Origin of the sequence: Ensifer sp. Root423, assembly GCF_001426275.1 — a bacterium.
Taxonomy (GTDB): domain Bacteria; phylum Pseudomonadota; class Alphaproteobacteria; order Rhizobiales; family Rhizobiaceae; genus Ensifer; species Ensifer adhaerens.
Genome location: NZ_LMEG01000019.1, coordinates 1 through 56,665, shown reverse-complemented (window position 1 = coordinate 56,665; position 56,665 = coordinate 1). Strand labels below are relative to the sequence as shown.

The 56,665-nt window shown below is 62.6% G+C and carries 53 protein-coding genes, 3 tRNA genes and 1 pseudogene (1 of these 57 cut by a window edge); 28 read left to right on the top strand and 29 right to left on the bottom strand.

Annotated elements, in window-relative coordinates; all coding sequences use genetic code 11:
• Positions 1–2,800, top strand: partial view of a DNA polymerase III subunit alpha gene (gene dnaE / locus ASD01_RS18675; RefSeq protein ID WP_060644234.1) — the 3' portion only. Its footprint begins 698 nt before the window's first position; only the last 2,800 of its 3,498 coding nucleotides appear in the window; its start codon lies off the left edge, out of view; it ends in the stop codon at positions 2,798–2,800.
• Positions 2,801–2,909: 109 nt separating this feature from the next.
• Here the strand turns inward: dnaE and ASD01_RS18670 are convergent, their stop codons facing one another.
• From ASD01_RS18670 to ASD01_RS18655, 4 genes are all read right to left on the bottom strand, one after another.
• Complete coding sequence (locus ASD01_RS18670) at positions 2,910–4,139, bottom strand: L,D-transpeptidase family protein (protein ID WP_034795339.1); 1,230 nt, start codon at positions 4,137–4,139, stop codon at positions 2,910–2,912.
• A gap of 139 nt (positions 4,140–4,278) precedes the next feature.
• Positions 4,279–5,571, bottom strand: coding sequence for a DNA polymerase IV (locus ASD01_RS18665; RefSeq protein WP_034795342.1), 1,293 nt, complete (start codon positions 5,569–5,571; stop codon positions 4,279–4,281).
• 167 nt (positions 5,572–5,738) lie between these two features.
• A complete protein-coding gene (locus ASD01_RS18660; RefSeq protein WP_034795346.1) occupies positions 5,739–6,380 on the bottom strand; it encodes a hypothetical protein in 642 nt (213 codons plus the stop codon).
• A gap of 2 nt (positions 6,381–6,382) precedes the next feature.
• Entirely contained in the window at positions 6,383–6,652 is a 270-nt protein-coding gene (locus ASD01_RS18655) for a DUF3572 domain-containing protein (RefSeq protein WP_034795349.1), read from the bottom strand.
• 156 nt (positions 6,653–6,808) lie between these two features.
• Here ASD01_RS18655 and ASD01_RS18650 point away from each other — a divergent pair, with 156 nt between their 5' ends.
• Positions 6,809–7,180, top strand: a complete 372-nt coding sequence (locus ASD01_RS18650) for a response regulator (protein WP_003537642.1) — start codon at positions 6,809–6,811, stop codon at positions 7,178–7,180.
• Positions 7,181–7,197: 17 nt separating this feature from the next.
• On the top strand, positions 7,198–8,565 hold the full coding sequence (locus ASD01_RS18645) for a PleD family two-component system response regulator (protein ID WP_034795354.1): 1,368 nt from the start codon (positions 7,198–7,200) through the stop codon (positions 8,563–8,565).
• 579 nt (positions 8,566–9,144) lie between these two features.
• Here ASD01_RS18645 and rpmG read toward each other — a convergent pair.
• From rpmG to ASD01_RS18595, 10 genes are all read right to left on the bottom strand, one after another.
• Complete coding sequence (gene rpmG / locus ASD01_RS18640; RefSeq protein WP_034795357.1) at positions 9,145–9,312, bottom strand: 50S ribosomal protein L33; 168 nt, start codon at positions 9,310–9,312, stop codon at positions 9,145–9,147.
• 93 nt (positions 9,313–9,405) lie between these two features.
• Positions 9,406–10,590, bottom strand: coding sequence for an MFS transporter (locus ASD01_RS18635; protein WP_034795359.1), 1,185 nt, complete (start codon positions 10,588–10,590; stop codon positions 9,406–9,408).
• A 13-nt stretch (positions 10,591–10,603) separates the two neighbouring features.
• Entirely contained in the window at positions 10,604–11,308 is a 705-nt protein-coding gene (locus tag ASD01_RS18630; protein WP_034795362.1) for an NUDIX hydrolase, read from the bottom strand.
• A complete protein-coding gene (locus tag ASD01_RS18625) occupies positions 11,305–11,760 on the bottom strand; it encodes a DUF983 domain-containing protein (RefSeq protein WP_034795645.1) in 456 nt (151 codons plus the stop codon). The genes ASD01_RS18630 and ASD01_RS18625 overlap by 4 nt, the downstream gene beginning before the upstream one ends.
• A 26-nt stretch (positions 11,761–11,786) precedes the next feature.
• Positions 11,787–14,159 (bottom strand): ribonuclease R, encoded by a 2,373-nt coding sequence (gene rnr, locus ASD01_RS18620; RefSeq protein ID WP_034795365.1) that lies wholly within the window; start codon positions 14,157–14,159, stop codon positions 11,787–11,789.
• Positions 14,160–14,161: 2 nt separating this feature from the next.
• Positions 14,162–16,828 carry a type I DNA topoisomerase gene (gene topA / locus ASD01_RS18615; protein WP_034795369.1) on the bottom strand — a complete coding sequence of 889 codons (2,667 nt, stop codon included), beginning with the start codon at positions 16,826–16,828 and terminating at the stop codon, positions 14,162–14,164.
• A gap of 229 nt (positions 16,829–17,057) precedes the next feature.
• A complete protein-coding gene (dprA, locus tag ASD01_RS18610) occupies positions 17,058–18,206 on the bottom strand; it encodes a DNA-processing protein DprA (RefSeq protein ID WP_060644233.1) in 1,149 nt (382 codons plus the stop codon).
• Positions 18,206–18,817, bottom strand: coding sequence for a glycerol-3-phosphate 1-O-acyltransferase PlsY (plsY, locus tag ASD01_RS18605; RefSeq protein ID WP_034795374.1), 612 nt, complete (start codon positions 18,815–18,817; stop codon positions 18,206–18,208). The genes dprA and plsY overlap by 1 nt, the downstream gene beginning before the upstream one ends.
• A 30-nt stretch (positions 18,818–18,847) precedes the next feature.
• Positions 18,848–20,140, bottom strand: a complete 1,293-nt coding sequence (locus ASD01_RS18600; protein ID WP_034795376.1) for a dihydroorotase — start codon at positions 20,138–20,140, stop codon at positions 18,848–18,850.
• Positions 20,137–21,078, bottom strand: coding sequence for an aspartate carbamoyltransferase catalytic subunit (locus ASD01_RS18595; protein ID WP_034795379.1), 942 nt, complete (start codon positions 21,076–21,078; stop codon positions 20,137–20,139). Before ASD01_RS18595 ends, ASD01_RS18600 begins: the two co-directional genes overlap by 4 nt.
• Before the next feature lie 157 nt (positions 21,079–21,235).
• Here ASD01_RS18595 and ASD01_RS18590 point away from each other — a divergent pair, with 157 nt between their 5' ends.
• Positions 21,236–22,888 carry an acyl-CoA dehydrogenase family protein gene (locus tag ASD01_RS18590; RefSeq protein ID WP_034795383.1) on the top strand — a complete coding sequence of 551 codons (1,653 nt, stop codon included), beginning with the start codon at positions 21,236–21,238 and terminating at the stop codon, positions 22,886–22,888.
• A gap of 48 nt (positions 22,889–22,936) precedes the next feature.
• Here the strand turns inward: ASD01_RS18590 and ASD01_RS18585 are convergent, their stop codons facing one another.
• Positions 22,937–23,872, bottom strand: a complete 936-nt coding sequence (locus ASD01_RS18585) for an AEC family transporter (protein WP_034795385.1) — start codon at positions 23,870–23,872, stop codon at positions 22,937–22,939.
• Between the two features lie 241 nt (positions 23,873–24,113).
• Here ASD01_RS18585 and ASD01_RS36210 point away from each other — a divergent pair, with 241 nt between their 5' ends.
• Positions 24,114–24,254 carry a hypothetical protein gene (locus ASD01_RS36210; protein ID WP_089045732.1) on the top strand — a complete coding sequence of 47 codons (141 nt, stop codon included), beginning with the start codon at positions 24,114–24,116 and terminating at the stop codon, positions 24,252–24,254.
• Positions 24,251–24,592, top strand: coding sequence for a DUF6105 family protein (locus ASD01_RS18580; protein WP_034795388.1), 342 nt, complete (start codon positions 24,251–24,253; stop codon positions 24,590–24,592). The genes ASD01_RS36210 and ASD01_RS18580 overlap by 4 nt, the downstream gene beginning before the upstream one ends.
• Here ASD01_RS18580 and ruvX read toward each other — a convergent pair.
• Entirely contained in the window at positions 24,538–25,023 is a 486-nt protein-coding gene (ruvX, locus tag ASD01_RS18575; RefSeq protein WP_034795390.1) for a Holliday junction resolvase RuvX, read from the bottom strand. The two genes, ASD01_RS18580 and ruvX, sit on opposite strands and share 55 nt — an antisense overlap.
• 81 nt (positions 25,024–25,104) lie before the next feature.
• On the opposite strand from ruvX, the gene ASD01_RS18570 reads away from it, so the two are divergent.
• From ASD01_RS18570 to ASD01_RS18550, 5 genes are all read left to right on the top strand, one after another.
• Positions 25,105–25,809 carry a metal-dependent hydrolase gene (locus ASD01_RS18570; RefSeq protein WP_034795392.1) on the top strand — a complete coding sequence of 235 codons (705 nt, stop codon included), beginning with the start codon at positions 25,105–25,107 and terminating at the stop codon, positions 25,807–25,809.
• A gap of 109 nt (positions 25,810–25,918) precedes the next feature.
• Positions 25,919–26,206 (top strand): Asp-tRNA(Asn)/Glu-tRNA(Gln) amidotransferase subunit GatC, encoded by a 288-nt coding sequence (gatC, locus tag ASD01_RS18565; RefSeq protein ID WP_034795408.1) that lies wholly within the window; start codon positions 25,919–25,921, stop codon positions 26,204–26,206.
• A 50-nt stretch (positions 26,207–26,256) separates the two neighbouring features.
• Entirely contained in the window at positions 26,257–27,738 is a 1,482-nt protein-coding gene (gatA, locus tag ASD01_RS18560) for an Asp-tRNA(Asn)/Glu-tRNA(Gln) amidotransferase subunit GatA (protein WP_034795412.1), read from the top strand.
• 87 nt (positions 27,739–27,825) lie between these two features.
• The gene (locus ASD01_RS18555) at positions 27,826–28,317 is read left to right on the top strand and encodes a GNAT family N-acetyltransferase (protein WP_034795414.1); all 492 of its coding nucleotides are present in this window, start codon (positions 27,826–27,828) and stop codon (positions 28,315–28,317) included.
• Positions 28,318–28,449: 132 nt separating this feature from the next.
• A complete protein-coding gene (locus tag ASD01_RS18550; RefSeq protein WP_082572948.1) occupies positions 28,450–29,901 on the top strand; it encodes a GGDEF domain-containing protein in 1,452 nt (483 codons plus the stop codon).
• Positions 29,902–29,978: 77 nt separating this feature from the next.
• Here ASD01_RS18550 and ASD01_RS18545 read toward each other — a convergent pair whose 3' ends face one another.
• The gene (locus ASD01_RS18545; RefSeq protein WP_034795416.1) at positions 29,979–30,233 is read right to left on the bottom strand and encodes a YjhX family toxin; all 255 of its coding nucleotides are present in this window, start codon (positions 30,231–30,233) and stop codon (positions 29,979–29,981) included.
• Between the two features lie 207 nt (positions 30,234–30,440).
• On the bottom strand, positions 30,441–30,719 hold the full coding sequence (locus ASD01_RS18540; RefSeq protein ID WP_034795432.1) for a DUF1294 domain-containing protein: 279 nt from the start codon (positions 30,717–30,719) through the stop codon (positions 30,441–30,443).
• Between the two features lie 160 nt (positions 30,720–30,879).
• Between ASD01_RS18540 and gatB the strand changes: the two genes are divergently transcribed.
• The 5 genes from gatB (at position 30,880) to ASD01_RS18515 (ending at position 34,555) form a co-directional block, all read left to right on the top strand.
• A complete protein-coding gene (gatB, locus tag ASD01_RS18535) occupies positions 30,880–32,382 on the top strand; it encodes an Asp-tRNA(Asn)/Glu-tRNA(Gln) amidotransferase subunit GatB (RefSeq protein ID WP_034795650.1) in 1,503 nt (500 codons plus the stop codon).
• Positions 32,383–32,384: 2 nt separating this feature from the next.
• Positions 32,385–32,879, top strand: coding sequence for a GNAT family N-acetyltransferase (locus tag ASD01_RS18530; RefSeq protein ID WP_034795435.1), 495 nt, complete (start codon positions 32,385–32,387; stop codon positions 32,877–32,879).
• A gap of 102 nt (positions 32,880–32,981) precedes the next feature.
• Complete coding sequence (locus tag ASD01_RS18525) at positions 32,982–33,473, top strand: GNAT family N-acetyltransferase (protein ID WP_234798736.1); 492 nt, start codon at positions 32,982–32,984, stop codon at positions 33,471–33,473.
• Positions 33,474–33,581: 108 nt separating this feature from the next.
• Positions 33,582–33,977, top strand: a complete 396-nt coding sequence (locus ASD01_RS18520; protein ID WP_034795438.1) for an NADH:ubiquinone oxidoreductase subunit NDUFA12 — start codon at positions 33,582–33,584, stop codon at positions 33,975–33,977.
• 125 nt (positions 33,978–34,102) lie between these two features.
• Positions 34,103–34,555 (top strand): DUF2155 domain-containing protein, encoded by a 453-nt coding sequence (locus tag ASD01_RS18515; RefSeq protein WP_034795441.1) that lies wholly within the window; start codon positions 34,103–34,105, stop codon positions 34,553–34,555.
• A gap of 37 nt (positions 34,556–34,592) precedes the next feature.
• Here the strand turns inward: ASD01_RS18515 and aat are convergent, their stop codons facing one another.
• The 5 genes from aat to ASD01_RS18490 all read right to left on the bottom strand — a co-directional run bounded on the left by aat (position 34,593) and on the right by ASD01_RS18490 (position 38,399).
• Positions 34,593–35,207, bottom strand: a complete 615-nt coding sequence (gene aat / locus ASD01_RS18510; protein WP_034795444.1) for a leucyl/phenylalanyl-tRNA--protein transferase — start codon at positions 35,205–35,207, stop codon at positions 34,593–34,595.
• A gap of 10 nt (positions 35,208–35,217) precedes the next feature.
• Entirely contained in the window at positions 35,218–36,561 is a 1,344-nt protein-coding gene (gene accC / locus ASD01_RS18505) for an acetyl-CoA carboxylase biotin carboxylase subunit (protein WP_034795446.1), read from the bottom strand.
• 12 nt (positions 36,562–36,573) lie between these two features.
• Entirely contained in the window at positions 36,574–37,053 is a 480-nt protein-coding gene (accB, locus tag ASD01_RS18500) for an acetyl-CoA carboxylase biotin carboxyl carrier protein (RefSeq protein ID WP_034795447.1), read from the bottom strand.
• Positions 37,054–37,078: 25 nt separating this feature from the next.
• A complete protein-coding gene (aroQ, locus tag ASD01_RS18495) occupies positions 37,079–37,525 on the bottom strand; it encodes a type II 3-dehydroquinate dehydratase (protein WP_034795448.1) in 447 nt (148 codons plus the stop codon).
• A 106-nt stretch (positions 37,526–37,631) separates the two neighbouring features.
• Positions 37,632–38,399, bottom strand: coding sequence for a DsbA family protein (locus tag ASD01_RS18490; RefSeq protein ID WP_034795449.1), 768 nt, complete (start codon positions 38,397–38,399; stop codon positions 37,632–37,634).
• Between the two features lie 233 nt (positions 38,400–38,632).
• On the opposite strand from ASD01_RS18490, the gene ASD01_RS18485 reads away from it, so the two are divergent.
• Positions 38,633–39,790, top strand: a complete 1,158-nt coding sequence (locus ASD01_RS18485; RefSeq protein WP_034795655.1) for a pyridoxal phosphate-dependent aminotransferase — start codon at positions 38,633–38,635, stop codon at positions 39,788–39,790.
• A 114-nt stretch (positions 39,791–39,904) separates the two neighbouring features.
• On the opposite strand, the gene ASD01_RS18480 is transcribed toward ASD01_RS18485, so the two are convergent.
• A complete protein-coding gene (locus ASD01_RS18480; RefSeq protein WP_034795450.1) occupies positions 39,905–42,709 on the bottom strand; it encodes an Rne/Rng family ribonuclease in 2,805 nt (934 codons plus the stop codon).
• A 771-nt stretch (positions 42,710–43,480) separates the two neighbouring features.
• On the opposite strand from ASD01_RS18480, the gene ASD01_RS18475 reads away from it, so the two are divergent.
• From ASD01_RS18475 to prfB, 3 genes are all read left to right on the top strand, one after another.
• A complete protein-coding gene (locus ASD01_RS18475; RefSeq protein WP_051659335.1) occupies positions 43,481–44,701 on the top strand; it encodes an N-acetylmuramoyl-L-alanine amidase in 1,221 nt (406 codons plus the stop codon).
• Between the two features lie 338 nt (positions 44,702–45,039).
• The gene (locus ASD01_RS18470) at positions 45,040–47,493 is read left to right on the top strand and encodes a penicillin-binding protein 1A (protein WP_034795452.1); all 2,454 of its coding nucleotides are present in this window, start codon (positions 45,040–45,042) and stop codon (positions 47,491–47,493) included.
• A 97-nt stretch (positions 47,494–47,590) separates the two neighbouring features.
• Positions 47,591–48,722 (top strand): peptide chain release factor 2 gene (gene prfB, locus ASD01_RS18465; protein WP_110818441.1). Its coding sequence is split into 2 segments (ribosomal slippage): positions 47,591–47,659 and positions 47,661–48,722, totalling 1,131 coding nucleotides; the frame shifts between segments, so codons are not numbered across the junction.
• A 68-nt stretch (positions 48,723–48,790) separates the two neighbouring features.
• Here prfB and ASD01_RS18460 read toward each other — a convergent pair.
• Positions 48,791–49,279, bottom strand: a complete 489-nt coding sequence (locus tag ASD01_RS18460) for a hypothetical protein (RefSeq protein ID WP_034795456.1) — start codon at positions 49,277–49,279, stop codon at positions 48,791–48,793.
• Between the two features lie 102 nt (positions 49,280–49,381).
• The gene (locus tag ASD01_RS18455) at positions 49,382–50,155 is read right to left on the bottom strand and encodes an NAD kinase (RefSeq protein WP_034795458.1); all 774 of its coding nucleotides are present in this window, start codon (positions 50,153–50,155) and stop codon (positions 49,382–49,384) included.
• A gap of 157 nt (positions 50,156–50,312) precedes the next feature.
• Here ASD01_RS18455 and ASD01_RS18450 point away from each other — a divergent pair.
• Positions 50,313–50,388 (top strand) — tRNA-Thr (locus ASD01_RS18450).
• A 106-nt stretch (positions 50,389–50,494) separates the two neighbouring features.
• Here ASD01_RS18450 and ASD01_RS18445 read toward each other — a convergent pair.
• The gene (locus ASD01_RS18445) at positions 50,495–50,821 is read right to left on the bottom strand and encodes a hypothetical protein (RefSeq protein WP_200949988.1); all 327 of its coding nucleotides are present in this window, start codon (positions 50,819–50,821) and stop codon (positions 50,495–50,497) included.
• Between the two features lie 27 nt (positions 50,822–50,848).
• Here ASD01_RS18445 and ASD01_RS18440 point away from each other — a divergent pair, with 27 nt between their 5' ends.
• A complete protein-coding gene (locus tag ASD01_RS18440; RefSeq protein WP_200949989.1) occupies positions 50,849–51,322 on the top strand; it encodes a hypothetical protein in 474 nt (157 codons plus the stop codon).
• A 196-nt stretch (positions 51,323–51,518) separates the two neighbouring features.
• On the opposite strand, the gene ASD01_RS18435 is transcribed toward ASD01_RS18440, so the two are convergent.
• Positions 51,519–52,460: a LysR family transcriptional regulator gene (locus ASD01_RS18435; RefSeq protein ID WP_034795460.1), complete on the bottom strand. Its 942-nt coding sequence runs from the start codon at positions 52,458–52,460 to the stop codon at positions 51,519–51,521.
• 137 nt (positions 52,461–52,597) lie between these two features.
• On the opposite strand from ASD01_RS18435, the gene ASD01_RS18430 reads away from it, so the two are divergent.
• Positions 52,598–53,218 (top strand): FMN-dependent NADH-azoreductase, encoded by a 621-nt coding sequence (locus ASD01_RS18430; RefSeq protein ID WP_034795463.1) that lies wholly within the window; start codon positions 52,598–52,600, stop codon positions 53,216–53,218.
• 160 nt (positions 53,219–53,378) lie between these two features.
• The gene (locus ASD01_RS18425; protein WP_234824438.1) at positions 53,379–53,639 is read left to right on the top strand and encodes a hypothetical protein; all 261 of its coding nucleotides are present in this window, start codon (positions 53,379–53,381) and stop codon (positions 53,637–53,639) included.
• A gap of 193 nt (positions 53,640–53,832) precedes the next feature.
• On the opposite strand, the gene ASD01_RS18420 is transcribed toward ASD01_RS18425, so the two are convergent.
• Positions 53,833–54,708, bottom strand: coding sequence for a TrmH family RNA methyltransferase (locus tag ASD01_RS18420; RefSeq protein ID WP_034795465.1), 876 nt, complete (start codon positions 54,706–54,708; stop codon positions 53,833–53,835).
• 217 nt (positions 54,709–54,925) lie between these two features.
• On the opposite strand from ASD01_RS18420, the gene ASD01_RS18415 reads away from it, so the two are divergent.
• The 4 genes and pseudogenes from ASD01_RS18415 (at position 54,926) to tuf (ending at position 56,660) form a co-directional block, all read left to right on the top strand.
• Positions 54,926–55,010 (top strand) — tRNA-Tyr (locus ASD01_RS18415).
• Between the two features lie 23 nt (positions 55,011–55,033).
• Positions 55,034–55,107 (top strand) — tRNA-Gly (locus ASD01_RS18410).
• 277 nt (positions 55,108–55,384) lie between these two features.
• A pseudogene (locus ASD01_RS34800) lies at positions 55,385–55,483 on the top strand (GTP-binding protein); the annotation flags it as partial.
• Position 55,484: 1 nt separating this feature from the next.
• Positions 55,485–56,660 (top strand): elongation factor Tu, encoded by a 1,176-nt coding sequence (gene tuf / locus ASD01_RS18405; protein WP_034795467.1) that lies wholly within the window; start codon positions 55,485–55,487, stop codon positions 56,658–56,660.
• The last annotated feature ends 5 nt before the right edge of the window (positions 56,661–56,665 follow it).

The following is a 56,665-nucleotide window of genomic DNA, read 5'->3' as shown; positions in this document are numbered from 1 at the left end:
CTATGAGGCGCATGACGCCCTGATGGCGGTAGCGCACAACGCCATGGTGTCGGACGACAGCCGGTTCCGCCTGACACCGGACCACTATCTGAAGAGCCGCAAAGAAATGGCGGCGCTGTTTGCGGATCTGCCCGAGGCACTGGAAAACACGATCGAGATCGCCCGGCGCTGCTCCTTCATGCTGAAGACCCGTGGGCCGATCCTGCCGCGCTTTACCGGCGCGACGGCGGATCCGGAGGAGGCCGAGCGCGCCGAGTCGGACGAACTGCGTCGCCAGGCGGAGGAGGGCCTCGAAGACCGTCTCGCGAGACTGGGTATGGCGCCCGGCTACACCCAAGAGGAATACCGCGAGCGCCTGGCCTTCGAATTGAGCGTCATCGAGCGCATGAAGTTCCCCGGCTACTTCCTGATCGTTGCCGACTTCATCAAATGGGCCAAGCAGCACGACATCCCCGTCGGGCCGGGTCGCGGCTCGGGCGCCGGCTCGCTCGTCGCCTATGCGCTGACGATCACCGACGTCGATCCGATGCGCTTCTCGCTGCTGTTCGAACGCTTCCTCAATCCCGAGCGCGTCTCGATGCCCGACTTCGACATCGACTTCTGCCAGGACCGGCGCGAAGAGGTGATCCGCTACGTGCAGCGCAAGTACGGTCGCGAACAGGTGGCGCAGATCATCACCTTCGGTTCGCTGCAGGCCCGTGCCGCCTTGCGAGACGTCGGTCGCGTGCTCGAAATGCCCTATGGTCAGGTCGACAAGATCTGCAAGCTGGTGCCCAACAACCCCGCCAACCCGACGCCGCTTTCCAAGGCGATCGAGGAGGAGCCGCGCCTGCAGGAAGAGGCCGAGAAGGAGCCGGTGGTCGCCCGCCTTCTCGATATCGCCCAGAAGATCGAAGGCCTTTACCGCCACGCCTCGACCCACGCCGCCGGTATCGTGATCGGCGACCGGCCGTTGTCGCAGCTGGTGCCGATGTATCGCGATCCGCGCTCCGACATGCCGGTCACCCAGTTCAACATGAAGTGGGTCGAGCAGGCCGGTCTCGTCAAGTTCGACTTCCTCGGCCTGAAGACGCTGACGGTGTTGAAGGTCGCGGTCGATTTCGTCAAGCAGCGCGGCATCGAGGTCGATCTCGCGAGCATCCCGCTCGATGATCTGAAGACCTACGAGATGCTGTCGCGCGGCGAAACGGTCGGCGTGTTCCAGGTGGAAAGTGCCGGCATGCGCAAGGCGCTGATCGGCATGCGGCCCGACTGCATCGAGGACATCATCGCACTCGTGGCGCTCTATCGCCCAGGCCCGATGGAGAACATCCCGGTCTATAACGCCCGTAAGCATGGCGAGGAAGAGGTCGAGTCGATCCATCCGAAGATCGACCACCTGCTCAAGGAAACGCAGGGCGTTATCGTTTACCAGGAGCAGGTGATGCAGATCGCCCAGGTGCTCTCTGGCTATTCGCTCGGCGAGGCCGACCTTCTGCGCCGCGCCATGGGTAAGAAGATCAAGGAGGAGATGGACAAGCAGCGCGCCCGTTTCGTCGACGGCGCCGTCAAGAACGAGGTGTCGAAGCCGCAGGCCGACCTCATTTTCGACCTGCTCGCCAAGTTCGCCAACTACGGCTTCAACAAGTCGCACGCGGCAGCCTACGCGATCGTGTCCTATCAGACCGCCTACATGAAGGCGCATTATCCGGTGGAGTTCCTGGCGGCGTCGATGACGCTCGACATGTCCAACACCGAAAAGGTCAACGACTTCCGCCAGAATGCCAAGCGTCTGGGCATCGAGGTGATCGCCCCGTCGGTACAGACCTCGTTCCGGCACTTCCAGACGGGCGAAAGCCGCATCTATTACTCGCTTGCAGCGATCAAGGGCGTGGGCGAGTCAGCGGTCGAGCACATCGTCGAGGTTCGAGGCGACAAGGCCTTCGCAAGCCTCGAAGACTTCTGCCTCCGGATCGACCCCAAGCTGCTCAACCGTCGCGTTTTTGAAAGCCTGATTGCCGCCGGCGCCTTCGATTGCTTCGGCTACGACCGGGCGGAGCTGGTCGGCGGGCTCGATCGTATTCTCGGGTTTGCCCAGCGGGCTCAGGAAAACAAGACGAGCGGGCAGAGCGACATGTTCGGCGCAGGGGCGGCCACCGGGCCGGAGCGCATTGCGCTTCCGACCTACACGCCGTGGCTTGCCTCGGAAAAGCTGCACCGTGAGTTCCAGGTTCTGGGCTTCTATCTGTCTGCCCATCCGCTCGACACCTACAATGCGCTGCTCGCCAAGATGCGCGTGCAGACCTTCGGCGATTTCGCAGGCGCTGTGAAGAAGGGGGCGACGGCCGGAAGGCTCGCCGGAACAGTAACCTCGAAGCAGGAGCGCAAGACGCGCACCGGCAACAAGATGGGAATCATCGCCTTCTCGGATTCCTCCGGCCAGTTCGAGGCGGTACTGTTCTCCGAGATGCTGCACCAGTATCGAGACCTGCTCGAGCCCGGCAAGTCGCTGGTCATGACCGTGGCGGCGGAAGAGCGGCCGGAAGGCATCGGCCTGCGCATCCAGACGCTGCGGTCGCTCGAAGAAGAATCGCTGCAACTGCAGAAGGCGCTGCGCGTCTATGTGCGCGATTCCGGGCCGCTGAAGTCGATCGCCTCGCACCTCAACACGAAGGGCGACGGGCTCGTCTCCTTCGTCGTCATCAAGGACAATGGCCAGCGCGAGATCGAGGTTGAACTGAACGAGAAGTTCCGGATTTCGCCGGAGATCGCTGCAGCATTGCGCTCGGCGCCGGGCGTCATCGACGTCGAACTGGTGTAATCCGAGGCGGGGCTCCGCTGAATTGCAGTGGAGCGGCGATTGAGCCGGCTTGGAACCTATCGACCCGCGGCGGGACGCTCGCCGGGTGCTTGTCTGCCGGTCTCGCAGATCAGTCGCCGGGACGTGTCCGAGTAATGGTGATGAAGTCGGTGCCCTGACCGGTCTCCAACCCGCTTTCCACATCGGCAATCGAGAGCGACGAGCCCTCGGCGAGCAACGCTTCCACGCGCCTGCGCACAACGTCGGAGATCGTCATGCGCGCCAGCGTGCGCTGGATGCCGTTATAGGCGAAGGGATCGGCCTCCGTGGAGATGCCGAGCCGCTTCTTCGTCGAGGCGGGCAGGTGGTCCTCGAGCGAGACGCCGAACCATTTGCCTTCGGCACCTTCTTCTTCATTGTGCCGGAACTGGAGGAAATGCGTTCCGAGCGCCTCTTCCGGCTTGTCGATCGTAAGCCCGGCTTCAAAGAGCGGCTTGAACCCTTGCCGCACGAGGATCTTGCCGTTTTGCGGTGGCGTACGTCCGGCCTTGCGCAGGAGCCGGTCGGTCAGGTCCGGTGTCAGCTTGCCGTCGCCGTCGATGCCTTCGCTTGCCTGGAAGGCACGCAGGGCCGCAATCGTCGCCGGCCCGGCATGGCCGTCGATCGCGCCCGGCGCGTAGCCGAGGAAATCCAGGGACGTCTGAACCTCGCGCATGGTGTCGCGGGTATCGCTGCGGGTGATCAGGATACGGATCGGCTCCTCGGTGGATCGCGCCGAATTGGCGCCGCCGGGCGGCTCCCGCATCGCCACTTCCACCGGCGCATCGCCGGCCTGGCTGATCGCCGGTCTGAGCGGCACGTCGGAAAGCGGCGGCTGGAGATCGATCGGGGCCGGGCGGAAGAGTAGGGCGCTCTTGACCTCCAAGGGCGTTATCTGCCGGTCGGAGATCAGCACGTGCACGCCGCGCTCGGTCAACTTGTAGAGCGAGGCAGCAAATTCGCTCGGCAACCGCACGCAGCCATGGGACGCCGGATAGTCCGGCACATGGTTGGAGCCATGCAGAGCAATGCCCGACCAGGTGAGCCGCTGCATGAACGGCATCGGAGCGTTCGAATAGATGTTCGATTTGTGATGACGCCGCTTTTCCAGGATAGAAAAGATGCCCGATGGCGTCGTGTGGCCCGCCTTGCCGGTCGAGACCGGTGATGTCGCAATGACAGCGTCGCCGTCATAGACGACGAGCGATTGCTGATCTTTCGAGACGATGATCTGCAGCGGCCCGCGACTGCCTGCAAAGCCGGTAGCCGGCGACAAAAGCAGTGCGACGACGCTGGCGGTGAGAGCGAAACGCGATACCATACACTCAACCCAACACGTGACTTGGCGAACAAGCCTAGCCTTCAATCTTTAAGGAATTCATCCTGCTGTGTGGGCTGTCGATCAAGGTTGCGTGATCGCTTTGCGAAGCGTGCCTGCTCGGGCAAGCACGCTTGTGGTCTCATGGATCGCGTTTTCTGGTGCCGAAAGTGTAGCCGGTTTCGACGCTCGCCTTGCCGAATTTGTCGCGCAGCTTGTTGATCGCGTCCTCGGCCGCAGCGCGCCTGGTGGCCGCGGGATCGACGAGATCGGGCGGATCGGCGAGATCCGGGGCGGAGAGATCGCTGACGCCGATGCCGATCAGCCGATACTTCGTTCCGTCCGCCTCTTTTTCGAGAAGCTGCAGGCCGATGCGGAAAATGCGGTCGGCAAGGCGGGTAGGGCTATCCAGGCGCCGATTGCGGGTGCGGATCTTGAAGTCGGCGGTTTTGAGCTTGAGAACGACCGTCTGGCCGGCGAGTTCCGACTTTCGCAGCCGGTGGGCCACTTGCTCGCTGAGGCGCCGCAGATGCGTGACCAGGTCGTCATAGCGCGCGATATCGTCGTTGAACGTCGTCTCTGCGGAAACGCTCTTGGCTTCGCCGTCGATTTCGACCGCTCTCTCGTCGAGCCCGCGCGATAGGCGAAAGAGCCGCTGCCCCATGGTGCCATAGCGCCGCATCAGGTCGCCTTCTTCCATGGTCTGCAATTGCCCGATCGTGCGCACGCCGTCACGCTCCAGCGTGGCGGCAAAGGCCTTGCCGACGCCCCAGATCAGGGTCACCGGCTTCTCGCGCAGGAACTCCAGCGCCTCGGCTTGGCCGATGACGGAAAAGCCGCGCGGCTTTTGCAGGTCGGACGCCACCTTGGCGAGAAACTTGCAATAGGAGAGGCCGACCGAGACGGTGATGCCGACTTCCTGCTCGATCCGGCGGGCGAGCCGCGCAAGCGTGCGTGCCGGTGGATCGTGATGCAGTCGCTCCGTGCCGCTGAGTTCGAGGAAGGCTTCGTCGATCGACAGCGGCTGCACCAGCGGGGTCAGTTCCTGCATCAGCGTGCGCACCTCGCGGCTGACGCGGGCGTATTTCTCCATATTGGGCTTGATGACAATGGCCTGGGGGCAGGCTTCCAGCGCCTTGAACATCGGCATGGCCGAGCGCACGCCGTGAATGCGGGCGACGTAGCAGGCGGTGGAGACCACACCGCGCTTGCCGCCGCCGATGATCACCGGCTTGTCGGCAAGCTCCGGGTTGTCGCGCTTCTCGATCGAGGCATAGAAGGCGTCGCAGTCGATGTGCGCCAGCGTCAGGTCATAGAGCTCCGCATGCCGCAGAATGCGCGGGCTGCCGCAGGCAAGGCAGCGCCGCACCGACGCCGCCTGTTCCTTGAGGCAGTCGCGGCAGAAGCCTGGAGAGTGAGCAGCGCTGTCGGGCATATCGGGAACAAATATTGAACATTGCGACCTTAAGCTCTACTCTAGCGAGTCTCAAGGAGGCGCGATTGGAAATCACAATGCAATTGTCGCCGTTGAAAAGGATCACCGGGCGCGTCTTTCGCAGCGCCGGCGCGGCTGAATTTGCGCCGACGGGCAGCCGATCCGGGCTAGCCGCGGAAGTGCGCGCGAATGGCTGCGGCTGCCTCCGGCCAGTCTGCGACGGCGCGGATGTCGGCGTCGAGCTTCGGCGCGAGCGCCTTGAACTCCGAGTCGGCCATGAGGTTTATCGGCAGGCAGGTCGGCGCGTGATCCTTCACCGATCGCAGGTTGCGAAGCATGTCGTCGATGAAGACGAGGGGGACGGTGCGGCTGCCGTGAAGTTTTTGGACGATCGGCCCCTTCGGCTCTTCGGACGCAAGCAGCGGATAGGGCAGGCCGAGCCGGTCAAGAAGAGCGCGACGAACCGCAGCGTGCTGCGGCGGCATCGCAGTCAGAAAGACGATATCGGCTTCCTCCGACAATGCGGCCAGGGTCTCGACGACCTTGGCGGCGGGCGTTTGCCAACGATCCTGCGAGCCGTAGAAGGTGTCGAGCAGGATCTTGACCTCTGGCTCCGTCACCGGCTGCTCGTCCGCGTGGGTGATGATGTTGCCGGTCAGGCGAAACGATCGGGGCAGGAGGACATGGCCGCAGCTCCCAAGGAACGCTTTGAACGGATTGATGAATTCAAGCACGACATCGTCGATGTCGCTGACGATCAGCGGGCGGTTTCCAAGCGTGATGCGGTGAGCTGTCGGCGCGTTTGCCACCCTCAATCCTCGAAGCCTGCGTGGCCGGAAAGTGCCATATGGGCGCGCACGACGTCTTCAGGCGCCGTACCGGTCGCCGTGCAGAATGCCATCAGGGTCGGCTCATGGTCCATCAGAAAGGCGACGAGCCCGCCCATGAAGCCGGGTTCGGCAATCGCGTTGCGCAACGCCGTTGGGTCCGTGCCGGTCAGCGCCAGAAAGCGGGACAGAAGCTCAGGCTCGCCGGCAAGCCAGGAGAGAATGTCGATGGCGATTTCGTCGGCGCTCTTCAATGGTTTGTCCCCGTATGGTTTTTACGTGCGGAGTTACCTATTTTTCAACCAAATAGGCCTATCTCTGACGTTGAGGAAATGGGTCGAGTCGTCGGCTCCGCACGTTAATTGTCCTGAGGAGACTTGCAAGGTGACGATGGACAGCAAGGGATCGACATGCCCAAACAGGTGATGATTGTTGAGGACAACGAGCTGAACATGAAGCTCTTCCGCGACCTGATTGAGGCCTCCGGCTATGCGACGATCCAGACTCGCAACGGCATGGAGGCGCTCGAGCTCGCGCGCAAGCATCGGCCCGATCTCATTCTCATGGACATCCAGCTGCCGGAGGTTTCCGGTCTGGAAGTGACGAAGTGGCTGAAGGAAGACGACGAGCTACACGTCATCCCGGTCATCGCCGTGACCGCTTTTGCTATGAAGGGGGACGAGGAGCGGATCCGCCAGGGCGGGTGCGAAGCCTATGTCTCCAAGCCGATCTCCGTACCGAAGTTCATTGAGACGATCAAAACCTACCTGGGCGATGCCTGAGCGGCGGGAAAATTGATATGACTGCGCGTATTCTTGTTGTCGATGACGTTCCGGCCAATGTGAAGCTGCTCGAAGCCCGGTTGCTTGCCGAGTACTTCGACGTGCTGACGGCCAGTGACGGTTATGCCGCCCTGGCGCTCTGCGAAAAGACGCCCATCGACCTGGTGCTGCTCGATATCATGATGCCCGGTCTCGATGGTTTCGAAGTCTGCGAACGGCTGAAGGCGAACCCGAAGACGGCACATATCCCGGTTGTCATGGTCACCGCGCTCGACCAGCCTTCTGATCGCGTGCGTGGCCTGAAGGCCGGCGCCGACGATTTCCTGACGAAGCCCGTCAACGATCTGCAGCTGATGTCGCGGGTGAAGAGCTTGGTGCGCCTGAAGAACGTCAGCGATGAGCTGCGCCTGCGGGCCCAGACGGCGCAGACGATCGGGCTTGAAGATGTTGGCCGGGCGGACCGGCCTGACGAGCCCGGCAACGTCCTGCTCGTCGATGGCCGCGGCTCGTCGCAGGAGCGGCTGCAGCGCGCCCTCAAGCCGATTGCCGAGGTCTCGGTCATCTCCGATCCGCAGGCGGCATTGTTCGAGGCGGCGGAGAACAATTTCGACCTCGTCATCGTCAATGCGAATTTCGACGACTACGATCCGCTGCGCCTCTGCTCGCAGTTGCGCTCCCTGGAGCGCACCCGGTTCATCCCTATCCTGCTGATCGCCGAGCAGGGCAGCGACGAGTTGGTCGTCCGCGCGCTCGATCTGGGCGTGACGGACTATCTGATGCGGCCGGTCGATCCGAATGAACTGATTGCCCGGTCGATGACCCAGATCCGGCGCAAGCACTGCAATGACAGGCTGCGGTCGAGCGTGCAGCAAACCATCGAGCTTGCCGTCACCGACGGCCTCACCGGGCTGCATAACCGGCGCTATTTCGACACGCACCTGAAACTGCTGATGGATCGGGCTGCTGCGCGCGGTCGGCCGCTGTCCATCTGCATGACCGATATCGACCGCTTCAAGCAGGTTAACGACACCTACGGCCATGACGTTGGCGACGAAGTCTTGCGGGAATTCGCCAATCGCATCCGCACGACGGTGCGGGGTGCCGACCTTGCCTGCCGGTTCGGCGGTGAAGAGTTCATCGTGGTGATGCCGGATACGTCAGCCGAAATGGCGGCCGGTGTCGCCGAGCGTCTGCGCACGATCATCGAAAGCCTGCCATTTGCGATCCCGCAGGCGGACGGCCCCCTGAAGGTCACCGCGTCCATGGGGATTGCCACGCTCAGGCCCGGCAGCGACACGGCCGAAGCGCTGCTGAAGCGCGCCGATATGGCGCTCTATCAGGCCAAGCACGAAGGCCGAAATCGGGTGGTGGCAGCCGCCGCCTGAGCTGCGCCTCCTGCGTTTCTGGCCTCAAAGCACCCCAGGGAATTTCTTTGCCCGCCTCTTGCGGCCTGCATTCAAAGTTGTATTCTCGCGTCACCTGTTGCTACCGGGGAGTTTGGGTGGCAGCAGAGATCATGCAGTGTGCCTGTCCAGGTCTGATACAGAATTAACCATGCGCCGAGCGGCACCGCTCCGCGCATTAAGAATTCGTTGATTTTTTTTTATTTTCAGGTGATGCTCATGAAAGAGGGGGCATCCAGCCTTCTGCGATATTCGTTACCCCATGATGCTCAGGTCCGCCGCATCTCCTGGGTCGTGGGGTCGGTCGGTTGGCTTTTGGCGTCCGCGGAATCCTCGTGCCGCAGTCAGAGGCCAGCCGACCCCCTTTCCGACACGCCGTCCCGCCTTCGGGGCGGCGTTTTGATTCTGGGGGAATAGCAGGGGCGGGCGAGCCGTTTCCTCCCCCTGGCGTGGAACCCGTTTCACTCAGCGCCTACGCTAGATGCTCAAGGCATTGGCCTAAAAAGGAAAGGGCGCCTGACCTTGCGGTCGGCGCCCTTCAATTCCCGAAAACCGGCGATCTTACTTGATCTTGGTTTCCTTGAATTCGACGTGCTTCTTGACGACCGGGTCGTACTTGGTCTTCGTCATCTTTTCCGTCATCGTACGGCTGTTCTTGGTCGTGACGTAGAAGAAACCCGTGTCGGCTGTCGAAAGCAGCTTGATCTTGATGGTGGTGGCTTTTGCCATGGTCGTCCTGCCTTTGTAACAATGAAAGCCGTGGACAACCGGTTGCGGGCCACGGGCAAGGTTGGCGCGAAACTACAAATCGCGGCCGAAAAGTCAAGACCGTTTTGGTTTCAAAACGATCCTGACCACCGAAAGCGCGACATAGAGACCGAAAAAGCCGGCGATCGCCCAGGCAAAACCGTTGTTGCCGGTGGCGTCCATTGCCGCGCCGATCGCCTGCGGTCCAGCGACGGTACCGACGGCGTAGGAAAACACGAAGGCCGCGTTGGCGGCGGCGAGATCCGCGCCCTGAAGCCGTGAGCCCAGGTGGCTGAGGCCGACCGTGTAGAGGCCGGAGACACAGCCGCCCCAGAACAACAGCACAATTGCCATCAGGAACCAGCTCTCGACCAACAGCGGCAGGAACAGCGCGCCGATAAGACCGATCAGCGTCATCGCAGAGAGCAGTGTGCGCCGGTCTTTGACCCTGTCGGAGAGCATGCCGACCGGGATCTGGAAGATGAAATTGCCGACCCCCATGACCGTTAGCAGAAGCGCTGCCTGCGATTCGCTGAAACCGGACCGCGTCCCGAAGATGAGGAACAGCGAGAGACCGCCTGATTCGACCGCGCCGAATATGAAGACGGCAGCCGTTGCCGTGGGCACGAGGAAGACGTAGCGCAGGAAATGCCGCTCGGGCTTCTCGTCGATGACGGGGCTTTCGTCGCGTGCGAGGAAAATCGGCACGGATGCCAGGAGGATGACGCCGGCGCCGACGAGGAAGGGCAGGAGGCCTTCGCTGCCGAGGATCGAAAACAGCAGCGGGCCGGTCAGGAACCCAAGCGACAGGAATGTGCCGTAGATCCCCAGCACGAAACCGCGCTTGCTCGGCGGGGCCGTCGCGTTGATCCAGAACTCGGAAAGAATGAAGAGGACGGTGATCGCTCCGTGGAAAACGATTCGGAGCGGGAACCAGAGCCAGAAATTGGTGATGTAATAGAAGCCGAGCGCGCTGGTGGCCGCGATTAGCACGGCCCATAGCATCGTTGGCGCTACGCCATGCCGGTGGGCGAACTTCGTCGTGAAGGGGGCAGCCACCATCGATGCCAGGCCCGCCATGGCGGAATTCAAGCCGATGAGGGTCGAGGAAATTCCGCGCTTCTCCATGATGATGGATAGCAGCGGCAGGCCGAGGCCGATGGCGATGCCGACCGCGCTGATGGCAGCAACGGCCGCGATCAGCGACCGCCAGTGAATTTCCTCAACCGGTGCAGCCGTACCGGGCGATGGCTGTGACATCTGACGCGGATCCTTAGAGCAATGTGCGCACGAAGCGCCCATGGCGCGAGGTATAGAGTGGAACCGGTCGTTCGCAGGGCAGCGAAGGATCGGCGTCCAGTCCGTTCCTGAGGTCCGCGAGGATGACCGCGGTGATGTCAGGTATCCGTAGCGACGGAGTAACGTTCACATCGATCCACTGCAAATCCTGAAGCTCCCGACTGTCCAGGAACCGCGTGGGATCGATTTCGGCCTCGTCGGCGAACACGGCGAAGAAGCGCGTATCGAACCGCCTCGTGTTGCCTGGAGGGGTGATGGCCCGAGCCATATAGCGCAACTTTGCAAGATCGGGAAGAAAGGGAACGGGAGCTTCGGCCGAAGGAAGCGGCGCGCCTATGGCGATGCCGGCTTCCTCGTAAAGTTCACGCAGGGCGGCAAGCGCGAGCGCGCGCGCCCGGGTATCCGACAGTCCGCGCGCGCCGGCCACCTTCAGCGTTCGCAGGACGGAGGGATGGAGATCGGAGCCGAAGCCAATTCGATGATCGCCGGTATCGCGGCGTCCGCCGGGGAACACATAGAGATCCGGCATGAAGGCGTGCGCACTGTGGCGCCGCCCCATAAGCACACGCACGCGGCCGCCAACGCGATCGAGCAGCATGATCGAAGCGGCATCCCGGGGCCGCATGGTCGCGGGACGCGGAGGCTTGGGTTCGTTGCCCGTCTCCCGCGCCGGCCTCATGCCCGTTCGTCTCTCGGGGGCAACACGTCCTCAGGCGCATCTTCGTGTCCGCCGAAGCCATGCATCTTCAGCGCCCATTGCAGGCCGATGACGGCGCCTTTTACAGGCTGCAGCAGCGCCAGCGAACTGATGACGGTGATCGGTGCCCAGATGGCGAGATGCTGCCAGCTGTTGAGCGGAAGGATGAGGTCGGTCGCCATGTAGCCGGCAAGCACGAGGTGGCCGACGATCGTGACGACGATATAGGGCGGGAAGTCGTCGGCGCGGTGGTGGTCCATGCGCTCGCCGCAGGCCGCGCACGTCTCAACCGACTTGAGGTAGCTGCGAAACAGCTTGCCGCTGCCGCACGCTGGACAGCGGCCGAGAAAGCCGCGTTTCATCGAAAGACCAACGGAGCGCTCGTCGCTTTTGGACCCGCCCAGATGAAGTGTTTCGCCTGACGCCGCTTTCATGTGCATTCCTCTGTCCTATCGGGACCCTATCGCCGGCCGCGCGGCGGCCGTGTCCCCGGCTTCTTCCGGGCGCCGGTGCGATCCCTGCGACCGGACTTGTGGAAGGAGCGCGTTGCCGTCGGCATCTTGCGTCCTTCGCTGATCATCTCGAAGCGGAGCGCACCGGCAAGCGGCACGGCCTCGACGAGCTTGACGCGTACCGGATCGCCCAGGCGATAGCCGAGCCCGGTCTTCTCGCCGGAAAGCGCCTGATGCGCCTCATCGTAGATGAAGTAGTCGCGTCCAAGTGTTGATATCGGAACGAAGCCGTCGGCGCCATAGGCCGGCAGGGTGACAAAGAGTCCCGCCTTGGTGACACCGGAAACGCGGCCGTCGAATTCCTCCCCGACGCGACCGTTGAGATGATGCGCGATCAGTCGGTCCACCGTGTCGCGCTCGGCCGCCATGGCACGGCGCTCGAAAGTCGAGATCTCGGCGGCGATGTCGTCGAGTACGGCCTCTTCCTGCGGTGTCAGCCCGCCTTCGCCAAGGCCGAGCGAGGCAACCAGCGCCCGGTGCACGATCAGGTCGGCATAGCGCCGGATCGGAGAGGTGAAATGCGCGTACTTCAAGAGGTTGAGGCCGAAGTGCCCGATGTTCTCGGGGCTGTAGATCGCCTGGCTCTGCGAGCGCAGCACCATCTCGTTGACCATGGTTTCGAAGGGCTTGCCTTCGGCCTTGGCGAGGATGCCGTTGAAGTGGTTCGAGCGCATGTTCCCGCCCTTGACGAGCGAGATGTCGAGCGTCGCCAGGAATTCACGCAGGCTTTCCTGCTTGGCAAGCGAGGGCTGGTCGTGGACGCGGTAGATCAGCACCTGGCGCTTCTGCTCCAGCGTCTCGGCGGCGGCAACGTTCGCCTGGATCATCATTTCCTCGATCAGCTTGTGCGCGTCGAGGCGTTCGGGAACGAAGACACGGTCGACCGTACCGTCGGGTTTCAGGATGATTTTGCGCTCGGGCATGTTGAGCTCGAGCGGCTGGCGCCGGTCGCGGCCGCGCGTGAGGATGCGATAGCCTTCCCAGAGTGGCTTCAGGATCGTCTCGAGGATCGGCCCGGTCTTGTCGTCCGGATTGCCGTCGATCGCTGCCTGCGCCTGCTGGTAGGAGAGCTTTGCCGCACTCTTCATCATGATGCGATGGAAGGTATGGCCGGCCTTCCGGCCTTCCTTGGAGAAGCGCATGCGCACGGCAAGCGCCGGGCGATCGACGCCTTCCTTGAGCGAGCAGAGGTCGTTGGAGATGCGCTCGGGCAGCATCGGCACGACCCGATCGGGAAAGTAGACCGAGTTGCCGCGCTTCAGCGCTTCAAGGTCCAGAGCGGACTTCGGACGCACGTAGTAGGAGACGTCGGCAATCGCCACCGTGACGATGACGCCGCCGGGATTGTCCTCGGACGGATCCGGCTCCGCATAAACGGCGTCGTCATGGTCCTTGGCGTCGGCCGGATCGATGGTGATCAGCGGCAGCGTGCGCCAGTCCTCGCGGTGCGCCATGGTGGCGGGGCCCGCGGCGTTCGCCTCCTCGATCACCCGTTCCGGGAAAACGTGGGGAATGCCGTGGGCATGGATGGCGATCATCGAGATCGCCTTCTCCGAGGCGACCGAACCGATGACGGTCTGCACCTGCGCGCGCGGCAGACCGTAGCGGCCGAGACGCGACAGCTGCACCTCGACCAGATCGCCGTCCTCAGCGTTGCCGGTGAACTCCGGATCAACAAGTATTTCCTCGCCGCGCTTTTCGATCGGCATCAGGCGGCCACCGCCGCCGGGCGTCGAGCGGAAGACGCCGAGCACGGCATCCTTGCGCTTGTCCAGCACCTTGATGATGCGCGCCGTATAGGCCGGGCCGCCCCGTTCCTTGGCCGGGAAGATCTTGGCGAGAACGCGGTCGCCGAGACCGCCGACCGGAGCCTTGCCCTTACCCTTGGCGACGACGGATTGCTTGATCAGCACCGCCGGCGCGACGCCGTCGTCGTCGAGCCATTCGGCCGGGCGGCCGATCAGCTCGCCATCGACATCGCGGATGGTGATGTCGAGCACGGTCACCGGGGGCAGGGAGCCCGGACGCACCAGCGACTTGCGCTTCTTTTCGACCAGGCCGTCGACTTCCAGCGACTTCAGCAGGGCCTTGAGTTCGACACGGGTCTCGCCCTTCAGGCCGAAAGCCTTGGCGATTTCGCGCTTGGAGGCGCGGTCCGGGTTTTCAGCGATGAAGCGCATCAGCACGTCACGCGGCGGGACCGCGCCGTGGATGATCGGCTCGCTTGGCTGGGCCGATCCGGCCTTTGCCGCGCGAGCAGGCTTCTTGCCCTGGCTTCTCTTGCCGGACTGTTCGGTCGGGTCGCGCGGTATTCTGGTCAAGATCAGTCCTTCTTGGCCTTGGCGGCCGTCTTTGTTTTGCTCTTGGCGGGCGCCTTGGCCTTAGCCTTGGTCGCCTTGGCGCCGTCCTCGGACTTCGCCGCTACCTTGGTCGTCTTGGCCTTGGTTGCCTTCCCCTTGGCCGTTCCGCCCTTGGCAGCACGCTCCGAGATCAGCACAAGTGCCTCCTCGACCGTCACCGACTGCGGATCCTTGCCCTTCGGCAGGGTGGCGTTGACCTTGCCCCAGTTGACGTAGGGGCCGTAGCGACCGTCACGAACGGTGATCGGGCCACCGTCGGGATGGTCACCGAGTTCCTTGAGCGACGCGGCAGCGGTGCGGCCCCGGCCGGCACCGGCCTTCGACTGTTTGTCGGCGAGAACCGAGACGGCGCGATTGAGGCCGATCGAGAAGACGTCCTCGATCGATTCGAGGTTGGCATAAGTGCCGTCGTGCAGCACGAACGGTCCGTAGCGGCCAAGCCCGGTTGAGATCATCTTGCCGGATTCCGGATGGGCACCGATATCGCGCGGCAGCGACAGCAGCGCTACCGCCTTCTCATGGTCGATCGTCGACGGCGTCCAGCCCTTCGGCAGGCTCGAGCGCTTGGCTTCCTTGCCGTCGCCACGCTGGACATAGGGGCCGAAGCGGCCGCTCCTGAGCGTGATTTCCTCGCCGGTATGCGGATCCTTGCCGAGCGCCTGCGGTTCGTTCGAGACCGCCGCCTCCTCGCCGTTGCTGTCGGAGGAAAGCTGGCGGGTGAAGTTGCACTCCGGATAGTTCGAGCAACCGACGAAGGCGCCGTACTTGCCGAGCTTCAGCGACAGCTTGCCGGTGCCGCAGACCTGGCAGATGCGCGGATCGCCGCCGTCCTCGCGCTTGGGGAAGACCAGCGGCGCCAGTTCCTCGTTCAGCGCGTCGAGCACGTTCGTGACGCGCAGTTCCTTGGTTTCCTCGATCTGGGCGAAGAAATCCTTCCAGAAGTCGCGAAGCACGTCTTTCCAGTTGACCTCGCCGGCGGAGACCTGGTCGAGCTTTTCTTCGAGCGACGCGGTGAAGTCGTAACCGACATAGCGTGTGAAGAAGCTTTCCAGGAACGCCGTCACCAGCCGTCCCTTGGCCTGGGGGATGAGCTTGCGCTTGTCGTTGGTGATGTAGTCGCGATCGAGCAGGGTCGTGACGGTGGCGGCATAGGTGGAGGGACGGCCGATGCCGAGCTCTTCCATCTTCTTGATCAGGCTTGCTTCGGAATAGCGCGGCGGCGGCTCAGTGAAATGCTGCGAGGCATTGATCTTCTGCTTGGCGAGGTTTTCGCGCGCATTGATCTCCGGCAGGCGGCCATCCTCGTCGCCGTCATCAGTCTGTTCGCCGTCTTCCTTGGCATCCGTATAGGCAGCGATGAAGCCGTCGAAGCGGATAACCGAGCCGGTGGCGCGCAGACCGGCCTTCTGGCCGCCATTGTCCGCAGTGATTTCCGCGGTCGTACGCTCGATCTCGGCCGATGCCATCTGGCTGGCGATGCCGCGCTTCCAGACGAGGTCGTATAGCCTGAGCATGTCGCCATCGAGGAAACGGCGAACCTGGTCCGGCGTCCGGTTGAAATCGGTCGGGCGGATGGCCTCGTGCGCTTCCTGGGCATTCTTCGCCTTGGTCGAATAGAAGCGCGGCTTTTCCGGTAGATAGCGGTCGCCGAACTGGCTGGCGATCGCAAGGCGCGAGGCTTCGATCGCTTCCGGCGCCATCTGCACGCCGTCGGTACGCATATAGGTGATCAAACCGACCGTCTCGCCGCCGATGTCGACGCCTTCATAGAGCTTCTGCGCGACCTGCATGGTGCGCGAAGCGGAGAAGCCGAGCTTGGAGGAGGCGGCCTGCTGCAGTGTCGAGGTGGTGAAGGGCGGCGACGGGTTGCGCTTGACCGGCTTTGCTTCGATGCTATCGACCACATAGGCGGCGCCATCGAGCAGGGTCTTGAGACGATTTGCTTCTTCGCCGTTGCCGACAGCCTTCGGCGCAAGACGCTTGCCATCGGCCGAAACGAGACGCGCCTCGAACTCGTCGCCGCGCGGCGTCTTCAAGAGCGCCGAGATGTTCCAGTACTCCTCGGAGATGAAGCGCTCGATCTCGTTTTCACGATCGCAGACGAGGCGCAGCGTCACCGACTGCACGCGGCCAGCCGAGCGGGCGCCCGGCAGCTTGCGCCAGAGCACCGGCGAGAGGTTGAAACCGACGAGATAGTCGAGTGCGCGGCGCGCCAGGTAAGCGTCGACCAGCGAGGTGTCGATGTCGCGCGGATGAGCGATCGCTTCGAGAACGGCCTTTTTCGTGATGGCGTTGAAGGCCACGCGCTTGACCGGCTTGTCGCCGAGCACCTTCTTCTTCTTCAGAAGGTCAAGTACGTGCCAGGAAATCGCTTCACCTTCGCGATCCGGGTCGGTTGCGAGAATGAGGCCGTCAGCGGATTTGACCGCGTCGGCGATGTCCTTCATGCGTTTCGCCGAGGCACTGTCGACTTCCCAGGACATCTCGAAGTCTTCGTCCGGACGGACCGAACCGTCCTTCGCCGGCAGGTCGCGCACGTGACCAAACGAAGCCAGTACCTTGTAGCCGGGGCCCAGGTACTTGTTGATCGTCTTTGCCTTGGAAGGCGATTCCACCACTACAACATTCATCGTCATTTTCTGAGACAACCGGTCCTGGTTCGGCGTCAGCGCCGTTTGCGCCGTACTTCGCCTGATATCGACGCCCCGAAATGGACAGGGATTCGAACGGGGTCAAGGGGGTTCGCCCAAAATAACGAAGAGAGGCCAGTGGGCGAACCATGCGGAAACACGCTGAATCTGCGATCTGAAACGCGTGATTGGTCCCGCTGGCGTGCCCGCCTGTGGCTGTGGCTTGTCATCATTCGGGCGTCGCGAGCGACACGAGGCCGCCAGCATGGCGATCAAGCCGACCGGCCAGATCAAGTTCCAGCAGAAGCAGATAGACCTGAGCCGGCGAAAGCCCGGCGTGGCGGACGATATCGTCGATCTCGACCGGCGTCGGGCCGAGCGCGGTGCTAACCGCGACGCGGTCTCTGTCGCTCGCGCTCACCGGAACACCAGCCCGCGCCTGACCATCCGGTTCCCGCACGCCCGGCAGCGGCAGCTCCAGCTGGCTGAGTGGCGCCAGCGCCTCGATCACGTCATCCGGGCCGGTCGTGACGATCGCGCCCTGTTTCAGGAGATCGTTGGTGCCATGGCAGCGCGGATCGAGCGGCGAGCCGGGAACCGCAAAAACGAGCCGGCCGAAATCGGCGGCGTAGCGCGCGGTGATGAGCGAGCCGGAGCGGTGCGCGGCCTCGACGATCGCAACGCCGAGGCTGATGCCGGCGATCAGCCGGTTGCGGCGCGGAAAGTCGCGCGCCCGTGGCTCCCAGCCGAAAGGCATTTCGCTGATCGCGAGGCCCCGACCGGCCGTGATTTCTTCGAGCAGGCCGACGTTCTCGGGCGGATAGGGGCGGTCGAGACCGCCGGCAAGGGCGGCGATCGTGCCGGTCTCGAGACTGGCACGATGGGCGGCCGTATCGATGCCACGCGCGAGGCCCGAGGTCACGACATAACCGGCGCGGCCGGCGTCGAGCGCAATCATCGCCGCAAACTTTGCGCCGCTGACCGACGCATTGCGCGAGCCGACAATGCCGAGCGACGGGCGGCCAGCCGCGCTGAGATCGCCTTTCATCGCGAGCAGAGGGGGAGCACCGTCGATCTGCCGCAGCGCCGAGGGATAAGCCGATTCGCCGATGCCGACGAAAACGGCGCCGTGGCGTCGGGCAGCTTCGAGTTCCCGTTCGACCTCGCTTACGGAAGCCACACGATAGGTCTGCCTGGTTCCACCGCGCCGCGACAGTTCAGGCAAGGCGTCGAGCGCGTTGTCAGCGGTGCCGAAATGGTTGATCAGGTCGCGGAAGGCGATGGGGCCGACATTGTCGCTGCGAATGAGCCGGAGCCAGGATATCTTCTGTCGTTCGGTCAGCGCCACTCCGTTTCGTCCTGCGCTGGCGTCAGACATTATCCCTTGTCTCCGATCTTGCTTTCCGTGCCGGCGAGCAGCCGCCGAATGTTGGCGCGGTGCTTCACCCAGGTGATGACCGTCATGGCGGTAAAGAGGAGGGCGACCTTCTCGTTGCCTGCCGCGTAAAGTAGAACCGGAATGATAGCCGTTGCAACCAGGGCGGACAATGAGGAGTAGCGGCTGATTTTCGCCATGCCGAGCCAGATGACCGCGAAGGCAAGCACCATGAGGGGAGCAAGGCCGAGCAGGACGCCGATATAGGTGGCGACACCCTTGCCGCCCTTGAAGCCAAGCCAGACCGGGTAGAGATGGCCAATGAAGGCGGCAAAGCCCGCGGCGATTCCCGCCTCGACGCCCCAGTAGGATGCGATGAACGCTGCGGCGGAGCCTTTCAGGGCATCGAGCAACAGCGTTGCGGCAGCAAGCTTCTTGTTGCCGGTTCGCAGCACATTGGTCGCGCCGATATTGCCCGAGCCGATCTTGCGTACGTCGCCGAGCCCGGCCATGCGCGTCAGGATCAGTCCGAACGGGATCGAGCCAAGCAGATAGCCGAAGGCAAGGCTTAAGAGCGTAAAGGGCAGCCCAAGCTGCCAGGACAATAGATCCACCGGTTCCCCTCCCGCGCGACCGCTTTCGGCTTAGGCCGAATGCACCAGCTTGCCGGCAACATAGGTTTGCACGACCCGCCCGGTAAAGCGCGCATTTTCAAACGGCGTATTCTTGGAGCGAGAAACGATCGCCTCTTCGTAAAGCACCCAAGGCTCGTCGAGATCGAGGACGGTGATATCGGCCTTGGCGCCGGGTTTCAGCGTACCGGCGTCGAGACCGAAGATCGCCGCCGGCCGCGTCGACATCGCATCGATCAGGCGCATCAGCGGAACCTGGCCGCTGTGATGCAGGCGAAGCGCGGCCGCGGCCAGCGTTTCCAGGCCGATCGCCCCATCGGCAGCATCGGCAAAGGGCAGCCGCTTGGTGTCGACGTCCTGCGGGTCGTGCGAGGAGACGATGATATCGATCGTGCCGTCGGCCAGTGCCTCGGCCATGCCGATCCGGTCGTCCTCGCTGCGCAGCGGCGGCGAAAGCTTGAAGAATGTCCGGTATTCGCCGATGTCGTTCTCATTGAGCGCGAGATTATTGATCGACACGCCGCAGGTGACGTTGGCGCCACGCTCGCGTGCGGTACGGATCGCGGCGGCCGATTCGGGAACCGAGATCTGGGCGGCGTGATAGGCGGCACGCGTCAGTCCGGCGATGCGCAGGTCGCGCTCGAGCGGAATGATCTCCGCTTCGCGCGGGATCCCGGAAAGGCCGAGCCAGCTTGCAAGCAGGCCCTCGTGCATGACGCCGTTGGCACCGAGATACTTGTCGCGGGTCTCAAGAGAGATGACGGCGCCGAATTCGCGCGCATAGGTCATGGCGCGGCGCAGGACCAGCGTGTCGTGAATCGAGCGACGACCATTGGTGAAGCAGACAGCACCCGCTTCGCGAAGCAGGCCGAACTCGGTCATCTCTTCGCCGGCAAGACCCTTGGTCAGCGCTGCGGCCGGGTGTACGTTGACGAGCGCCTTGTCGCGCGCCGTCTTCTTCACATACTCGACGAGCGCGATGTCGTCGATGACAGGGTCGGTCTCCGGCATGGCGATGAAGGTGGTGACGCCGCCGGCAGCGGCGGCCCGCGATGCGGACTCGAAGGTCTCGCGGTGTTCGCTTCCCGGTTCGCCGACGAAGACGCGGGCATCGACGAGGCCCGGAACGGCGGTGAGGCCGGCGCAGTCCTTGACGAAGGCGCCATCCGGCGCGCCCTGGTTCTGGGCATCGGCACCGGCAGCAAGGATAAGGCCGTCGTCGCCGACGATAACAGTGCCGACTTCATCGAGATTGCGCGAGGGATCGACGATGCGAAGGTTCTTCAGAACGAGTGGTCTGGTCATGTGCGCGGCCCCTGGTTCTGCGAGAGAAGCAGCGTTTCCATAACCGCCATGCGCACGGCAACGCCCATCTCGACCTGCTGTTCGATCACGCTCTGCGGCCCGTCGGCGATTTCCGAGGCGATCTCGACGCCGCGGTTCATCGGCCCGGGATGCATGACAAGCGCATCCGCCTTGGCTGCCTTCAGCTTTTCCGCATCGAGCCCGTAGTAGTGGAAGTATTCGCGTACAGACGGCACGAAGGACCCGGCCATGCGCTCGCGCTGCAGGCGCAGCATCATGACGACATCGGCATCCTTCAGGCCCTCGGCCATCGAGTGGTAGACTTCGACGCCCATGTCGGCGATCCCGGAGGGAAGCAGCGTCGCCGGTGCGACGACCCGAACCCGTGCGCCCATCTGGTTCAGGAGCAGGATGTTGGAGCGCGCAACGCGCGAGTGAAGCACGTCGCCGCAGATCGCCACGATGATGCGCGAGAGCTTGCCCTTGGCGCGGCGGATCGTCAGCGCGTCGAGCAGCGCCTGCGTTGGGTGCTCGTGCTGGCCGTCGCCCGCGTTGACGACGGAGCAGGAGACCTTTTGTGCGAGAAGGGCTGCGGCTCCGGCCGAGGAGTGGCGCACGACCAGCACGTCCGGGTGCATGGCGTTCAGCGTCATTGCCGTGTCGATCAACGTTTCGCCCTTCTTCACCGAGGAATTGCCGACCGACATGTTCATCACGTCGGCGCCAAGGCGTTTGCCGGCAAGTTCGAAGGAAGATTGCGTGCGGGTCGAGGCCTCGAAGAAGAGGTTGATCTGCGTCAGACCCCGAAGCGTCGACGTCTTCTTTTCTCTTTGACGGGAGATTTGGACGGCTTCATCGGCGCGATCGAGCAGATAGGTGATATCCTGCTCCGTGAGCCCCTTGATGCCGAGCAGGTGGCGATGCGGGAAAGTGATCATGGGCCGCCCTTGCGCTCTGGAAATGTGGTCGCTCTATAAGACCTGGTCCCCGGCACGGCAAGGCTTGCGCGGTTCAGTCCGCAGAAAACTTGCAACGGCGATCCTATCTTTTCTTCGCCCCGTTCCGTGGTCGAGAAACTTGCGCTAGAACCGGCCCATGAATCAGATGAACCGGACTGAACAGAAACTCGCCGAGCTCAACCAGCCCAAGCCCTGGTCCGGTGTCAACGCCTATCGCTCCGATCCGCTGGTGGTCGACATCACATCGGGCATGAGCAAGACGCTGCGCGATGAGTTCGACGTGCTCGGCCGCTACGTCACCTCGCCGGAGGCCCAGGAACTGGCGCGCATGGCGAACGAAGGTCCGCCGAAGCTGAAGACCCACGGGCCGCGCGGCGAGCGTCTCGATGTCGTCGAGTTCCACCCGGCCTGGCATGCGCTGATGCGCCGCTCGATGTCCTCGGGCCTGCACGCGTCCGCCTGGGAAAATCTGCCGGACGAGCGCAGCCAGTCGCACAAGACGCGGGCGATCCGCTTCTATCTGACGGCGCAGCTCGAATGCGGTCATCTCTGCCCGCTGACGATGACCAGTGCATCGCTGGCAGCGATCACTGCGTCGCCGGCGGTGCAGAAGGAGTGGGCGCCGAAGATCCTGTCGCGAAAGTACGATTCCACCAACCGTCCGTGGATGCAGAAGTCGGCCGTCACCGTCGGCATGGGCATGACCGAGAAGCAGGGCGGCACCGACGTGCGCGCCAACACTTCGACGGCCGAACGGGTGGGCGAGGGCATCTATCGGCTGAATGGCCACAAGTGGTTCATGTCGGCGCCGATGAGCGACGCTTTCGTCATGCTGGCGCAGACCCGCGAAGGGCTTGCCTGCTTCCTGGTGCCGAGGCTCCTGGAAGATGGCAGCGCCAACGGCCTGCGGTTCCAGCGGCTGAAGGACAAGCTCGGCAACCGCTCCAATGCGTCTTCCGAGGTCGAGTTCTCAGACACGTTCGGTTTCATTCTCGGCGCGCCGGATGCCGGCCTCCGCACGATCCTCGACATGGTGACGCTGACGCGGCTCGACTGCGCGCTCGCTTCCGCCGGCATGATGCGCGCCTCGCTTGCCGAAGCCGTACATCATACGCGCGGCCGCAAGGTTTTCGGCAAGCCGCTCGTCAGCCAGCCGATGATGACGCGGGTGCTCGCCGACATGGCGCTCGACGTTGCCGCGGCAAGCGCACTTTCGTTCCGCCTGGCCGAAGCCTTCGACAAGGCGCGCAGCAGCGTGGAAGACGCGGCCTACGCGCGGATCATGACGCCGGTTGCGAAATACTGGGCCTGCAAGATCGCGCCGGCTCTGATCTATGAGGCGATGGAGTGCCTCGGCGGCAACGGCTATGTGGAAGAGCGGGCACTGGCGCGCCACTACCGCGAAGCGCCTGTGAATGCCATCTGGGAAGGCTCCGGTAACGTCATGGCGCTGGATGTGCTGCGGGTTCTCGCCAAGGGCAAGGATCTGTTCGAGCAGCTCTTCGTCGTGCTGGCCCGTGATCTCGGCCCGTCCGGTCGCAAGACGATCGACGTGCTGCGCGCGGCTATGTCGCTGTGCGAGCGTGATGAGGGTGCGGCCCGCATGCTGGTCGAGCAACTGGCGCTCGCCGCCGCTGCCGCCGAGCTCTACCGTCTCGGTGCCGGTCGCATTGCCGATGCCTTCCTCGAATCGCGCCTGGCTGCCGGGTGGCGCTCGACCTACGGCATGCTCGATTCGCGCTTCGATTCCGCCTACATCCTCGACCTTCTCTATCCCCCTGCGGCCTGAGCCGCAGGACGTCCGGCGTAAGCCGTCAGGCCGCTGCGGGATAGGCCGTCAGCCCCCTGCGGCGTAAGCCGTCAGGTAGAGGACCAGCGGTATCGTGAAGAACGAAACGACCGTCTGGACGGTCGCGACCGCCGCATAGAGTTCGGCGTCGCCATCCATCTGCTTGGCCAGTAGATAGCCGTTCATCGCGGTCGGCACGGCCGCGCCGAGCGCGATGACCAGCAGAGCATCGCCGCGAATGCCGAGCAGGTAGCTCGCGCTCACCATGAAGACCGGCATCACGATCAGCTTGAGGAAGACCGCGAGCAACGCCGTCCTGCTGGGCTTGAGCGCATCGGATGCCCGCAGGCCCGCACCGACCATCACCAGGCCGAGGCTGAGCGAGGCGCTTGCCAGCATATCGATCGTGGCCATCACTGGGCCGTAGATCTTCAATCCGATCATGTTGACGAGAATACCGAGCACCGAGGCGACGATCAGCGGATTGGTGACGATCTTGGCGAAGAAGCGGCGGAAGTCGCGATTGCCACCGCCGAACCAGACGAGAACACCGATATTGTAGAGATTGATCGGGATGATCACGAGCGTCATCACCAGGGCGGTCAGTGTCAGGCCGATCGGGCCATAGAGTTTCTGCGCGATCGCCAGCGCCATGAACCCATTCCAGCGTGTCGCCGTCTGGAAGACCGAGGTGAAGGACGCACCTGATACCTGGCGGTTCCGCAGCATCGGCCACAACAGCAGCACGACGACCGACATCAAACTGACGCTTCCGATCGTTGCGATCGCCGTCGCATCGGCCTTCAATCCGGCAAAATCGGCCTGGGCGAGCGTCGAAAACAACAGCGACGGGAAAAGGATGAAGTAGCCGAATTGCTCGAGCCCGAGCCAAAGACCCTGATCGATCAAGGTCGAACGCTTGAGCCAGGCGCCAAGCAGAACCAGGAGGAAGACGGGAAGAATGCTTTCAAAGACGACGGTCATGGGGGAGGGCCTGCGTGCGGGACGTCTATCGCTACCTCAAATCATCGCCGACCGGAATGCGCTGGTGGCACGAGGCGGCGATCAAACGGGAGTGTCCCGCCTTCAAGGATCCGCGACCGGACTGCCCTGTGAAAATTAACCTTAACAAATGGTTTACGTTGCGCGGGTCGCCGCAAGGGCGGAGATTGATCCGGCATTTTAATGGATTCCGGAATGGAGCGGTTCGGTGAGAACTGGTCTTATGATCATCATGATGATGTTTTTTGCCGGACTGGCGCTAGATATCGCAGTTCCCGCGATGGTTCTTGTGGCCGTCGTGCTGGCTGACCGCGCGATTTACCCAGTTGTCTTTCGGCAGATCTCGGAAAGGGGAGCCGCATGAAGTGGTTTCTGATCCTTTGGGGCGGGCCGATCCTGCTGCTGGGCTCCTGGTATGGCCTGTCGTACTACGACATGAGCTTCGGCTTCTTCATGCTGACGCGGCAAACCCATGATCTGGTGTTCCAGATCTACGGCAATGTCCTCGGCATCCCGCCGGAAACCATTCCGCCGCTCGTAGCCCGCGCGATCGTCGTCGACAGCCTGATCGTTTTCGCCATTATCGGCTTTCGCAAGCGCCGCCAGATCGCCGCCTGGTATCGTCGCCACTTCGGTGCCGCGGCCCCTCAGTCCGAGAGGCCGTCTCTTGCCAGCGACGCCAGCCTGTCGAGCGCGCCCTGAAGAATGAACGAGGCCGCGGCCGAATCGATGCGTTCGGCCCGCTTGCGTCGTGACACGTCCATCTCGATCAGCACCCGCTCGGCCGCGACGGTCGAAAGCCGTTCATCCCAGAAGGCAAAGGGCAGGGGCGTTTTCTGTTCCATGTTGCGCACGAAGGCGCGGGTCGCCTGACAACGCGGCCCCTCGCTGCCGTCCATATTGACGGGCAGGCCGATGACGAAGGCCGCGATCTTTTCTTTCGTCGCTGCCGACAGCAGCGCCTCCGCGTCCACGCCGAACTTGACCCGACGGATCACCTCGCGCGGGGTCGCAAAGCGGCGACCGAGATCGGAGACCGAGAGGCCGATCGTTTTCGTGCCGAGGTCGAGGCCTGCAATCGCCTGGTTCGGCTGTAGCTGGGCTGCGAGTTCTTCGATGGTGAGAATTGCCATGGGATTGTCGATTCGATCTTTGCGCGGAGAGTTGTCTGATCCATATGCTGTTGCGACAGACAAATCATCAGGGAGATCGTCATGAAGATCAAATGGCTCGGCCATGCCGCCTTTCACATCGAAACGGCAAAGTCCAAAATCCTGATCGACCCCTTCTTTACCGGCAATCCGGCGTTCCGCGACGAGGAGCGCCGGGACGCGACCGCCGGGCTCACCCACATTCTCCTGACCCATGGTCACGGCGACCATGTCGGCGATACCATTGCGATCGCCAAGGAGACGGGCGCGACGGTCGTTGCCAATGCCGACCTTGCCGCCTGGCTCGGCCGGCATGGCGTCAAGGCGCTGGAAATGGGGAACACCGGCGGCACGATCAATCTCGGTAGTTTCTCGACGACCTTCGTCAACGCGCTGCATTCGTCGGCGCAGTTGACCGAGGACGGCGTCTCGCACTCGCTCGGCAATGCCAACGGCCTGGTGCTGCATTTCGAGGACGAGCCGACGCTCTATCACATGGGTGATACGGACATCTTCTCCGACATGGCGCTGATCAACGAGCTGCATCAGCCGGAGATCGGCATCGTGCCGATCGGCGATCGTTTCACCATGGGCGGGGCGGTTGCGGCCCTGGCCTGCCAGCGCTTCTTCAAGTTCTCGACAGCCATCCCCTGCCATTACGGCTCGTTCCCGATCATCGACCAGACCCCGGAAACCTTCGTTGCCGGCATGGAAAGCGCGTCGACCAAGGTGGCGACGCCGCACGTCGGCGGCGTCGTCGAGATCTGATGTTGCGCCGGGCCTTTTGACGAGAGGCCCGGTCCTCCGGTAATTCCCCCGTTGCGTGGCTCGCCCTGCGCCATTATAGCGGGGGAAGTTCCAGTTACCGGAGACGATCATGTCCGTAGACCTTGCCACCGTGAAGCGCGTCGCGCGCCTTGCCCGTATCGCCGTCAGCGAAGAAGAAGCCGAACGGATGATGGGTGAGCTCAATGGCATCCTCGGTTTCGTCGAGCAGCTCTCCGAAGTGAATGTCGATGGCGTCGAGCCGATGACCTCGGTCACGCCGATGGATATGAAGAAGCGGACGGACACGGTATCGGACGGCAACAAGGCCGACGACATCGTTGCCAATGCGCCGAATTCCGATCGCAATTTCTTCCTCGTTCCGAAGGTGGTCGAGTAATCTCCCGCCAGCCGCCCCGACGTTTCTGATTGCGAAAGCCAGATTTTACCATGACCGACCTTACCAGCCTGACGATTGCCGAAGCCCGCAGCAAGCTCGCCGCGAAGGACATCACCGCCGTCGAACTGACCGACGCCTATCTCGGCGCGATCGATGCCGCCAATGAGGCGATCAACGCCTACATCGCCGTCACACCCGAAAAGGCACGAGAGATGGCCAAGGTCTCGGATGCGCGTATCGCCGCCGGCAAGGCCGGTGCGCTCGAAGGCATCCCGCTCGGCATCAAGGACCTCTTCGCCACCGAAGGCGTGCACACCCAGGCCTGCAGCCACATCCTCGACGGTTTCGCGCCGCGCTACGAATCGACCGTGACCCAGAACCTCTGGAACGACGGCGCCGTCATGCTCGGCAAGCTGAACATGGACGAGTTCGCCATGGGCTCGTCGAACGAGACCTCCTACTACGGCGCGGTCAAGAACCCGTGGCGCGCCAAGGGCTCCAATCTGGATCTCGTGCCGGGTGGCTCCTCCGGTGGTTCCGCCGCAGCCGTTGCCGCGCATCTCTGCGCCGGCGCGACCGCCACCGATACCGGCGGCTCCATCCGCCAGCCGGCAGCCTTCACCGGCACCGTCGGCATCAAGCCGACCTATGGTCGCTGCTCGCGCTGGGGCACCGTCGCTTTCGCCTCGTCGCTCGACCAGGCAGGCCCGATCGCCCGTGACGTGCGCGATGCCGCGATCCTCCTGAAGTCGATGGCAAGCGTCGACACCAAGGACACGACCTCGGTCGATCTGCCGGTGCCGGATTACGAAGCCGCGATCGGCAAGTCGATCAAGGGCATGAAGATCGGCATTCCGCGTGAATACCGCGTCGATGGCATGCCGGAAGAGATCGAAGCGCTCTGGCAGCAGGGAATTGCCTGGCTGAAGGAAGCCGGTGCCGAGATCGTCGACATCACCCTGCCGCACACGAAATACGCGCTGCCGGCCTACTACATCGTCGCTCCCGCCGAGGCCTCCTCGAACCTTGCCCGCTATGACGGCGTTCGCTACGGCCTGCGCGTCGACGGCAAGGACATCGTCGACATGTACGAAAAGACGCGCGCCGCCGGCTTCGGTCACGAAGTCAAGCGCCGCATCATGATCGGCACCTACGTGCTTTCGGCTGGCTACTACGATGCCTACTATCTGCAGGCGCAGAAGGTGCGCACCCTGATCAAGCGCGACTTCGAACTGGCGTTCCATGCCGGCGTTGACGCCATCCTGACGCCGGCGACGCCGTCGTCTGCCTTCGGCATCGCCGACGAGGATCTGGCATCCGATCCGGTCAAGATGTACCTCAACGACATCTTCACGGTAACGGTGAACATGGCCGGCCTTCCCGGTATTGCCGTTCCCGGCGGTCTCGACCACAAGGGCCTGCCGCTTGGCCTGCAGCTGATCGGCAAGCCGTTCGAGGAAGAGACGCTGTTCAAGACGGCGCATGTGATCGAACAGGCGGCCGGCCGCTTCACACCCACCAAATGGTGGTAATCTCTTGAGGGGCGGTACCGACGAGGTACCGCCCTTTCTTCTTCGGTTGCATTGAAAGCCACTCTTGTCGCGGAAGGAGACCGCGTCATGCCCGTCATCCGCCATGCCCGCGCCGGCGACGTCGACCGGCTGGCCGAAATCGGCCTTAGATCCTGGCAGTCGGCAATTGCGGGCCTCGCCGATGGCGAAAAGATGCGGCGCGTGGCCGAGGCCGCATTTCTCCGTTTTCTGTTCGATCACTGGCTTTCCGTTTTGCTCGTCGAAGGCGAAGGCGCCATCTGCGGTTGGGTGGCGTGCGAGAACTTCGACAATGCGATCTCCGATCTATGGATCGAGCCGCAGCTCCAGGGCAGGGGCTTCGGCGGGCTGCTGTTTGCTGAGATCGAGCGTCGTATTGCTGCGGACGGATTCGACGCGGCCACCACCAAGACGCACGCGCGCAACGACCGCGCCGTGCGCTTCTTCCGCAATCACGGCTATGGCGTGAGTTGGCTGTCGACCGCCTATGCGCCGCAACTCGACAGCGACGTTGCCTTCATCGGTCTGAGCAAATCTCTGGAGCAAAGCCCGGATCATTGACACCCCGCCACCTCATGCATGGCAGCCACGCGCAAAGCCGGCTGGCCTATTCACACCGCATTCATTAGGCCCATGAAATATTATGGGGTATGACGTTGTGGTGGGGCACCGCAAGGGGGGCGCTTGTTGCAGATGCTGGATAAAACGGTTCCGCGACCGTTGGTTCTGAGACCTTTCCACCATTCGTTTTGGCTTGCCGGCCTGGGCGTGATCGTCTTCACCGCCTGCGTGCTCGGCATCTTGAGTCGCCCGGTCGGCATGCTGGCTTCGATCTGGCCGGCAAATGCGATTCTGCTCGGCCTGCTGATCAGAAGACCGTCGCTCGCCAGCCCGGCTGGATGGCTGACGGCGGCATTGGCCTACGTTCTTGCGGACCTGGTGACCGGCGCGGATCTCTATGAAGCCGCGGCGTTGAATGCGGCCAACATGGTCGGCGTCGTCATCGGATTCCTGCTCTATCGCCGCTTTTCGCCGGAGCATCGGCACCTGCGCCGGGCGCGCTCGGTCCTTTACATGTTCGCTGCCTCCTCCTTGGCGGCGATGGGCGCCTCGCTCGTCGGAGCGGTCGCGGTTCACCTGTCCTTCGGCAAACCCGTCGCGGACGCATTCGTCGCCTGGCTCACCACCGAGCTGGTCAATTATGTGGTTCTGCTCCCGGTGTTCCTGGCAGCGCCGCTTCCTGAAGACGGTTTGCGATCCCGTGCCACGAGAATGACGGTTTCAACGGCCTCTGCTTCTGCAACCGTCTGGCCGTTCGTCTCCCTGGTCTTGTCCTGCGCTGCGGCGCTCGTCATCGGCGGCCCAGGCGCTTTCGCTTTCCCGGTGCCGGCACTCTTGTGGTGCGCGCTCAGCTATGGCTTGTTCCCGGTGACGATCCTGACGGCGATCGTCTGTGTGTTGACGCAGATTGCCGTTGCCTCCGGCGCCCTGCATCTCGGCGTCAGCGGCGTTGCCGAGGAGACGCTCACCTCCACCCGGCTGGGGACGACCCTTCTTGCGCTCTGCCCGCTGGCGGTCGCCAGCGTCGATGCCGCACGACGGGCGCTGATTGGGCGCCTGTCCCATGCGGTCGATTATGATTTTCTGACCCAGTGCCTGGCGCGCGCGACCTTCATGGCGCGCGCGGCCGCGCTGATCGCAGCGCCGGTCGCCCGAAAAGGCGGGACGGTGGTAATGATGCTCGACATCGACCGCTTCAAGGCGATCAATGACACCTATGGTCACGCCGTCGGCGATCAGGTGCTGGTCTCGGTCGCAGGCGCCGTTCGCGGGACGCTGCGTTTTGAGGATCTCGTCGGTCGGCTTGGCGGCGAAGAGTTTGCCGTTGTGCTGGTTCGGCAATCCCCGACTGATGCGCTCAAGGTCGCCGAGCGACTGCTCGAGGCCGTGCGCGCGCTCCATATCGATCTGGAGCAGGGCGGAAGGATCGCCGTCACCATCAGCATCGGCGCTGCCGAAGTCATGACCCGCGACACCGGTCTCGACGGCCTGCTGCTTGCGGCCGACCGCGCGCTCTACCAGGCGAAGGCTGCGGGCCGTGACCGCGTGCAATGCGCTGCCCCGTCGAGCGCTCACGCAACGTAAGTCACTTTCCGTAAAGTAAAGTGCGCATCTGACGATACCGGGCATGCTGGCATGCCCGGTATCGTTCGTATTCGCCGCTAGCGGTTGTTAAGTTCGGAGCGCACGAGCTGCAGCCCGCGTTCCGTGATGCGGTAGGGTTTTCCGCCGGACGATGAAATCGCCTTCTTCCGCTTCAATTTGCGGAAAAGTTCGAGGTCGAAGCCGGGATAGACCCAGCCGTCACGGGTGAAGCACCGGATTTCGGTGATCGCCTTGTCGTCGCGGGTGATTTCGATGCGGCCGCCCTGGGCCAAATGATGAAGAATGCGCTGTTCTGCGCGCGAGATGTCCATTGTCTGAATGTTCCGGAATCGCGTTCGTTTGAACGCAGGAAAACGTTCCGCAAATTACTGAAGATGCGGGGTGACGTTTCCGGCCCGTGCGCGCAATCAAAGCGGATTACGCGGACGGGCTTTACCGGGACTCAGGCGAAGAACGGAACATAAAAACTCCAATAGAACGGTGCCTTCCTAAAAGGCCGTCGTTCGCGCGTCAAGGTGTCATTGCAACGCCAGGGTGCCAATGGCCGCCAGCGCCACTTGCAAGACGATGATCAACGCGAGGCGCGTGCGAAAGGGTTCCTTACGCGTCTTGTGTCGGAAGATATGGCGCGCCGTCATCGCTCCCGGGCTGCCGCCGAAAAAGGCGAGAGTGAGCAGGGTCCGCTCGCTGATCCGCCGTCGGCCGGAGCGCGCCGCTTGCTTGTCGTACCAGAACAGCCCGAAGGCCGCCAAGTTGATGAGAATTGCGAACGAGAGCAGGGCAGGGCCGATGGACATGAGCGAAGTCTTGCCGATAGGCGCTAAACGGTGGTTAAGAGAGGCTCGCCGTCCGCATGAGATTGCATATGGCGCTTCTGATCCAGCCGAACAACTTGCACCGGCGGACCAATTGTTCTACCGAGAAACCAAGAATTCAGGCTTCAAAGAAGAGCATGATATGAGCATTGTCGACGTCCGCACCCCCGATCCGAAACGCTTCATCCCCGGCGCCACTGGCGACTGGGAAGTCATCATCGGCATGGAAGTCCATGCCCAGGTGCTTTCCAATTCGAAGCTGTTCTCGGGCGCATCGACGGAGTTCGGCAATGCGCCGAATGCGAACGTCTCGCTGGTCGATGCCGCTATGCCCGGCATGCTGCCCGTGATCAACGAGGAATGCGTGAAGCAGGCGGTACGCACCGGTCTCGGCCTCAAGGCCGCGATCAACAATCGCTCGATCTTCGACCGCAAGAACTATTTCTATCCGGACCTGCCGCAGGGCTATCAGATCTCGCAGTTCAAGGATCCGATCGTCGGCGAGGGCAAGATCATCATTTCGGTCGGCCCGGATCGTCAGGGCCAGTTCGAGGATGTCGAGATCGGCATCGAGCGCCTGCATCTGGAACAGGATGCCGGAAAGTCGATGCACGACCAGCATCCGTCGATGTCTTATGTCGACCTCAACCGCTCGGGCGTGGCGCTGATGGAGATTGTCTCCAAGCCGGACATGCGCTCGTCGGATGAGGCCAAGGCCTACATGACGAAGCTGCGCTCGATCGTGCGCTATCTCGGCACGTGCGACGGCAACATGGACGAAGGCTCGATGCGCGCCGACGTCAACGTTTCCGTGCGTCGTCCGGGCGAGGGCTTCGGCACGCGCTGCGAAATCAAGAACGTCAACTCGATCCGCTTCATCGGCCAGGCGATCGAATACGAGGCACGCCGCCAGATCGGCATTCTTGAGGACGGTGGCAGCATCGACCAGGAGACCCGCCTGTTCGACCCGAACAAGGGCGAGACCCGCTCGATGCGCTCCAAGGAAGACGCGCACGACTACCGCTACTTCCCGGATCCGGACCTGCTGCCACTGGAGTTCGACGACGCCTTCGTCGAGGCGCTGAAGGCCGACCTGCCGGAACTGCCCGACGACAAGAAGGAGCGCTTCGTGCGCGACCTCGGCCTCTCGGTCTATGACGCCTCGGTGCTCGTCTCCGAAAAGTCGATCGCCGATTATTTCGAGGCGGTTGCCGAAGGGCGTGACGGCAAGATTGCCGCCAACTGGGTCATCAACGACCTGCTCGGTGCCTTGAACAAAGCCGGCAAAGCCATTGAAGAGACTCCGGTTTCCCCGGCACAGCTCGGCGGCATCATCGATCTCATCAAGGCCGAGACCATCTCCGGCAAGATCGCCAAGGACCTCTTCGAGATCGTCTGGAACGAGGGCGGCGACCCGGCCGAGATCGTTGAAGCGCGCGGCATGAAGCAGGTGACCGACACCGGCGCCATCGAGAAGGCCGTCGACGAGATCATCGCCGCCAACCCGGATCAGGTCGCCAAGGTGCAGGCCAAACCTTCGCTCGCCGGCTGGTTCGTCGGCCAAGTGATGAAGGCGACCGGCGGCAAGGCCAATCCGCAGGCCGTACAGGCGCTCGTCAAGGCCAAGCTCGGCATCGAGGAATAACGATGTTCTTCGTGCGCACGGCAAGCGAGCGCGACCTGGAGAAGGTTCGCGCTCTGCTGATCGAAACGTGGCACGCGACCTATGACACTTTCTACGGTGTCGAGAAGGTCAACGAACTCACGGAGCGCTGGCATTCGCTGCCGGCGCTCAAAGCCCGGCTCGCGCGCAAGAACGCCGAGTTTCTTGTTGCCGACGATGGAAGGCAGCTGGGCGGCATGGGCTATGCGGCGATGTCCGACACGCAAGCCAAGACGGTGGTGCTGCACCAGCTCTATGTCCTTCCGAAGTTCCAGCGCCAGGGCGTCGGTCGCGATATCTTCGCCGAACTCGAAACCTGCTTCCCGGACGCCGAGCGCATGCGCGTCGAGGTCGAGCCGCAGAACCTGCACGCGCTCACCTTCTATCGCGCGCACGGCTTTGCCGAAGTGGGCGAGACCCCGGTTGACGACCCGTCCGGTCTGCCGGCCATCGCTCTGGAAAAGCCGCTTCTCGGCTAGGCGATCCGTCCGATTGCCTGAAGTTTCGCATGCCTGTGGATAAGCTTGAGAGGCACGGCTCTGTCATCGCGCCGTTACCTCCGGGTGTTTGATCCGCGGGCGATGAACGATGTGAGCGGGGAAACCATGGACGCGACCGAACTCTTGATCCGCAAGGCCGAGCGTAAGGACCTCGAAGCGATCGTCGCGCTCTTCGCCAATGATCCGCTCGGCGGCCACGGCGACACGACCGACCCCGAGGCCTTCGCGGACTACGCCGCTGCCTTCGACCGGATTGAAGCCTCGACGCTGCAGACGCTCTTTGTCGCGGTTCTTGAAGGGCAGGTCGTCGGTACTTTTCAAACCGCGCTGCACACGTCTCTGTCGGGGCGTGGAAGCTCCAGCCTGATCGTCGAAGCGGTCCAGACGCGTGCGGACATGCGCGGCCGTGGGATCGGTGAGCGCATGATGCGCCATGCGATCGGCGAGGCGCGGGAGAAGCGCGCAAAGAAGGTAAGGCTCACGTCCAACGCCGTGCGCACCGATGCGCATCGGTTCTACGAGCGTCTCGGCTTTGCGCGCAGCCACTTCGGCTTTCAGCTGCCGTTGAAATGACCGCCTCCGCCTCGGAATCACTGGACAAGCCCTGAGCGGCGGGGCATAAGCGGGAACATTGTTTTGGTATCTGGCCGCCTTCCCAACGGCCGGTCAAGGACGGCATCCATGAAGCTCCTGCTGCAGATTTTCACCTGGTGGAACGAACAGACGATCGGAACGCGCTTTCACACCTGGCGCCACGGTCAACGGGTCGGTCAAGACGAGCTCGGTAATGTCTACTACCAGGGCGGCAAGGACTCCGAAGGCCGCACCCGCCGCTGGGTGATCTACAACGGCTACGCCGAAGCCTCCGCCATTCCGGCCGGCTGGCACGGCTGGATGCATCACCGGACCGACGTTTCTCCGGCTGATGAAAAGTACACGCCGCGCGAATGGCAGAAGGCGCACCGCGTCAATCCGACCGGAACGGCCAACGCCTACCGCCCGCAAGGCTCGATTGCCGCCACCGGCAAGCGTCCCCGCGTGACCGGCGACTACGACGCCTGGACGCCCGGCTCCTGAACAATCTGTTCTCAGTGACGACGACGGACCGCGGAATGGGTTCCTCGATCATGGCGCGGCCACAATTGATGGTTAGCGCCTGAAATCCATCGATGACGAACAGGATACGCGGGAGACAGGCGACTATGGCAGGTTCTGATCTGCGCAAGGCAATCGGCCAAGGAACGCGGCGTTTGGGCTTGTCCCTGCTTGCCGCCTTGCCGCTGGTCGCATCTGCGGAAGCGGTTGACGCAGCCCGCCTTTCCAACGCCGTCGCCGTGTTCTCCGGCATCGACAAGATCACCGGCCGCATCACTACTTTCGACGTCTACATCGGCGAGACCGTGCAGTTCGGCGCCCTTCAGGTCACGCCGCGCGTCTGCTACAGCCGTGACGACACGGAAGCGCAGAAGATCACGACCTTCGTCGAGGTCGAGGAAATCACACTCGACCGCAAGATCCGCCGCATCTTCACCGGCTGGATGTTTGCCGATAGCCCCGGTCTGAACGCCGTCGAGCATCCGGTCTATGACGTCTGGCTGCAGTCCTGCAAGGCGACCTCGGACCTGCCGCCGCCGGACACCGCGCAGAAGCGCTGAGCGGCGGCGTATTCCCATTCTTTGAGATTTGGCTTGGTTAGAAGGCGAGGTCGGGCGACGACATCGCGTTCGCCAGAAGCACTTCGTATTCCGCCTTTGGCACGTCGATGGCACCAAACGACTTCAGGTGCTCGGTGGTGAACTGTGTATCGAGCAGTTCGAAGCCACGCGCCTTCAGTCGCTCGACCAGATGGACGAGGCAGATCTTCGAGGCGTCGGTGCGTCTGGAAAACATGCTTTCGCCGAAGAAGGCCGAGCCGAGCGAAACGCCGTAAAGTCCGCCAACCAGTTGGTCGCCTTCCCACGCCTCGACGCTGTGGGCATAGCCCATCGTATGCAGCGTCGCGTAGAGCGTGCGGATCTTGTTGTTGATCCAGGTGGTTGGCCGGTCGGGAGCAGGGGCAGCGCAGCCGTCCATGACCGCTTCGAACGCGGTGTTGAAGCGGATGTCGAAGGGCTTTCGGCGGATGGTTTTGGCGAGGCTGCGAGAGGTGTGGAAGCCTGCGAGCGGGATCACCCCGCGAATTTCCGGCTCGACCCAGAAGATTTCCGGGTCGTCAGCCGAATCGGCCATCGGGAAGAGGCCGATCGAATAGGCGCGCAGCAGCATGTCCGGCGTAATATCGGGCTGCTTGCTGCGCGTCCCCTTCAATGTCAGGTCCTTACTCGGACGTGGCGGCCAGATGCTTCTCCAGCCAGTGGATATCGTAGTCGCCGTTGGCAATGTCCTGATTATTGATCAGGTCCTGGAACAGCGGAAGCGTCGTCTTGATGCCGTCGATGACAAATTCGTCAAGCACGCGGCGCAGACGCATCATGCATTCGACGCGGGTACGGCCGTGCACGATCAGCTTGCCGATCAGGCTGTCGTAGTAAGGCGGGATCCGGTAGCCCTGATAGGCACCCGAGTCGACGCGCACGCCAAGACCGCCCGGCGCATGGAAATGCGTGATCGTGCCCGGGGATGGGACGAAGGTGCGCGGGTCTTCGGCATTGATGCGGCACTCGATCGCGTGGCCGGAGAACACGATGTCTTCCTGCCGGACCGAGAGGCCACCGCCGGAGGCGACGCGGATCTGCTCGTGCACCAGGTCGATGCCGGTGATCGCCTCGGTGATCGGATGCTCGACCTGAAGACGGGTGTTCATTTCGATGAAATAGAACTCGCCGTTTTCGTAGAGGAATTCGATCGTGCCGGCGCCGCGATACTTCAGCTTCTTCATGGCGTCGGCGCAGACCTGACCGATCTTCATGCGCTGGTCGACGTTGAGCGCCGGGGAGTTTGCCTCTTCCCAGACCTTCTGGTGACGACGCTGCAGCGAGCAATCGCGTTCACCGAGATGCACCGCATTGCCGGCGCCGTCGCCGACGATCTGGATTTCGATGTGGCGCGGCTTGGAGAGGTACTTCTCCATGTAGACGGCGTCGTTGCCGAAAGCGGCAAGCGCTTCGGTGCGGGCCGTCGCAACGGCTTCCTCGAGGTCAGCCTCGCTGCGGGCGACCTTCATGCCGCGGCCGCCGCCGCCGGCGGTCGCCTTGATCAGGACCGGGAAACCGATCTTGCGGGCGACTTCGAGGGCGTTTTCCGGCTTTACTTCGCCGTCGGAGCCCGGAACGACCGGGATGCCAAGTTCCTGCGCCGTTTGCTTGGCGGTGATCTTGTCACCCATGATGCGGATGTGTTCCGCCGTCGGGCCGATGAAGGTGATGTCGTGCGCTTCAAGGATTTCGGCGAACTTGGCGTTTTCCGACAGGAAGCCGTAGCCTGGATGCACAGCGTCGGCACCGGTGATTTCGCAGGCGGCGACGATCTGGTGAATGTTCAGATAGCTATCGCGCGAGGGCGGCGGGCCGATGCAAACGCTCTCGTCGGCGAGGCGCACATGCATGGCGTCGGCGTCGGCCGTGGAATGAACGGCGACCGTGGCGATGCCGAGTTCCTTGCAGGCACGAAGCACGCGAAGGGCGATTTCGCCGCGATTGGCAATGAGAATTTTCGAGATCATCGCCGCGCCGCCTTATTCGATTACGATCAGCGGTTCGCCATATTCGACGGGGGCTGCGTCCTGGACGAAGATTTCGGTGACCTTGCCCGAGCGCGGAGCCGGGATCTGGTTCATTGTCTTCATCGCTTCGATGATGAGGATCGTCTGGCCTTCCTTGACCGTGGCGCCGACTTCAACGAAGGGGCGGGCTCCCGGTGCGGGAGACAGATAGGCAGTGCCGACCATCGGTGCGGTCACGGCATTCTTCGATGCACGGGCGCTCTCGGCGGCAGGAGCAGCAACGGCGTTTGCAGGAGCGGCCACTGCGGCGGGCATCTGGTAAGCCGGCATCTGCGGCATGGCCATCGGCATGGCAACCGGCGTGCCGTTGCGCGAAACGCGAATGCGCAGGTCGTCCTGCTCGACTTCGATCTCGGTCAGATCGGTATCCTTGAGAATGTTGGCGAGATCGCGGATCAGCGCCTGGTCGATACCTGGTTTCTTGTCAGCCATGGAATATGAGCCTCTTGTGTTCTTTTTATTTCGACGGATTTGTCAGGTTCTTTAGCGCATGCAGCGCAAGAATGTAACTCTGGGCGCCGAAGCCGCAGATGACGCCCTTGACGGCGGGTGCGATCATCGACTTGTGGCGGAACTCCTCACGCGCATGGATGTTCGAGAGGTGCAGTTCGACGACCGGAATGCCGATGGCGCGGATGGCATCGTGAAGCGCGATCGACGTGTGGCCATAGGCGGCCGGGTTGATTGCCACGCCCGCGGCGACGTTGCCGGCCTCGTGCAGCCAATCGACCAGCATTCCCTCATGGTTCGACTGGCGGAAATCGACGTCGAATCCGAGCGCCTTGCCTTCTGCCTTGCACATGGCCTCGATGTCGGCCAGCGTCTGGCCGCCATAAATACCCGGCTCGCGCTTGCCCAGCGCATTCAGGTTGGGGCCGTTCAGCACGAAAATGGTCGATGGCATAAGGGATTCCGGTCCGGTCATGGAGGGTTACCTATAGACTGATGGTCCCGCGAGGAAAAGCCCTTTGGGCCCTAGCGGGATTTGTCCACAGTCATGGGAAGGTTTGTCAGCAGGCGGTCTTGCCGCATTCGCGCATATTGGCGACCTTGCCCTCGATCTCCTCGGCGCCGACGGCCCCGAAGACCGCTTCGTTGCCGATGACGTAGGAGGGCGTTCCGGTGATGCCGAGGTCGTTGGCAAGGCTGTAGGCCTCGCGCACGGCCGCATCATGCGGCTCCTTTTCCATTTTCGCGCGCAGGTCCTTTTCGGAGACGCCGAGCTTGGCGGCAACTGCAAGCGCTGTCTCCTCCGTGGCGCGGTCTTCCCCGCCGAGCAGCGCCCGGTGGAAGTCGCCGTATTTTTCCGGAGCGACCAGGCGGAAGGCGGCGCTCACCTTGTGGGCGGCCAGCGAATCCGGTCCGAGGATCGGCAGTTCCTTCAGCACGAAGCGCACGTTCTTGTCCTTGGCGAGGATGTCGTCCATGTCGGAAAGCGCGCGTTTGCAGTAGCCGCAGTTGTAGTCGTAGAACTCGACAACGGTGACGTCGCCCTTGGGATTGCCGAGCACCATGTCGTAGTCGGAATTGAAGATCGCCTTGTTGTTCTCGGTGATCGCGCTTTCCGCCGCTTCCTGCTGCTTGGCGCGCTGTTTCGTCGTCAGCGCCTCCTGGACCTCGAGCATGATCTCCGGATTGGCGATCAGGTATTCCTTGATGAAGGCGCCGATCTCTTCCTTCTGCTTCGCGTCGAGCGCGAATGCGTTCTGGGGCAGGCTGACCCCGGCTACGAGCGCTGCGAGCGTCCCGGCGGCAATCATCTTGGTGCTGAAGTTCATTTCTACCTCGTTGTCCTTGCGTATCCCGTGTGTCGTCCATCGCGTGTCGCCGGGTCAACCGGCTGTTCTGAATGACAACAGGATTCCTCGTATTCGCAATATGCCGGCAGCATAGGGTGGGTGCCGCGGAAACGAAACGGCAAAATCGGCGGAAATACGGCACTCGCGGACTTGTGAAGGTCATTTTCATCGGGCAAAGGGCTGGAGAACAGCCGCATATCGAGGATTTTCCGTTGGTAGATTTGTCAAAACGCAGTGCCGTCGAACCTTTCCATGCGATGGACGTACTGGCGGAGGCGACCCGTCGCCGGGATGCCGGCCACCCGGTGATTTCGATGGCCGTCGGGCAGCCCGCCCACCCGGCGCCGAAGGCAGCTCTTGAAGCGGCGCGCAAAGCGCTTGAACATGGCCGGCTCGGCTATACCGATGCGCTCGGCACCTTGTCGCTGCGCACAGCAATCGCCCGGCACTATGAAAAGCGCCACGGCATCGCGCTCGATCCGCAGCGGGTCGCGGTCACCACCGGCTCATCCGCAGGCTTCAATCTCGCTTTCCTGGCCCTCTTCGATCCTGGCGATTGCGTCGCGATCGCGAGGCCCGGCTATCCGGCCTATCGCAACATCCTCGCAGCGCTTGGCCTGACGGTCGTCGAGGTCGAGGCCAATGCCGAGACCGGCTTCACTCTGACGCCTGAAAGTCTTTCGCGTGCCGCTGCGAAAATAGGCCGTCCATTGAAGGGCGTGCTTTTGGCGAGCCCAGCCAACCCGACCGGAACGGTGACGGGTAGGGCGGGCATCAAGGTGCTGGCTGACTATTGCCGGGCCGAATCGATCGCCTTCATTTCCGACGAGATCTATCACGGACTGACCTTTGCCGGCGAAGAGGCAAGCGCGCTGGAGGTGACCGACGAGGTAATCGTCATCAACTCCTTCTCGAAATACTATTGCATGACCGGCTGGCGGATCGGCTGGATGGTGCTGCCGGCTGACAAGGTGCGCGGCTTCGAGCGCATCGCCCAGAGCCTCTACATCTCGCCGCCCGAGCTCTCGCAGATCGCGGCAGAAGCAGCGCTCAACGCGCATGAGGAGCTCGACCGTTACAAGGCCGCCTATGCCGCCAACCGGGACATGCTCATGAAGCGGTTGCCGGAGATCGGCTTCTCGATCGCCTCGCCGATGGACGGTGCCTTCTACGCCTATGCGGATGTCACCCGCTTTACCAATGACAGCATGGCCTTTGCCAAGCGGATGCTCGCCGAGATCAACGTCGCGGCAACCCCGGGATTCGACTTCGATCCGCTGGAAGGGCACCGCACGATGCGCTTCTCCTATGCCGGCGCCGAGGCCGACATGGTCGAGGCCATGGACAGGATCGCGCGTTGGCTGGCGTGACGCTCTGAACAGGCAGGCAGGGGCAAGTCCCTTCTGCCATCCGCCCAAAGGAAAAGGCCCGGATCGCTCCGGGCCTTTCGTGTTTTCAGAGTTTGGCGCTGGCCGCGCGGCCTCTTAGAAGAAGCCGCGGCGCTGCCACCAGCCGCCCTTTTTGGGCTTGCCCGGCTCTTCCTCTTCGGGCTTCGTCGCGCTCGACGTCACCACCGGTTCGGAAGCGATTTTCGAGAGGTCGCGGTTCGCACGCACAGGCTTGGTTTCGGCAAGGTCGGCCGCAGCCTCTTCCACCGCTTCGACGGCCGGGTCGGCAACCGCAGGCTGGTCTTCGATGGCTGCCTGGGCAACTTCGTCGACGCTTACTGCCGGTTCTTCAGCCTTGACGGCCTTCTTGCGGGTGCGCTTCGGCTTGGCAGGCTTTACGTCCGCCACCTCGGCTTCTTCGGCAACCACAGCCGTTTCCTCAACAGCGACAGCCACTTCGACCTCGGCCGCAGCGGCAGGTGCCTCTACGGTTTCGGCTTCTTCTGCGCCGTCGTCGCCGGCTTCCGCATCGGCACCGGCTTCAAGCTGGCCTTCGCCTTCACCTTCGCCTTCCGGACGGTTGCGGCGGCCGCCACGCTTGCCGCGGCGGCGGCGCTTGCGCTTCTGATCGCCATCGGCGGTCGCGGCGTCTGCATCGACGCCCTCGTCATCGCCTTCGTCCTCATCGGAACCGTCGTCGGCATCGCCTGCCGATTCGGAGACCTGGAGAGCGCTGCCTTCGGCCTGCTGGCCGCCCTTGCCGCGCCGGCGGCGACGGCGCTTGCGCTTGCGTCCGTTCTGATCGTCGGACTGAGCAGCAGCCTTCGGCTGTTCCTGCCGCTGTTCGCCGGCAATTTCTTCTGCTTCTTCCTCGTCGAGATCCTCTTCGATCACGACGTCGTCTTCTTCCTCTTCCGGCTCGAAGTGCAGCAGTTGTTCGATCTTGACCGGGTTTTCGACCGGCTCGCCACGATCGATCGCGAAGTGCTGTGCGCCGACATGGGCATCAGCCTCGATGATGATCGAAACGCCGAAGCGGGCTTCGTAGTCCATGATCGTGCCGCGCTTCTGATTGAGCAGGTAGAGCGCGATATCCGGGATGGTGCGCACGGTGATGTCGTGCGTCGTGTTCTTCAGCAGGTGTTCCTCGATGCCGCGCAAGACGTGCAGTGCAACCGAAGACTGCGAGCGGACGTGACCCGTTCCGTTGCAGTGCGGGCAGGTCTGCATCGTCGATTCGAGCACCGAGGCGCGAATGCGTTGGCGCGACATTTCGAGCAGGCCGAAATGCGAGATGCGGCCGACCTGGATGCGGGCGCGATCGTTCTTCAGGCAATCCTTCAGACGCTTCTCGACCGAGCGGTTGTTCCGCTTTTCTTCCATGTCGATGAAGTCGATGACGACGAGGCCGGCAAGGTCGCGCAGGCGGAGCTGGCGTGCCACTTCTTCCGCCGCTTCCAGGTTCGTCTGGAGAGCGGTGTCTTCGATCGAGTGCTCGCGCGTCGAACGGCCGGAGTTGACGTCGATCGAAACCAGGGCTTCGGTCTGGTTGATGATGATGTAGCCACCGGACTTCAGCGTTACCTGCGGCTGCAGCATGCGGTCGAGCTGCGCTTCGATGCCGGAGCGCGAGAAGATCGGATGCACGTCACGGTAAGGCTGAACCACCTTGGCGTGGCTGGGCATCAGCATCTTCATGAAGCCCTTGGCTTCCTTGTAGCCTTCCTCACCGGAAACGATGATCTCGCTGATGTCCTTGTTGTAGAGGTCGCGGATCGAGCGCTTGATCAGGCTGCCTTCTTCATAGACGAGGCAGGGGGCCGTGGAATTCAGCGTCAGCGTGCGGACGTTTTCCCACAGGCGCATCAGATACTCGAAGTCGCGCTTGATCTCGACCTTGGTGCGGTTGGCACCGGCGGTGCGCAGGATCACGCCCATGCCCTGCGGCACTTCGAGGCCGCGGGCGATTTCCTTCAGGCGCTTGCGGTCCTGCAGATTGGTGATCTTGCGGGAGATGCCGCCGCCACGTGCGGTGTTCGGCATAAGCACCGAGTAGCGACCGGCGAGCGACAGGTAGGTCGTCAGTGCCGCGCCCTTGTTGCCGCGCTCTTCCTTGGCGACCTGAACCAGCAGGATCTGGCGGCGCTTGATGACTTCCTGGATGCGGTACTGCTTGCGCGGCTTGCGAACCTGGCGATCCGGAACTTCTTCCATGGCGTCTTCGGCGCCGACGGATTCGATGATTTCCTTTTCGCCGTCGTGACTGTCGTCGTCATCATCGTCATCGTCATGGCGACGGCGGCTGTCGACATCCTCGGAAATGGCGTCGGTATCGACCATGGCAGCCATTTCGCCGCCATTGCTCTCGTCGCCGTCGGTCGATGCAGCAGCCGCTTCTTCAGCGGCCTTGGCCTTGGTCTTGCGGGTGCGCTTCGGCTTCGCCTTCGGCTTTTCGGCCGGCGCTTCCTCTTCGACGACCGGTGCGGCGTCAGCGACGGCTGCGACCGGCTCGGCTTCAGTTTCCGCGACGACTTCGAGGTCTACGGGAACGGAAAGTTCGCTTGCCGGGGCAGGGGCGGTCTCGACATGCTCGATGTCGTCGTCACGCCGCGCTTCTTCGGCTTCGGCCTTCAAGAGCGCCTGACGATCGGCGAGCGGGATCTGGTAGTAGTCGGGATGGATTTCGGCGAAAGCCAGGAATCCGTGGCGGTTGCCGCCGTAGTCGACGAAGGCGGCCTGGAGCGAGGGCTCCACCCGGGTGACCTTCGCCAGATAGATATTGCCGCGGATCTGCTTCTTATGTTCCGACTCGAAGTCGAACTCTTCTATGCGGTTCCCGCGAACGACAACGACGCGCGTCTCTTCTGAATGAGACGCATCGATAAGCATTTTCTCTGCCATCTAAGCTGTGCTCCTCGGCGCGCCAGCGGAACGGGAGACAGACCTGCTTCCTTAGGAAGACTGCCAAACACGTCGGAAGGTGCGCCGGATATGAAAGTTCCTGTTTGGCGCAGGCGATGGTGCAGCAGCCAGACGACAGCCGGAACATGTGTGTCCCGGGGCCGCGCTACTTCTGACCGATACTGCTGAGTCAACATCAATGACCAAACAAGAATGCCAATGTCCAAGGTCTCATGAAGACCCGATGAATGCGCCCGCTTGCGGGCGTCGGTGAAAAATCACCATCAAGAACTCCGGCCACCGCCGGAAATTTGCGATCCAGTGTACGGGGAGGAAATGCAGCGACGGCGGATGAACACTTGCGACCGCGGAATTGCGATAAGTTAACCGGTCAATCCGGTTCGACCGCACCCTGGCGCCAAGCTTTGGAGAAGCTCCGGCTGCCCGGTCGACTGTTCTATCCCGTCAACACTTTCTCCTTGTGACGCTTTTATGTTTTCTATGTCACATTGGCAAGGGAAAAGCCCGTGCCGCCACAATAATGATCGATTCGCTTGTCCACGTGGAGTAGGTCGATAAACGGTAAATCGATTGTCCCGGCGGGCCGGGGAAGATGATCATTGTCAAGCATTGGTTAACCATAAGGGTTCATTGATCAACCTGTGCGTCCAGCAGCCGTGCGTCGGCTGCTGTTTGGTTTTCTGAGAAAGTGGTGGAGAGCCCGAGGTGAGGCCTTTGGCGGTTTGTATGCGTGGTTCGCTGTTGTCGTTGATGTCGCGCACGGGCAGGCTTCTGCTCGGAGCATCGCTGCTTGCCGGCGGTCTTCTTTTGAACGTGCCGGCGGCTGTTGCCGCCGAGCCGGGGCCTTTGCTCGCCTTTGCTGCGCGGATCGCCGGCGACGATGCACGCACGCGCGTCGTCGTCGAGTTCGATCGCAAACCGGAATTCTCCCTGCACTACGTAGCCGATCCTGTTCGCGTCGTGGTCGACCTGCCGGAAACGGCCTTTGGCCTCAAGGCGGACAGCCTTGAACCGCGCGGCCTCTTCGATGCGATCCGCTACGGCGGCATGGGGGCGGGCAACTCCCGCATCGTTCTTTCGGCGAAAGGCCCCGTGGCGGTAACCCATGCGGAAGTCGTCGCGGAAGAGGGGGGCAAGGGCTACCGGCTCGTGCTCGATGCCGAGCGCGTCGACCAGGCGCGCTTCGATGCGCTTCTCGGTGAACAGCAGTGGACCGGATCGGTCGCCGCCGCCAAGACCGACAGGCCGGTTGCCGTCGCTCCCACGAGGGAAGGCGGGCCGTTCATCATCGCGATCGATGCGGGCCATGGAGGCATCGATACCGGTGCGCTCGCCGGCGAAACGAAGACGGAGGAGAAGCATGTAACGCTCGCCTTCGCGAAAGATCTCGTCGAGGCCCTGAACAAGGGCGCCGGGATCGAGGCTTTCCTCACCCGCGACAAGGACGTCTTCCTCTCGCTTCCCCAGCGCGTACAGATCGCCCGCAACAAGGGCGCCCATCTCTTCATTTCGCTTCATGCGGACGCGCTGCGCCAGAAGGACATCCGCGGCGCGACGGTCTATACCATCTCCGACAAGGCCTCCGACCATCTGGCCGCAAGTCTTGCCGCCCGCGAAAATTTGTCCGACGAAATCGCCGGCGTGCCGCTTCAGAGCGAGCCGGCGGAAGTGGCCGACATCCTGATCGATCTGACGCGCCGCGAGACGCAGGCCTTCTCGGTCAACATGGCGCGCGCCGTCGTTACGTCCTTCGAGGGCCAGATCAATCTCATCAACAATCCGCACCGTTTTGCCGGCTTCCGCGTGCTGCAGGCGCCGGACGTGCCCTCGATCCTGCTTGAACTGGGCTTCCTGTCGAACAAGGAGGACGAAAAACTGCTGCTGGATCCGGAGTGGCGCAAGAAGGTTTCAGAGCGTCTTGCGGTCGCTGTTCAGCGATACCGCGAGCAGGCCATCGCCAGCGGCGGCTGACGCTTGAAGGCAGGCCCGGGAACGAAGTGATTTGTGTCGCCCCGGTAACAGCGCTATGCTTTTCAACGGGATGCGCACGGGATTATCGCATAACAGCCCTATTTTACGCACAATCCGGGACCTAACCGGAATTGCGCCCGGATTTGTTGAGAAACGAGTTGAAGCCCGGAGTTCCCCGCCATATGAGGAGCCGGGCTAGGTGGGGCGTTGCGACGCCAGACGATTTCTCGTGAAAGAGTTTGGTCGGCCCGCTGTATAGAAGCCGGCAGGACAGAGCATGGACTGTCAGTCGGGCGGTTCGGCAATTGGACGATAATTAAGGTACCGGTATCTGACTGATGATCAGGCTGATTGGATATTTCTTCGGGATTGGCGCGTTTCTGCTGCTGGGTGTGGCCGGGGCCGTGGCGCTCTATCTTGGTGTCGTCACCAAGGACCTGCCGGATTACGAGGTTCTGGCGAAGTATTCGCCGCCGGTGACCACGCGCTTCCACGCCGGCAACGGCGCGCTGATGGCGGAGTATGCCCGTGAGCGGCGTCTCTATCTGCCGATCCAGGCCATCCCGGATCGCGTCAAGGCGGCCTTCATCTCGGCTGAAGACAAGAATTTCTATCAGCACCCGGGCGTTGACATCACCGGTCTTGCGCGCGCCATCGCGGTGAACCTGCAGAACTTCGGCTCCGGCCGTCGTCCGGTCGGCGCCTCGACGATCACGCAGCAGGTGGCCAAGAACTTCCTGCTCTCGTCAGACCAGACGATCGACCGCAAGGTCAAGGAAGCAATCCTCTCCTTCCGCATCGAGCAGGCCTACACCAAGGACCGCATTCTCGAACTCTATCTCAACGAGATCTTCTTCGGCCTGAATTCCTACGGCATAGCCGGTGCGGCGCTGACCTATTTCGATAAGTCTGTGACTGAGCTTACCATTGCCGAGACCGCCTATCTCGCAGCCCTTCCGAAGGGCCCGGCCAACTATCATCCGTTCCGCAAGACCGAAGCGGCGCTTGAGCGCCGCAACTGGGTAATCGACCGCATGGTCGAGAACGGCTACGTCACCAAGGCCGATGGCGAAGAAGCCAAGAAGCAGCCGCTCGGCGTCAACCCGCGTCGCGGCGGGGCGCATCTCTTCGCCTCCGACTTCTTCGCCGAGGAAGTCCGCCGGCAGATCATCCAGAAATACGGCGATAACGCCCTCTATGAAGGCGGCCTGTCGGTTCGCACCTCGCTCGATCCGCGGCTGCAGATCGCCGCGCGCAAGGCGCTGCAGGCGGGTCTGCTCAGCTACGACGAGCGTCGCGGCTTCCACGGCCCGGTCAAGTCGATCGAAATCGGCGGCGATTGGGGCGAGCCGCTGGGCGCTGTCGTTGCCTTCAACGACGTGCCGGAGTGGAAGCTTGCCGTCGTTCTCTCCGTCGATGGACAGGGCGCCGAGATCGGCATTCAGCCGGAGAAGGAAGCCTCGGGCAAGATCGTCGCCGAGCGTGTCACCGGGCATATCTCCGCCAAGAACATGCAGTGGGCCTACCGTTCCGCCAGCGGCGACCGCAAGTCGGCGAAATCGCCTGAAGGCGTCTTCGGCGCCGGCGACGTCATCTATGTCGAGCCGCTGCCGGAGAAGGGCGAGTATCGCCTGCGCCAGCCGCCGAAGGTGCAGGGTGGCCTCGTCGCCATGGACCCGCAGACCGGCCGCGTTCTGGCGATGGTCGGCGGCTTCTCCTATGGCCAGTCGGAATTCAACCGCGCGACGCAAGCGATGCGCCAGCCGGGTTCGTCGTTCAAGCCCTTCGTCTACGCGGCCGCCCTCGACAACGGTTATACGCCTGCATCGGTCATTCTCGACGCGCCGATCGAGATCGTCGCTGGTGGCCAGGTCTGGCGCCCGGAAAACTACGGCGGCGGCTCGGCCGGTCCGTCGACGCTGCGTCTCGGCATCGAGAAGTCGCGTAACCTGATGACCGTTCGCCTCGCCAACGACATGGGCATGAACCTCGTTGCCGAATATGCCGAGCGCTTCGGTATCTACGACAAGATGCCGCCGCTGCTCGCAATGTCGCTAGGCTCGGGCGAAACCACCGTCCTGCGCATGGTTTCGGCCTATTCCGTGCTCGCCAACGGCGGCAAGCAGATCAAGCCGTCGCTGATCGACCGAATTCAGGACCGCTACGGCAAGACGATCTTCCGTCACGAAGACCGCACCTGCGACAACTGCAACGCCGGCGATTGGCAGAGCCAGGAAGAACCGGTTCTCACCGACAACCGCGAGCAGGTTCTCGATCCGATGACCTCCTACCAGATCACGTCGATGATGGAGGGCGTGGTGCTGCGCGGCACGGCTGCCGGCAAGATCAAGCTCGATCGTCCGGTTGCCGGCAAGACCGGTACCACCAATGACGAAAAGGACGCCTGGTTCGTCGGCTACACGCCGGACATGGTTGCAGGCCTCTATCTCGGCTTCGACAACCCGGCCCCGCTTGGCCGCGGCGCGACCGGCGGCAGCCTCGCCGTGCCGATCTTCAACGACTTCATGACAGAAGCGGTGAAGGGCACGCGCCCGAGCAAGTTCGTCGTGCCCGAAGGCATGAGCATGGTCGCCGTCAACCGCAAGACCGGCATGGCCGCCCAAGAGGGTGAGCCGGACACGATCATCGAGGCCTTCAAGCCCGGCACCGGCCCGGCCGACACCTTCTCGGTCATCGGCGGTCTTGACCAGTACGTGCCGCCAGAAGAGATCCTCAAGAACTCGCCGCAGGCGAACCAGGCAGTGACCTCCGGTTCCAACGGCCTGTTCTAGTCCTTATCCCCTTCACGCGATGCCCGCCGCCTTTACATCAGCGGTGGGCATCGCTATTTGACGCTCACTTTCCTATCGGTTCACAAGAAGCAGGATCATGCGCAGCGAAATCGAGAACATTGTCGACGAAATCAAGCAGGCCATAAGCCTGCTGAGGAGGCATCTTTGACTGGGATCAGGCGGTAAGACGACTGGACTGGTTGAACAACAAAGCGGAAGATCCGGCGCTTTGGAACGACGCTTCGGAAGCGCAGAAGCTGATGCGCGAGCGCCAGCAACTCGATGACGGCATCAATGGCCTGCGCCGTTTCGAGCAGCAGCTCAATGACAACATCGAACTCATCGAACTCGGCGAGGAAGAGGGCGACGCCGCCATCATCGCCGACGCCGAACAGGCGTTGCGGGATCTCAGAAACGAAGCGGCGAAGAAGCAGGTCGAAGCCATGCTCTCGGGCGAGGCGGATCAGAACGATACCTATCTCGAAGTGCATTCGGGTGCCGGCGGTACCGAAAGCCAGGACTGGGCCAACATGCTTTTGCGCATGTACACCCGCTGGTCCGAGCGCCAGGGGTACAAGGTCGAGCTTCTGGAAATCCAGGACGGCGAAGAGGCCGGCATCAAGTCCGCGACGCTCCTCGTCAAGGGCCACAATGCCTATGGCTGGCTGAAGACCGAATCGGGCGTGCACCGCCTGGTTCGCATCTCGCCCTACGACAGCAACGCGCGCCGCCACACCTCGTTCTCCTCGATCTGGGTCTACCCGGTCGTTGATGATTCGATCCAGATCGACATCAACGAGAGCGATTGCCGTATCGACACCTACCGCTCGTCGGGCGCCGGCGGTCAGCACGTCAACACGACCGACTCGGCCGTGCGCATCACGCACATCCCGTCGGGCATCGTCGTGCAGTGCCAGCAGGAACGTTCGCAGCACAAGAACCGGGCGAAGGCCTGGGACATGTTGCGTGCGCGCCTCTACGAGGCCGAACTGAAGAAGCGGGAAGAGGCCGCCAACGCCGAAGCCGCGTCGAAGACCGACATCGGCTGGGGCCACCAGATCCGCTCCTACGTTCTGCAGCCCTATCAGCTGGTCAAGGACATGCGCACCGGCGTTGAAAGCACGGCACCGGGCGACGTTCTCGACGGTGAACTCAACGAGTTCATGGAGGCCGCCCTTGCGCACCGCGTCAGCGGCGGCGCGGATGCCGTCGTGGATGATCTGAACTAAGGCAGACAGCGGTCTGCACCAGTGCAATTGAAGAGGGCCGGGTGTTCGCATCCGGCCCTTTCTTTTGCTCAGTTGGAGGCACGCTCGATCTTGATGTCGCCGAGATCGTCGATGAGCACGGTCCAGCTCTCAGGCTCTCTCACCGACGGGTCCGTCTTCAGATAGACGGTCGCAAACATGCCGGGCTGCGCGGTGACACCGGTCGAGGTCTCCGGGCGGATGTCGGTGACGTAGGCCTTGAGCGCGGAGAATTCTTCGAGTTCCGCCGACGAAATCACCAGAGGGCCGGCCGAGGTCGCTGCCACCTGCTGCAGATGGATCTGGGCGGTTCCATCCGCCTGGCGAAGCGCGATCAGCTTGTAGTAACCACGCCGGGCGTCGCCCGGCTTTTCGGCGGCCGCGTTCGGATCGAGGGATGAAAGCGGCTCTCCGCTTTCCTCCCAGTAGCCGGTGCTGGTCACGAAGGTCGCCTCAGGCGGAACGATGTTGGCATCCTGAGCCTTGGCGCCGGCACTGCTGAGAAACAGGAACAGCGCGAGGAGGGCGGATCTGTGCATTGGGTCGTCGTCCTTAAGGCGGCGGCTCGGTTGCCGTTTACTGCGGGCCGGCGGAAACCTAGCCGGCAGAATGATACCATAGGTCGCGCGGAGAACGTGCGCTCAGTTCGAAAACTGCTCGGCGAGGATGCGATCCGACCAGGAATGATCGGGATCCGAGAGGATGCGCGCCGTCATGTTTTCCGATTCGGCGATCTTCACCTTGACCACGGACTTCACTTCCTGATGGTCGGCCACCGCGTTTACCGGCCGCTTGTCGGCCTCAAGGATTTCGATCTCGACTGTGACATGGTTCGGCAGAAGCGCGCCACGCCAGCGGCGCGGGCGGAAGGCACTGACCGGGGTCATCGCCAGAAGCGGGGCCTCGAGCGGCAGGATCGGCCCGTGGGCGGAGAGATTGTAGGCGGTGGAGCCGGCAGGGGTGGCGACCAGCAGGCCGTCGCAGGTCAACTCCTCCAGCCTTGTCTTGCCATCGATCAGGACGCGGAGCTTCGCCGCCTGGTAGGACTGGCGGAAAAGGTAGACCTCGTTGATCGCAAGTGCCGTGAAGCTCTCGCCATAGACGTCGGTCGTCTGCATCTCCAGCGGATGAAACGCGTTCTCGACTGCCTGGCAGATTCGGTCCGTCAGGTTCTCCGTGCTGTAGCGGTTCATCAGGAACCCGACCGAGCCACGGTTCATGCCGTAGACCAGCTTGCCGCTGTTCATGGTCTGATGCAGCGTCTGCAGCATGAAGCCGTCGCCGCCAAGCGCGACGATCACATCGGCCTTCGACGGATCATGGTCGCCATAGATCGCCTTGAGATCAGCCGCAGCCTTTTGTGCCTCTTCCGCGGACGAGGCGAGAAAGGCTAGGGAAGTGAACGTTCGGGCCATGAAACTCTAGTCCGCTCGATATGTTATGCGCCGCCAGCGGCAATCTCTCTCTATCGTTTCTGGCATGGCCCGGAACCGAACGCATCTGAAAAATTGGGAGAATTCGCAATTTTGCTTTACACCACATCAGATTATGGTAACTCCCACCAAAGCAAGTGCCCTTATAGCTCAGTTGGTAGAGCGGCTGATTTGTAATCAGTAGGTCGGGAGTTCGAGTCTCTCTGGGGGCACCACTTCATTTCTTCCCCATTGTTTTTTCCGAATTTTTGGCGGCTATTCGAGCCGGAATTTCAGGTTCGGCGTGTTGCCGCGGGTACACCGTCGGCGCAAAGCGAGCAGTTAGTCACGCATCGCAAAGATGGCCATGAACACTGGTGTGCCGATCAGAACGCCGGCAATCGAAAATAGCGGCCCATAGATCAGCGCGCTCAGCGGTATGCCGGCGATGCATACCGCAATGCCATCCTTCAGGCAGTTGTACGGCCCGCCCTCGAATATGCCGTAGACGGGTAGGAACAGCCCCGCGACGATAAGGCTGACAAGGAACGCCAGGACGGCGGAGATGATCAGTCTTCCAAGAGTTCTCATCCTCCTGAAATATAGGGAATCAGTGGTTTCGGCCACCGCCGATTGTTTCTCCAGCGCCGATGAACGGAGGACGAGCATTCGTCAGCTGGCTCTCTTGGAAAGGTCTTGGTCATCGAACACGTTCTTTCGGCTGCCGCCAAAAGCAGCCTTACCAACCCCGCGGCACTGGCGCCGGTCAGATGGGCGGTCGTTCTGCTTTGTGGGTTTGTCGTCTGGAGCCCTGCCAACGCGCAGGAGGGATCCGATTGGACTGAGATGAGTTCGAGCGCGACCCAAGTTTCCGGTTTGGGGGCGGTCCGCTATTCCGTGGGATACAGCAACATCGGTTATGACCACTTTCGTTCGGAGATCGTGGTTGAGTGGCGTGATGGCGGTAAGCGGACGCAGACGATCTACGAAGGCATCTATGACAATCCCCCTGCGAAGGTCTGGGGTGCTAAAGGCCTTCTCTGCGTTTCGATGGAGGCTTGCGCGCGATCGACGAACGCCTGCACAGTGGAGGTGATCGCCTATCGATATGACGTCGGCGCCAAGTCTTTTGCCGAGCTTGCAGACGGCGGCGAGCTTTGCCGCCGATGAGATGCGGAGCCTTGGTCGGAGTAAGCGGTCAACGCTCGATCGATCACCGGCTCCCGCATCGCTTAGTCCGGCGCTCTCCGTGCGTCTCGAGATCGTGACGCCGGTGCAGTCCGAGCAATGGTTCACGATTCGCGATCCCGATGGCAACGTGCTGATGATCTGCCGCTGCTGATCGGAAAAGCCGCGCCGTGCGGCATCAGATGTCGAAGGACGGCCCCATGCGCACAGGAACCTCGCGGCATTTCTGCAGGGCGTTGAGCAGGTTCTCGGCGAGATAGTCGATCAGCGCCCGCGTCGCCGGCAACATGCCCTGGCGGGACGGGAAGACGAGGTGCACGACGACGTCGTTCGACGTCCATTCCGGCAGCACCGGCGCAAGGACGCCGGCGCGGAAAGCGCGCTCGCAGATATGGTCAGGCAAGAGGGCGACCCCCATGCCTTCGATCGCGGCGCGTTCGAGAATCAGGAAATCGCTGCAGCCGACGATCGGACGATGGGTGATTTCCGTCGTGTTGCCATCGATCGAAACCAGCCGCCAGACATCGGTCGGGTGCTGTTCGTTCATCGACAGCGTCGCCTGCTGGCTGAGGTTCTCGATCGTGATCTCGCCGGCGCGGGCGAGGAAGGTGGGGCTGGCTGCAAGCCGCTCGCGAACCTCGCCGAACTTGCGGATGATGAGTTGGTTGTCCGTATCGAGCTGCCCGCGGGCACGCAGCGCCACGTCGACCCGCTCCTCGATCAGATCGATGCGACGGTTGGTGGCGGTGATCAGCAGCCGGACGCCGGGGTAGCGGCGGTGAAACGCCGGCAGGATGTCGGCAAGCATAGGGGTGAAACCGAGCGGGCAGGCGAGCCGCACCGTGCCCGAGGGCTCCGCGCGCACGGCGGCGATCTCGGCTTCGGCGGCAGCCACCCCGTCGAGAAGGCTCTGGCAATGCTCATAGAAGACCCGGCCGATATCGGTGACACGCAGCTTGCGGGTCGAGCGCTCCAGCAACCGCACACCGAGCTGCTCCTCGAGGCGGGCCACATGTTTGCTGAGCTTGGATTTGGGTATATTGAGGTCCCGTGCCGCAGCACTGAAGCCGTTGTTTCGCACGACGGCGGCAAAAAGCCCGAGGTCGTTCAGATCCTGCATTGTCCTGTCTCCGAGGTGCGGATGATGGGTATGATTGTTTCCGTCTGGAAACAGTATGTCAAATATCCGCTGGCTTATCGGGCCATTGTTTTCCCCTCATATGTGGATCACCGCAACGTAAACACAAAGGTGTTCCCATGAACGTTCTTCATATCGACTCCGGTATCCTCGGCGACCACTCGGTTTCCCGCCGTCTGACGGCCGCCCTTGCCGCCCAGGTCAAGGCTGACCGCCCGGATGCGCAGGTGACCTATCGCGACCTCGCTGCCAGCTCGCTGCCCCATCTGACCGGCGCCCAGATCATGGCCCCGGCCGACCTCGAAGGCGTCGACGCGGGTCTCGCTGCCGACGTCAAGCTTGGCCGCGACATGCTGGAAGAATTCCTCGCCGCCGACACCGTCATCATCGGCGCTCCGATGTACAACTTCGGCATTCCGAGCCAGCTGAAGGCCTGGATCGATCGCATCGCCGTCTCCGGCAAGACTTTCCGCTACACCGAGAATGGTCCGGAAGGCCTCGCCAAGGGCAAGAAGATTATCGTCGCCTCCACCCGCGGCGGCCACTACTCCGCCGGCCCGGCGGCCGTCATGGATCACCAGGAATCTTACCTGAAGACGGTCTTCGGTTTCCTTGGCATCACCGATGTCGAATTCGTGCGCGCCGAAGGCCTGAACCTCAGCGCCGACAGCAAGCAGTTTGCGATCGCCGAGGCCGAAAAGACCATCTCGGAAGGCAGCGTGCTTCGCCTGGCGAGCTAAGACCAAATTCAGCGGATCACCGAGGTGATCCGGTGGGAGGGGCGTATGCCCCACGTGCGGACGGTGCCGGTTGCGCAAGCAGCCGGCATTGTCCGTTTTCGAACATCGATATCTGCTTTATAATGCCCTCATGATGGACGGGCGGACGATCCTTTGGGGCATGACCGCTGCGGTGGCCTTTTTGCTCGCCGCCGAAGCGACCCTTGCTGCGCCGCCGGATCATGGCTGCACCTGCCGCAATCGAGACGGTTCCAAATACGAACTTGGGCAGGTCGCTTGCCTGCGTGTCGACGGCAACGCCTACCTCGCGCGCTGCGAGATGAACCTCAACGTCACGACCTGGAAGAAACTGCGTGAAGGCTGCCCTACGGCCGGCATGAGCACACCGGGTAGCCTTGCGGGGCAATCGATCCGTTTCTGACGCGGAAGAGCGGCTTGCCGTCCTCATTCCGATCTTTTTCGAAACTGCACGGCGCAGCGCTCCGCGATCCCACCGGAGCGGAAATTTCCACAGGCGCTATTTCGCGTTACCGCCTCGGCTTTGGCGCCGTTGTCTGTGAGCTGCGGAGGACCGCCGCGCTTTGCGGTGAGGCGGCCCGGAACGCCTGGCGATGTCAGCGCTTCAGATGCTGGCGCGCCGCATACATCGCGATCGCCGCTGCGTTCGATACGTTCAGCGACTTTATCGCGCCGGGCATGTCGAGCCGGGCAAGATCGTTGACGATCGAGCGGGTCTTCTGCCTAAGCCCCTTGCCCTCGGAGCCGAGAACGAGGGCGATCTTTTCGCCGCTGAATGTCCCTTCCAGCGGCTGCGGCCCTTCCGAATCAAGTCCGATCGTCTGGAAGCCCAGCCGATGCAGTTCCTCGATGGCATCGCCAAGGTTGGTGATCTGGATATAGGGGATCATCTCAAGCGCGCCGGAGGCCGATTTGGCGAGCACGCCCGATTCGGTCGGGCTGTGGCGCATGGTGGTGATCAGCGCGCCGGCATCGAAGGCGACGGCCGAGCGCATGATGGCGCCGACATTGTGCGGATCGGTCACCTGGTCGAGCACCAGAATCAGCGGGCAGTCGCGCAGAGCCTCGAGCCGGCGATGCGGCAGCGGGCGGGTCTCGAGCATCACGCCCTGGTGGATCGCGTCGGGACCGAGAATCTTGTCGAGATCCTGCGGCGTCACCGTTTCGACCGGGAAGGGCAGGGCCGAAAGCTCGCCGAGTTCCAGACGGGCGGCCGCGTTCGGCGTAACGCTGAGACGGATGACCTCGCGAGCCGGATTGTCCAGCGCCGCGCGAACCGTGTGCAGGCCATAGAGTAGAACTTGCTCGGGCGAGAGCGGCTGCGGCCTCCAGTCGGCCGGCGCCTTGCGGCGCTTGTCCTCTCTTGGCGTGGGGATTTCGCCACGTTCCCGCTTGGCGTCGCGATGCGCGCGCCGAAGGTTGGCGTAATGGGTGTCCTTGGCGCTCTTGTCGCCGGTGCGATCTTTGCTCATTGGCGTCTTATAGAGAGGTTGCACGCGGGGCGAAACGGTTTTCAGCGTCGGGTCCTTTTTTACGGCTGTGGAGAAAATCGGAAATTTTCCGCTGACCCGTGTTGACAGGACGAAACGGGGCAGTCATATACCCGGCCACAGATCGAGAGCGGCACGGCCAAGTCGCTGGTTGTCTCACGATCTCAAATGCTTGGTCGAAAGATCCCGACAGAATAATGGAGGGATGCCCGAGTGGTTAAAGGGGACGGACTGTAAATCCGTTGGCTCAGCCTACGTTGGTTCAAATCCAACTCCCTCCACCATTCTGCTTCTGGATCGAAGGCCCGCGGGTATAGCTCAATGGTAGAGCAGCAGCCTTCCAAGCTGAATACGCGGGTTCGATTCCCGCTACCCGCTCCAATAGCGGCTTCCTCCTTCTTTTCGAATTAATGTATCAAGTCAACGTTCATCGCTAAGCGTTTGAATGTTTTACTGCGGCTGCGATTCGTAGCTCGATAGCACTGAATCTTGTAGCGGCGTCGCGCGCTTCTTATATATCGGCAGGAAAAGGCCAGCGGCGGCCGGCCCGGGCGCGCGCAATTAAGTCTTGCGCAAATCCCCTGAAACCCTTAAACGGCTCCACAAACCGGCCCTGCCGGCTGATCATTATTCATACTTGACCACAGGAAACGTACCCATGGCAAAGAGCAAATTTGAGCGCAACAAGCCGCACGTTAACATTGGCACGATTGGCCACGTTGACCATGGCAAGACGTCGCTGACCGCAGCGATCACGNATGGCAAAGAGCAAATTTGAGCGCAACAAGCCGCACGTTAACATTGGCACGATTGGCCACGTTGACCATGGCAAGACGTCGCTGACCGCAGCGATCACGAAGTACTTCGGCGAGTTCAAGGCGTACGACCAGATCGACGCTGCTCCGGAAGAAAAGGCCCGTGGTATCACGATTTCGACGGCGCACGTTGAGTATGAGACGCCGAACCGTCACTACGCTCACGTTGACTGCCCCGGCCACGCCGACTACGTCAAGAACATGATCACCGGTGCAGCGCAGATGGACGGCGCGATCCTGGTTTGCTCGGCTGCTGACGGCCCGATGCCGCAGACCCGCGAGCACATCCTGCTCGCTCGTCAGGTTGGMGTTCCGGCAATCGTCGTGTTCCTCAACAAGGTCGACCAGGTTGACGACGCCGAGCTTCTCGAGCTCGTCGAGCTGGAAGTTCGCGAACTTCTGTCGTCCTACGAATTCCCGGGCGACGACATTCCGATCATCAAGGGCTCGGCTCTTGCTGCTCTGGAAGATTCGGACAAGAAGATCGGCGAAGACGCGATCCGCGAGCTGATGGCAGCTGTTGACGCCTACATCCCGACGCCTGAGCGTCCGATCGACCAGCCGTTCCTGATGCCGATCGAAGACGTGTTCTCGATCTCGGGCCGTGGTACGGTTGTGACCGGTCGCGTTGAGCGCGGCATCGTCAAGGTCGGCGAAGAAGTCGAAATCGTCGGCATCCGCGACACGTCGAAGACGACGGTTACGGGCGTTGAAATGTTCCGCAAGCTGCTCGACCAGGGCCAGGCTGGCGACAACATCGGCGCGCTGATCCGTGGTGTTAACCGTGACGGCGTTGAGCGTGGCCAGATCCTGTGCAAGCCGGGTTCGGTCAAGCCGCACAAGAAGTTCATGGCTGAAGCCTACATCCTGACGAAGGAAGAAGGCGGCCGTCATACGCCGTTCTTCACCAACTACCGTCCGCAGTTCTACTTCCGCACGACGGACGTGACGGGCATCGTGACGCTGCCGGAAGGCACGGAAATGGTTATGCCGGGCGACAACGTCACCGTTGCCGTTGAGCTGATCGTTCCGATCGCGATGGAAGAAAAGCTGCGCTTCGCAATCCGCGAAGGCGGCCGTACCGTCGGCGCAGGCATCGTTGCCTCGATCGTCGAGTAATCGAC

Coding starts and splice junctions, on each gene's coding strand:
- ASD01_RS18670 (WP_034795339.1), bottom strand. CDS start 4,139: ATGGTATCGCGTTTCGCTCTCACCGCCAGCGTCGTCGCACTGCTTTTG.
- ASD01_RS18665 (WP_034795342.1), bottom strand. CDS start 5,571: ATGCCCGACAGCGCTGCTCACTCTCCAGGCTTCTGCCGCGACTGCCTC.
- ASD01_RS18650 (WP_003537642.1), top strand. CDS start 6,809: ATGCCCAAACAGGTGATGATTGTTGAGGACAACGAGCTGAACATGAAG.
- ASD01_RS18645 (WP_034795354.1), top strand. CDS start 7,198: ATGACTGCGCGTATTCTTGTTGTCGATGACGTTCCGGCCAATGTGAAG.
- rpmG (WP_034795357.1), bottom strand. CDS start 9,312: ATGGCAAAAGCCACCACCATCAAGATCAAGCTGCTTTCGACAGCCGAC.
- ASD01_RS18635 (WP_034795359.1), bottom strand. CDS start 10,590: ATGTCACAGCCATCGCCCGGTACGGCTGCACCGGTTGAGGAAATTCAC.
- ASD01_RS18630 (WP_034795362.1), bottom strand. CDS start 11,308: ATGAGGCCGGCGCGGGAGACGGGCAACGAACCCAAGCCTCCGCGTCCC.
- ASD01_RS18625 (WP_034795645.1), bottom strand. CDS start 11,760: ATGAAAGCGGCGTCAGGCGAAACACTTCATCTGGGCGGGTCCAAAAGC.
- topA (WP_034795369.1), bottom strand. CDS start 16,828: ATGAATGTTGTAGTGGTGGAATCGCCTTCCAAGGCAAAGACGATCAAC.
- dprA (WP_060644233.1), bottom strand. CDS start 18,206: ATGTCTGACGCCAGCGCAGGACGAAACGGAGTGGCGCTGACCGAACGA.
- ASD01_RS18600 (WP_034795376.1), bottom strand. CDS start 20,140: ATGACCAGACCACTCGTTCTGAAGAACCTTCGCATCGTCGATCCCTCG.
- ASD01_RS18595 (WP_034795379.1), bottom strand. CDS start 21,078: ATGATCACTTTCCCGCATCGCCACCTGCTCGGCATCAAGGGGCTCACG.
- ASD01_RS18590 (WP_034795383.1), top strand. CDS start 21,236: ATGAATCAGATGAACCGGACTGAACAGAAACTCGCCGAGCTCAACCAG.
- ASD01_RS18585 (WP_034795385.1), bottom strand. CDS start 23,872: ATGACCGTCGTCTTTGAAAGCATTCTTCCCGTCTTCCTCCTGGTTCTG.
- ASD01_RS36210 (WP_089045732.1), top strand. CDS start 24,114: ATGATCATCATGATGATGTTTTTTGCCGGACTGGCGCTAGATATCGCA.
- ASD01_RS18580 (WP_034795388.1), top strand. CDS start 24,251: ATGAAGTGGTTTCTGATCCTTTGGGGCGGGCCGATCCTGCTGCTGGGC.
- ruvX (WP_034795390.1), bottom strand. CDS start 25,023: ATGGCAATTCTCACCATCGAAGAACTCGCAGCCCAGCTACAGCCGAAC.
- ASD01_RS18570 (WP_034795392.1), top strand. CDS start 25,105: ATGAAGATCAAATGGCTCGGCCATGCCGCCTTTCACATCGAAACGGCA.
- gatC (WP_034795408.1), top strand. CDS start 25,919: ATGTCCGTAGACCTTGCCACCGTGAAGCGCGTCGCGCGCCTTGCCCGT.
- gatA (WP_034795412.1), top strand. CDS start 26,257: ATGACCGACCTTACCAGCCTGACGATTGCCGAAGCCCGCAGCAAGCTC.
- ASD01_RS18555 (WP_034795414.1), top strand. CDS start 27,826: ATGCCCGTCATCCGCCATGCCCGCGCCGGCGACGTCGACCGGCTGGCC.
- ASD01_RS18550 (WP_082572948.1), top strand. CDS start 28,450: ATGCTGGATAAAACGGTTCCGCGACCGTTGGTTCTGAGACCTTTCCAC.
- ASD01_RS18545 (WP_034795416.1), bottom strand. CDS start 30,233: ATGGACATCTCGCGCGCAGAACAGCGCATTCTTCATCATTTGGCCCAG.
- ASD01_RS18540 (WP_034795432.1), bottom strand. CDS start 30,719: ATGTCCATCGGCCCTGCCCTGCTCTCGTTCGCAATTCTCATCAACTTG.
- gatB (WP_034795650.1), top strand. CDS start 30,880: ATGAGCATTGTCGACGTCCGCACCCCCGATCCGAAACGCTTCATCCCC.
- ASD01_RS18530 (WP_034795435.1), top strand. CDS start 32,385: ATGTTCTTCGTGCGCACGGCAAGCGAGCGCGACCTGGAGAAGGTTCGC.
- ASD01_RS18525 (WP_234798736.1), top strand. CDS start 32,982: ATGAACGATGTGAGCGGGGAAACCATGGACGCGACCGAACTCTTGATC.
- ASD01_RS18520 (WP_034795438.1), top strand. CDS start 33,582: ATGAAGCTCCTGCTGCAGATTTTCACCTGGTGGAACGAACAGACGATC.
- ASD01_RS18515 (WP_034795441.1), top strand. CDS start 34,103: ATGGCAGGTTCTGATCTGCGCAAGGCAATCGGCCAAGGAACGCGGCGT.
- accC (WP_034795446.1), bottom strand. CDS start 36,561: ATGATCTCGAAAATTCTCATTGCCAATCGCGGCGAAATCGCCCTTCGC.
- accB (WP_034795447.1), bottom strand. CDS start 37,053: ATGGCTGACAAGAAACCAGGTATCGACCAGGCGCTGATCCGCGATCTC.
- aroQ (WP_034795448.1), bottom strand. CDS start 37,525: ATGCCATCGACCATTTTCGTGCTGAACGGCCCCAACCTGAATGCGCTG.
- ASD01_RS18490 (WP_034795449.1), bottom strand. CDS start 38,399: ATGAACTTCAGCACCAAGATGATTGCCGCCGGGACGCTCGCAGCGCTC.
- ASD01_RS18480 (WP_034795450.1), bottom strand. CDS start 42,709: ATGGCAGAGAAAATGCTTATCGATGCGTCTCATTCAGAAGAGACGCGC.
- ASD01_RS18475 (WP_051659335.1), top strand. CDS start 43,481: ATGTCGCGCACGGGCAGGCTTCTGCTCGGAGCATCGCTGCTTGCCGGC.
- ASD01_RS18470 (WP_034795452.1), top strand. CDS start 45,040: ATGATCAGGCTGATTGGATATTTCTTCGGGATTGGCGCGTTTCTGCTG.
- ASD01_RS18460 (WP_034795456.1), bottom strand. CDS start 49,279: ATGCACAGATCCGCCCTCCTCGCGCTGTTCCTGTTTCTCAGCAGTGCC.
- ASD01_RS18455 (WP_034795458.1), bottom strand. CDS start 50,155: ATGGCCCGAACGTTCACTTCCCTAGCCTTTCTCGCCTCGTCCGCGGAA.
- ASD01_RS18445 (WP_200949988.1), bottom strand. CDS start 50,821: ATGCTCGTCCTCCGTTCATCGGCGCTGGAGAAACAATCGGCGGTGGCC.
- ASD01_RS18435 (WP_034795460.1), bottom strand. CDS start 52,460: ATGCAGGATCTGAACGACCTCGGGCTTTTTGCCGCCGTCGTGCGAAAC.
- ASD01_RS18430 (WP_034795463.1), top strand. CDS start 52,598: ATGAACGTTCTTCATATCGACTCCGGTATCCTCGGCGACCACTCGGTT.
- ASD01_RS18425 (WP_234824438.1), top strand. CDS start 53,379: ATGACCGCTGCGGTGGCCTTTTTGCTCGCCGCCGAAGCGACCCTTGCT.
- ASD01_RS18420 (WP_034795465.1), bottom strand. CDS start 54,708: ATGAGCAAAGATCGCACCGGCGACAAGAGCGCCAAGGACACCCATTAC.